Annotated in this window: 54 protein-coding genes and 4 tRNA genes; 24 read left to right on the top strand and 34 right to left on the bottom strand. The window is 62.4% G+C overall.

Annotated features, from left to right (window positions below; all coding sequences use genetic code 11):
• Positions 1–181 precede the first annotated feature (181 nt).
• The 8 genes from KBX19_RS08925 to KBX19_RS08960 form a co-directional block, all read right to left on the bottom strand.
• Complete coding sequence (locus KBX19_RS08925; protein ID WP_255995658.1) at positions 182–676, bottom strand: GNAT family N-acetyltransferase; 495 nt, start codon at positions 674–676, stop codon at positions 182–184.
• Between the two features lie 150 nt (positions 677–826).
• Complete coding sequence (locus KBX19_RS08930; RefSeq protein WP_005289120.1) at positions 827–1,735, bottom strand: hypothetical protein; 909 nt, start codon at positions 1,733–1,735, stop codon at positions 827–829.
• Between the two features lie 138 nt (positions 1,736–1,873).
• Positions 1,874–4,069, bottom strand: a complete 2,196-nt coding sequence (locus KBX19_RS08935) for a 3-hydroxyacyl-CoA dehydrogenase/enoyl-CoA hydratase family protein (protein ID WP_255995659.1) — start codon at positions 4,067–4,069, stop codon at positions 1,874–1,876.
• Between the two features lie 4 nt (positions 4,070–4,073).
• On the bottom strand, positions 4,074–5,225 hold the full coding sequence (locus tag KBX19_RS08940; protein WP_005289115.1) for an acetyl-CoA C-acyltransferase: 1,152 nt from the start codon (positions 5,223–5,225) through the stop codon (positions 4,074–4,076).
• A gap of 204 nt (positions 5,226–5,429) precedes the next feature.
• Positions 5,430–5,894: a DUF4233 domain-containing protein gene (locus tag KBX19_RS08945; RefSeq protein WP_255998503.1), complete on the bottom strand. Its 465-nt coding sequence runs from the start codon at positions 5,892–5,894 to the stop codon at positions 5,430–5,432.
• On the bottom strand, positions 5,891–7,324 hold the full coding sequence (locus KBX19_RS08950; protein ID WP_255998614.1) for a folylpolyglutamate synthase/dihydrofolate synthase family protein: 1,434 nt from the start codon (positions 7,322–7,324) through the stop codon (positions 5,891–5,893). Before KBX19_RS08950 ends, KBX19_RS08945 begins: the two co-directional genes overlap by 4 nt.
• Before the next feature lie 28 nt (positions 7,325–7,352).
• Positions 7,353–10,115, bottom strand: coding sequence for a valine--tRNA ligase (locus tag KBX19_RS08955; RefSeq protein WP_305083807.1), 2,763 nt, complete (start codon positions 10,113–10,115; stop codon positions 7,353–7,355).
• Positions 10,116–10,155: 40 nt separating this feature from the next.
• Entirely contained in the window at positions 10,156–11,139 is a 984-nt protein-coding gene (locus KBX19_RS08960) for a malate dehydrogenase (protein ID WP_255998505.1), read from the bottom strand.
• Positions 11,140–11,334: 195 nt separating this feature from the next.
• Between KBX19_RS08960 and KBX19_RS08965 the strand changes: the two genes are divergently transcribed.
• Positions 11,335–12,153, top strand: coding sequence for a TetR/AcrR family transcriptional regulator (locus tag KBX19_RS08965; RefSeq protein ID WP_255998506.1), 819 nt, complete (start codon positions 11,335–11,337; stop codon positions 12,151–12,153).
• Between the two features lie 57 nt (positions 12,154–12,210).
• Here KBX19_RS08965 and clpX read toward each other — a convergent pair whose 3' ends face one another.
• Positions 12,211–13,491 (bottom strand): ATP-dependent Clp protease ATP-binding subunit ClpX, encoded by a 1,281-nt coding sequence (gene clpX / locus KBX19_RS08970; RefSeq protein WP_255995663.1) that lies wholly within the window; start codon positions 13,489–13,491, stop codon positions 12,211–12,213.
• 201 nt (positions 13,492–13,692) lie between these two features.
• On the opposite strand from clpX, the gene KBX19_RS08975 reads away from it, so the two are divergent.
• The 3 genes from KBX19_RS08975 (at position 13,693) to KBX19_RS08985 (ending at position 15,682) form a co-directional block, all read left to right on the top strand.
• Entirely contained in the window at positions 13,693–14,466 is a 774-nt protein-coding gene (locus KBX19_RS08975) for an alpha/beta fold hydrolase (protein ID WP_255998508.1), read from the top strand.
• A gap of 110 nt (positions 14,467–14,576) precedes the next feature.
• Positions 14,577–15,080, top strand: a complete 504-nt coding sequence (locus KBX19_RS08980) for a hypothetical protein (RefSeq protein ID WP_255998509.1) — start codon at positions 14,577–14,579, stop codon at positions 15,078–15,080.
• A 95-nt stretch (positions 15,081–15,175) separates the two neighbouring features.
• Positions 15,176–15,682, top strand: a complete 507-nt coding sequence (locus KBX19_RS08985) for a hypothetical protein (protein ID WP_255998510.1) — start codon at positions 15,176–15,178, stop codon at positions 15,680–15,682.
• A gap of 234 nt (positions 15,683–15,916) precedes the next feature.
• Here KBX19_RS08985 and KBX19_RS08990 read toward each other — a convergent pair whose 3' ends face one another.
• The 5 genes from KBX19_RS08990 to KBX19_RS09010 form a co-directional block, all read right to left on the bottom strand.
• A complete protein-coding gene (locus tag KBX19_RS08990; RefSeq protein ID WP_255998512.1) occupies positions 15,917–16,537 on the bottom strand; it encodes an ATP-dependent Clp protease proteolytic subunit in 621 nt (206 codons plus the stop codon).
• Positions 16,538–16,563: 26 nt separating this feature from the next.
• Positions 16,564–17,145 (bottom strand): ATP-dependent Clp protease proteolytic subunit, encoded by a 582-nt coding sequence (locus tag KBX19_RS08995; RefSeq protein WP_255998514.1) that lies wholly within the window; start codon positions 17,143–17,145, stop codon positions 16,564–16,566.
• 160 nt (positions 17,146–17,305) lie between these two features.
• On the bottom strand, positions 17,306–18,730 hold the full coding sequence (tig, locus tag KBX19_RS09000; protein WP_255998515.1) for a trigger factor: 1,425 nt from the start codon (positions 18,728–18,730) through the stop codon (positions 17,306–17,308).
• 72 nt (positions 18,731–18,802) lie between these two features.
• Positions 18,803–18,876, bottom strand: a tRNA-Pro gene (locus KBX19_RS09005).
• Positions 18,877–19,005: 129 nt separating this feature from the next.
• A tRNA-Gly gene (locus KBX19_RS09010) sits at positions 19,006–19,080 on the bottom strand.
• Between the two features lie 92 nt (positions 19,081–19,172).
• Between KBX19_RS09010 and KBX19_RS09015 the strand changes: the two genes are divergently transcribed.
• The 4 genes from KBX19_RS09015 to KBX19_RS09030 all read left to right on the top strand — a co-directional run bounded on the left by KBX19_RS09015 (position 19,173) and on the right by KBX19_RS09030 (position 23,085).
• Positions 19,173–19,973, top strand: a complete 801-nt coding sequence (locus KBX19_RS09015) for a DUF1542 domain-containing protein (protein WP_255998517.1) — start codon at positions 19,173–19,175, stop codon at positions 19,971–19,973.
• An 88-nt stretch (positions 19,974–20,061) separates the two neighbouring features.
• Entirely contained in the window at positions 20,062–21,042 is a 981-nt protein-coding gene (locus KBX19_RS09020) for a nitronate monooxygenase family protein (protein ID WP_255998518.1), read from the top strand.
• Position 21,043: 1 nt separating this feature from the next.
• Positions 21,044–21,820, top strand: coding sequence for an enoyl-CoA hydratase-related protein (locus KBX19_RS09025; protein WP_255998520.1), 777 nt, complete (start codon positions 21,044–21,046; stop codon positions 21,818–21,820).
• Between the two features lie 47 nt (positions 21,821–21,867).
• Positions 21,868–23,085, top strand: a complete 1,218-nt coding sequence (locus tag KBX19_RS09030) for an EfeM/EfeO family lipoprotein (protein WP_255998521.1) — start codon at positions 21,868–21,870, stop codon at positions 23,083–23,085.
• Here the strand turns inward: KBX19_RS09030 and KBX19_RS09035 are convergent.
• Genes KBX19_RS09035 through KBX19_RS09050 form a run of 4 tightly spaced genes read right to left on the bottom strand, consistent with a single transcriptional unit; the run spans position 23,082 to position 26,882 of the window.
• Positions 23,082–23,855, bottom strand: coding sequence for a glycosyltransferase family 2 protein (locus KBX19_RS09035; RefSeq protein ID WP_255998523.1), 774 nt, complete (start codon positions 23,853–23,855; stop codon positions 23,082–23,084). The genes KBX19_RS09030 and KBX19_RS09035 overlap by 4 nt on opposite strands.
• Positions 23,852–24,814, bottom strand: coding sequence for a glycosyltransferase (locus tag KBX19_RS09040; protein ID WP_255998525.1), 963 nt, complete (start codon positions 24,812–24,814; stop codon positions 23,852–23,854). The genes KBX19_RS09035 and KBX19_RS09040 overlap by 4 nt, the downstream gene beginning before the upstream one ends.
• A complete protein-coding gene (locus tag KBX19_RS09045; RefSeq protein WP_255998527.1) occupies positions 24,811–25,926 on the bottom strand; it encodes a glycosyltransferase in 1,116 nt (371 codons plus the stop codon). Before KBX19_RS09045 ends, KBX19_RS09040 begins: the two co-directional genes overlap by 4 nt.
• Positions 25,923–26,882: a glycosyltransferase family 4 protein gene (locus KBX19_RS09050; RefSeq protein ID WP_255998528.1), complete on the bottom strand. Its 960-nt coding sequence runs from the start codon at positions 26,880–26,882 to the stop codon at positions 25,923–25,925. The genes KBX19_RS09045 and KBX19_RS09050 overlap by 4 nt, the downstream gene beginning before the upstream one ends.
• A gap of 79 nt (positions 26,883–26,961) precedes the next feature.
• Here KBX19_RS09050 and KBX19_RS09055 point away from each other — a divergent pair, with 79 nt between their 5' ends.
• Genes KBX19_RS09055 through KBX19_RS09070 form a run of 4 tightly spaced genes read left to right on the top strand, consistent with a single transcriptional unit; the run spans position 26,962 to position 30,235 of the window.
• A complete protein-coding gene (locus KBX19_RS09055; protein ID WP_255998530.1) occupies positions 26,962–27,807 on the top strand; it encodes a WcbI family polysaccharide biosynthesis putative acetyltransferase in 846 nt (281 codons plus the stop codon).
• Entirely contained in the window at positions 27,804–28,712 is a 909-nt protein-coding gene (locus KBX19_RS09060; protein ID WP_255998531.1) for a glycosyltransferase, read from the top strand. The genes KBX19_RS09055 and KBX19_RS09060 overlap by 4 nt, the downstream gene beginning before the upstream one ends.
• A complete protein-coding gene (locus KBX19_RS09065; protein WP_255998533.1) occupies positions 28,709–29,866 on the top strand; it encodes a glycosyltransferase family 2 protein in 1,158 nt (385 codons plus the stop codon). Before KBX19_RS09060 ends, KBX19_RS09065 begins: the two co-directional genes overlap by 4 nt.
• Before the next feature lie 9 nt (positions 29,867–29,875).
• On the top strand, positions 29,876–30,235 hold the full coding sequence (locus KBX19_RS09070; RefSeq protein WP_255998535.1) for a DUF4440 domain-containing protein: 360 nt from the start codon (positions 29,876–29,878) through the stop codon (positions 30,233–30,235).
• Position 30,236: 1 nt separating this feature from the next.
• On the opposite strand, the gene KBX19_RS09075 is transcribed toward KBX19_RS09070, so the two are convergent.
• The 3 genes from KBX19_RS09075 to KBX19_RS09085 all read right to left on the bottom strand — a co-directional run bounded on the left by KBX19_RS09075 (position 30,237) and on the right by KBX19_RS09085 (position 32,465).
• Positions 30,237–31,031, bottom strand: coding sequence for a hypothetical protein (locus KBX19_RS09075; RefSeq protein WP_255998537.1), 795 nt, complete (start codon positions 31,029–31,031; stop codon positions 30,237–30,239).
• 281 nt (positions 31,032–31,312) lie between these two features.
• A complete protein-coding gene (locus KBX19_RS09080; RefSeq protein ID WP_005289032.1) occupies positions 31,313–31,801 on the bottom strand; it encodes a ribose-5-phosphate isomerase in 489 nt (162 codons plus the stop codon).
• 49 nt (positions 31,802–31,850) lie between these two features.
• Positions 31,851–32,465 carry a DsbA family protein gene (locus KBX19_RS09085; RefSeq protein ID WP_255998616.1) on the bottom strand — a complete coding sequence of 205 codons (615 nt, stop codon included), beginning with the start codon at positions 32,463–32,465 and terminating at the stop codon, positions 31,851–31,853.
• A 49-nt stretch (positions 32,466–32,514) separates the two neighbouring features.
• On the opposite strand from KBX19_RS09085, the gene pepN reads away from it, so the two are divergent.
• A complete protein-coding gene (gene pepN, locus KBX19_RS09090) occupies positions 32,515–34,938 on the top strand; it encodes an aminopeptidase N (protein WP_255998539.1) in 2,424 nt (807 codons plus the stop codon).
• A 147-nt stretch (positions 34,939–35,085) separates the two neighbouring features.
• Here pepN and KBX19_RS09095 read toward each other — a convergent pair whose 3' ends face one another.
• Positions 35,086–36,276 (bottom strand): cystathionine gamma-synthase, encoded by a 1,191-nt coding sequence (locus KBX19_RS09095; RefSeq protein ID WP_005289022.1) that lies wholly within the window; start codon positions 36,274–36,276, stop codon positions 35,086–35,088.
• Positions 36,277–36,384: 108 nt separating this feature from the next.
• On the opposite strand from KBX19_RS09095, the gene KBX19_RS09100 reads away from it, so the two are divergent.
• Complete coding sequence (locus KBX19_RS09100) at positions 36,385–36,786, top strand: globin (protein WP_255998541.1); 402 nt, start codon at positions 36,385–36,387, stop codon at positions 36,784–36,786.
• 49 nt (positions 36,787–36,835) lie between these two features.
• Positions 36,836–37,741: a D-arabinono-1,4-lactone oxidase gene (locus KBX19_RS09105; RefSeq protein ID WP_255998548.1), complete on the top strand. Its 906-nt coding sequence runs from the start codon at positions 36,836–36,838 to the stop codon at positions 37,739–37,741.
• Between the two features lie 179 nt (positions 37,742–37,920).
• On the opposite strand, the gene KBX19_RS09110 is transcribed toward KBX19_RS09105, so the two are convergent.
• From KBX19_RS09110 to KBX19_RS09130, 5 genes are all read right to left on the bottom strand, one after another.
• Positions 37,921–38,595 carry a hypothetical protein gene (locus KBX19_RS09110; protein ID WP_255998618.1) on the bottom strand — a complete coding sequence of 225 codons (675 nt, stop codon included), beginning with the start codon at positions 38,593–38,595 and terminating at the stop codon, positions 37,921–37,923.
• Between the two features lie 4 nt (positions 38,596–38,599).
• Positions 38,600–39,013, bottom strand: coding sequence for a thioesterase family protein (locus tag KBX19_RS09115; RefSeq protein ID WP_005289010.1), 414 nt, complete (start codon positions 39,011–39,013; stop codon positions 38,600–38,602).
• A 36-nt stretch (positions 39,014–39,049) separates the two neighbouring features.
• A complete protein-coding gene (gene ettA, locus KBX19_RS09120) occupies positions 39,050–40,720 on the bottom strand; it encodes an energy-dependent translational throttle protein EttA (protein ID WP_255998550.1) in 1,671 nt (556 codons plus the stop codon).
• Positions 40,721–40,830: 110 nt separating this feature from the next.
• Complete coding sequence (gene ssb / locus KBX19_RS09125; RefSeq protein WP_255998552.1) at positions 40,831–41,439, bottom strand: single-stranded DNA-binding protein; 609 nt, start codon at positions 41,437–41,439, stop codon at positions 40,831–40,833.
• Positions 41,440–41,590: 151 nt separating this feature from the next.
• Positions 41,591–43,630, bottom strand: coding sequence for a cytochrome c oxidase assembly protein (locus tag KBX19_RS09130; RefSeq protein WP_255998554.1), 2,040 nt, complete (start codon positions 43,628–43,630; stop codon positions 41,591–41,593).
• Between the two features lie 59 nt (positions 43,631–43,689).
• On the opposite strand from KBX19_RS09130, the gene KBX19_RS09135 reads away from it, so the two are divergent.
• The 8 genes from KBX19_RS09135 (at position 43,690) to KBX19_RS09170 (ending at position 46,855) form a co-directional block, all read left to right on the top strand.
• Positions 43,690–43,763: transfer RNA gene (locus tag KBX19_RS09135), tRNA-Arg, on the top strand.
• A 101-nt stretch (positions 43,764–43,864) separates the two neighbouring features.
• Positions 43,865–44,038, top strand: coding sequence for a hypothetical protein (locus KBX19_RS09140; RefSeq protein WP_005288996.1), 174 nt, complete (start codon positions 43,865–43,867; stop codon positions 44,036–44,038).
• On the top strand, positions 44,038–44,289 hold the full coding sequence (locus KBX19_RS09145) for a hypothetical protein (RefSeq protein WP_255998556.1): 252 nt from the start codon (positions 44,038–44,040) through the stop codon (positions 44,287–44,289). Before KBX19_RS09140 ends, KBX19_RS09145 begins: the two co-directional genes overlap by 1 nt.
• 121 nt (positions 44,290–44,410) lie before the next feature.
• Complete coding sequence (locus tag KBX19_RS09150; RefSeq protein WP_255998558.1) at positions 44,411–44,980, top strand: hypothetical protein; 570 nt, start codon at positions 44,411–44,413, stop codon at positions 44,978–44,980.
• On the top strand, positions 44,973–45,200 hold the full coding sequence (locus tag KBX19_RS09155; RefSeq protein ID WP_255998560.1) for a helix-turn-helix transcriptional regulator: 228 nt from the start codon (positions 44,973–44,975) through the stop codon (positions 45,198–45,200). The genes KBX19_RS09150 and KBX19_RS09155 overlap by 8 nt, the downstream gene beginning before the upstream one ends.
• Positions 45,201–45,230: 30 nt before the next feature.
• Positions 45,231–46,031, top strand: coding sequence for a mycolate reductase (gene cmrA, locus KBX19_RS09160; RefSeq protein WP_255998562.1), 801 nt, complete (start codon positions 45,231–45,233; stop codon positions 46,029–46,031).
• 35 nt (positions 46,032–46,066) lie between these two features.
• The gene (gene orn / locus KBX19_RS09165) at positions 46,067–46,720 is read left to right on the top strand and encodes an oligoribonuclease (protein WP_255998564.1); all 654 of its coding nucleotides are present in this window, start codon (positions 46,067–46,069) and stop codon (positions 46,718–46,720) included.
• A gap of 59 nt (positions 46,721–46,779) precedes the next feature.
• A tRNA-His gene (locus KBX19_RS09170) sits at positions 46,780–46,855 on the top strand.
• Positions 46,856–46,950: 95 nt separating this feature from the next.
• Here the strand turns inward: KBX19_RS09170 and KBX19_RS09175 are convergent.
• From KBX19_RS09175 to KBX19_RS09200, 6 genes are all read right to left on the bottom strand, one after another.
• The gene (locus KBX19_RS09175; protein WP_255998566.1) at positions 46,951–48,666 is read right to left on the bottom strand and encodes a relaxase/mobilization nuclease domain-containing protein; all 1,716 of its coding nucleotides are present in this window, start codon (positions 48,664–48,666) and stop codon (positions 46,951–46,953) included.
• A gap of 38 nt (positions 48,667–48,704) precedes the next feature.
• The gene (gene mobC / locus KBX19_RS09180) at positions 48,705–49,100 is read right to left on the bottom strand and encodes a plasmid mobilization relaxosome protein MobC (RefSeq protein ID WP_255998567.1); all 396 of its coding nucleotides are present in this window, start codon (positions 49,098–49,100) and stop codon (positions 48,705–48,707) included.
• A 260-nt stretch (positions 49,101–49,360) separates the two neighbouring features.
• A complete protein-coding gene (locus KBX19_RS09185; protein ID WP_255998568.1) occupies positions 49,361–49,849 on the bottom strand; it encodes a hypothetical protein in 489 nt (162 codons plus the stop codon).
• An 85-nt stretch (positions 49,850–49,934) separates the two neighbouring features.
• The gene (locus KBX19_RS09190) at positions 49,935–50,429 is read right to left on the bottom strand and encodes a hypothetical protein (RefSeq protein WP_255998570.1); all 495 of its coding nucleotides are present in this window, start codon (positions 50,427–50,429) and stop codon (positions 49,935–49,937) included.
• Positions 50,430–50,605: 176 nt separating this feature from the next.
• On the bottom strand, positions 50,606–53,155 hold the full coding sequence (locus KBX19_RS09195) for a hypothetical protein (RefSeq protein WP_255998572.1): 2,550 nt from the start codon (positions 53,153–53,155) through the stop codon (positions 50,606–50,608).
• 2 nt (positions 53,156–53,157) lie between these two features.
• Positions 53,158–53,349 carry an AlpA family transcriptional regulator gene (locus tag KBX19_RS09200; RefSeq protein WP_255998574.1) on the bottom strand — a complete coding sequence of 64 codons (192 nt, stop codon included), beginning with the start codon at positions 53,347–53,349 and terminating at the stop codon, positions 53,158–53,160.
• Positions 53,350–53,683: 334 nt separating this feature from the next.
• On the opposite strand from KBX19_RS09200, the gene KBX19_RS09205 reads away from it, so the two are divergent.
• A complete protein-coding gene (locus KBX19_RS09205) occupies positions 53,684–54,889 on the top strand; it encodes a tyrosine-type recombinase/integrase (RefSeq protein ID WP_255998576.1) in 1,206 nt (401 codons plus the stop codon).
• A gap of 245 nt (positions 54,890–55,134) precedes the next feature.
• On the opposite strand, the gene KBX19_RS09210 is transcribed toward KBX19_RS09205, so the two are convergent.
• The gene (locus tag KBX19_RS09210) at positions 55,135–56,334 is read right to left on the bottom strand and encodes an Ig-like domain-containing protein (RefSeq protein ID WP_255998578.1); all 1,200 of its coding nucleotides are present in this window, start codon (positions 56,332–56,334) and stop codon (positions 55,135–55,137) included.
• Between the last annotated feature and the right edge of the window lie 226 nt (positions 56,335–56,560).

A 56,560-nucleotide genomic window follows, 5' to 3' on the forward strand; every position in this document is an offset into this window, starting at 1 on the left:
TGCAGAGCTCTGCGTCGCTGCTCCTTGGTGTATGAGCGGTTCATGATGGAATCCTCCAAGATTCCGTCCGCATCCCCGAATGTGTGTCTGATTTTCAGCGTTTGCGCTGGTCAGGATATGTAAATCAGGCTTGAATAGGGTTCTGGACCTTATTCGGGCGGATCAAACCTGAAGCTTGTGCCTAGTCGGCGTCTGTAGCCAGGTGCGAGTACACCGCGAGGTCGTTGAAGGCTCCTCGCAGCAGCTCGGCATCCCTGCAGATCCCTTCAAGCCTGAATCCGGCTCGCTCCGCGACCCGACGAGAAGCGTGGTTATCCACTGCGGCGCGTAGCTCGACGCGGTGGATGCCAGCCTCATGTGCGTGCTGTGTAACGGCACGCACCGCATCGGTCATGATGCCGCGGCCACGCGCCCACGGGGCGGCCGTGTAGCCCAGTTTAGCCTCGTGACCGGACTGCTGCCGCATTTCAATGCTTCCGGCATAGCGCCCCTCCACAACGATCACCCACCGCGTCACCCCGGTTGGAGGAGCGTCCATGAAGGACCGCAGATGATCCTGCGTGTACGGATGCGGGACATGTGTGAAGCGCACCGTCAGTTCGTCTTCGACGGATTCCAGAATGTCGTCAGCGACGTCGGGGATCTCATCGACCTGGTCCCACGGGACAAGTTCCATGGGTAGTGACGTTATCAATCCCGATGCGCACGTGGTGCTCGACATCAGCCAGCAGCCGCTCGCCCGCGGTTACCAGCATCGAACGTTTCCCGCAGCGCGATTCCCATGACACAAGCTGCATGATCAGCGACGAAACCCGACGGCTAGCGCTTACTGTCTTTGCAGATCGTTGAAGATCTGCTCGTTGAAATCGTAGACATACGGGCCCCATTTTCTAATGGCCGTGGTCAAAGCGGCGTCGTCTAAACCCATGCTCGTATCTACCACCCCGCACGTGAACATCTCGATGTGGTCGCCGTTATCGTATACGTAAGCTACGGGAGCCGCCTCTTGCATGTTCAGCCAGTTGATCGAGTGCGCAAGCGCCTCCCCCAAACCGGGCCGGGACGGCAGCGACGACGCGATGATGAACCGGAGCGCACCGTCTGCGACTTCGATGTCCATTTGCTGGCCGCCGATGCTGGTCTCTACGAATTGCCCAGTGTCAGTGGTGCGTACCTGCGGCATCGCACCAGTTATCTGCGTCATGCTGCGCGCCACACGGGTCGCAGTGACTGGGGGTCCGACCTCGTCGTCGGGAGTGCATTCGTCGTTGTACACGTCATAAATGTCAGAGTTCAATTTGAACTGTTCGGGGATGGCCACAGGGACCGTTACATCGATGAACCCGTGGCTAGCCATCTCGCGGTACCACGTATCAATTTCGCGAAGGCAGGTGTTCCACCACGACTGGACTTGCCCTGACGTGAGGCTTTCGCTGGCAAACATCGTCGATTTCGCCATCACCCGGTCCTCATAAAAGACGAACCGGCACATCCCGAAAGCGGGCATCTGCGGCGCATTGCTGAACACCAGAACCTCGGGTTCTTCGGAGACCACCCCCGGCAGCAGGAAGGTCGCCTCGATCGAGGCATGCTCGTCATTGAGCGCGATGAACGCTGCCATTCCATCCACCGGATATTCGCCGGTGACCTGAGCCCTCTCGTCGCCGGTGAGAACGTGTCGGCCGAGATACGCTAACGCTACAGCGCACGCATTCAGGGTGAAGGGGATCTGCATTGTCGTGTGCTCCTGTTACTCGGATCGGATCGCTCACATAAGCGTATCTAAGTACTCGCACCACATGCGAAAGAACCGGCTCCCAGGTAGAAACCCGGGGCCGGTTCTCGGAGGTCGCATGCAGTGCCTTGGGGCGTGCTAATTGTTCAGCGGCTTACGCGTGGTGGCCATAGCCACTGCGCGGTCGTGGTTCTCCTGGCGGGCCAGAACCTTGGCGGCTGCCTCGGACTGGCGCTTACCCAGCTCCTCCTCGGAGGCAGTGCCTTCACCGGCGAAGACGGAGGCGAGGGCCTCGCCGATGGCGGCGTCGGTCTCGGAGCCCTCGGTGTACTCGAGGGTCTCGTTCGTGAGAGGGAGTTCGGCGTCGGCCGGGGCGGTGTAGCCGTCGGCAAGCTTCTTCACCAGCTCCAGCGCACCCTCAACGACGTGGTCCGGGGACTGGATGATCTCGTCGTTGTCGCGCCAGAAGTCGATGTTCGCAGCCGGCACCGGCTTAACGGTGCCCAGCAACGCGTCGAACGCGACCTTGTGCGGGTTCGGCACACCGAGTTCCACCAGGCGCTCTAGCAGGCGCACCGGGCCGGACCAGCCCGGGAACAGGCCAACGTTGCGCTCCGGGAAGCCCACGCGGGTCTCGGCGTGGATGACGGACGCGTCGGTGTGCAACAGGATCTCCATGCCGCCGCCGAGCGCGACACCGCGCACAGCGCCAACAACCGGGTACGGGGCGGTGCGCAGCGCGCGGAAACCATCGATACCCTGCTGGATCGTGCGGCGGAGTTCCTCGTTGTCGCCCTCCGGGCCAGACAGCTTGGCAATGGTGCCCAGGTCTGCACCGGCGGAGAACGCACGCTCCTCGTCGTTAGCGATGACCAGGCCCTTGAGGTCCCACTCGTGGGCGTGGGTCAGCAGCTCGGTGACGTTGTTGGAGTTGGAGTTCATCGGGGTCTTGTAAGTGAAGACACCGAAGCCTGCGTAGTCGCCCTCACCGAGCTTGTACACTGCAGCGTCCTCGTTCTCAGCGACGACCTCAGCACCGTCGACGAGCTCTGCAACCTTGATCACGCCTTCGCGCTCCGGGAAGTCGGTCAGGGTGCCGTCGGTGCCGAGCACCTTGCCGTCGGCGTAGAACCCGCCTGCGTTCTTGGCGGATTCAAGGAGGGCGGGGGTGTCGTCGAAAAGCGATGCGACGTAGTCGATGCCAATGGAATCAGCGAGCTCGAACGGGCCCTTCTTCCAGCCGTAACCGAGCTGCATGGCGATGTCGATCTGGTCGACGGTGTCGGTGATCTCCGGAGCGGTGTCGCAGCAGTACTTGATGAAGGTCTTGAAGACCTCCTTCGCGTACTCACCTTCCGGCGTGCCGGACTCCATGAGCTCCTTGGCATCCTTCGGCACCTCGAAGGACTCCTTCGGGCGGTAGTCGCCGGCTTCGAAGTCGTAGACCTCGTCGCGGCCGCGGTAGAAGCCGGACTCGGCGGTGCGGCCGGTGAAACCCTTGTCCAGGAGGGTCTTGAACTCGTCGCGCTCAACGATGTTGTAGTCGTGGTACGCGTCCGACTCCGGCAGGGCCTTCAGCAGCGAGCCCCAGATACCCGGGACGAGCTGAATGCCCACGTAGTCGAACAGGCCGAAGATGCCGGTACGCGGAACGCCGAACGGGCGGCCGAAAGCGACGTCAGCCTGCTCCGGCTTGATGCCCTGGTCGAAGGCGACCTTGGCGCCGACAGCCATCCAGAAGTTACCGATGCGGTTGGCAATGAAGCCCGGGGTGTCGCGGCAATCCACGACGACCTTGCCCATCTGACGCTCCAGGACGTGGTGCATCTGCTCGTTGATCTCGGCAGAGGTCTCCGGGCCCTCGACGTACTCCACCAGGCGCATCACGCGCGGCGGGTTGAAGAAGTGGGTGATGGAGAAGTCGCGCTTGAACTCTTCAGATGCCTCACCCAGCAGGACCTCCAGCGGAATGGTGGAGGTGTTGGAGGACACCGGGGTGCCCGGCTTGCGGTGCGCGTCAACCTTGGCGAAGGTGTCGCGCTTGACCTGGATGTCCTCGAAGACAGCCTCCACGATCCAGTCGACCTCGCCGAGGCGGTCCAGGTGGTCCTCGGTGTTGCCCGGGGTGACCAGCTTGGCGTACTCGGGGCGCTGGAAACCGTGGCGCTTGATCTGGGTGTCAATGCCGTTCTGGGCGCGGCCGTCGCGGTCGCCTTCCTCATTCGGCAGGTCGAGCAGGTGAACCTTGATGCCTGCGTTGGCCATGTGCGCGGCGATGCCGGCACCCATGGAACCAGCGCCGAGCACTGCAGCAGTTGTGATGTCTTGAGCCATTTGTTTAAACCTCCAGTACGAGAGCGATGCCCTGGCCGCCGCCGATGCACGCGGTAACAAGGCCGAGGCCGCCGCCAGCGTTCTTCAGCTGGTGGATGAGCTTGGTGGTCAGGATGACGCCGGTAGCGCCGATCGGGTGGCCGAGAGCGATAGCGCCACCCTGGATGTTGGTCTTCTCGTTGTCGAAGCCCAGGCCGTCTGCGACAGCGATGCACTGTGCGGCGAAAGCCTCGTTGGACTCGATGAGCTTGATGTCGTTCAGGTCCAGGCCCGCCTTGTCCAGAGCCTTGGGCACAGCGCCGATCGGGCCGAGACCCATGGTGGCCGGGTCGCAGCCAGCCAGGCCCCAGGAGACAATCTTCGCCATCGGCTCCAGACCGAATTCCTTCAGGCCGGACTCGTTGGTCATGACGGTGGCAGCAGCAGCGTCGTTAATGCCCGACGAGTTACCCGCGGTCACGGTGCCTTCCTTGCTAAACGACGGGCGCAGCCCCGCCAGCTTCTCCAACGTGGTTTGGCGCGGGTGCTCGTCCGTGGTGAACTCGCCGACCGGAACGATCTGCTCTTCGAACTCGCCGTTGGCGATAGCGGCTGCGGCGCGCTCCTGGGACTGCAGGGCGTACTCGTCCTGGCGCTCACGGGAAATGCCCACCTTGGCCGCGATGTTCTCGGCGGTAATGCCCATGCCGCCGTTGCCCATCGGGTCAGTGAGAGCACCGGTGAGCCAGTCGATCAGACGGCCGTCGCCCATCTTGCGGCCCTGGCGCATGCCCTCGACGGAGTACGGAGCCTGGGACATGATCTCCACACCGCCGGCAATGGAGAGCTTCGCATCATCGGTCATCAGCTGCTGGGCAGCGGAGATGATGGCCTGCACGCCGGAACCGCACAGGCGGTTGACACCGTAGGCGTGGGAGCTGTTGGGCATGCCTGCCTCGAGAGAGACCGCACGGGAAGTGTAGTTGTCGCGCGGAATGGTCGTGACCACGTTGGCCCACACTGCAGAGTCGAAGTTATCAGCGGAAACGCCGGACTCCTCGATCACAGCCTTGGCGATGTGCGCGCCGAGGTCAATGGTCGGCGTCTTCGACAGCGAGCCGCCGAAGGTGCCGATCGGGGTGCGCTTGGCCTGGGTGATGTAAACAGCTTCAGACATGGAGCTCCTTAGTAACTTGTCGTGGATTACACATCCCCACAAGTATAGGAAAGATCACACCGCCAGATCACGGAAAACCAGCCGATTCCCAATGACCGCTCAGCTCTGGAATACTGCTCGCACTTATAAGCCGTTCCGCACGTCTTTGACCAGCAGTAATGGGCGAGCAGTATTCCAGAAAACCTCGAGCAGTATTCCAGGTCCTTAGGTCCCCAAGTGCTGCGTGGTCAGCAGTCCTCGGCGCTGACGCTCCAAAATGTCCGAACGCATCTGGACCACCAAAAACCACACGATGGCGAACATGATCCCCACAGCGCCGACGGACCAGTGGATGAAGAAACCGACCACAATCAGCGGCACCTGCAACCCCAGGTTCAACCACAGCGCGCCCGGCCGACGCTGCACGAAAGCGGCAATGAGGTGGGCGAAGCCCATCACGGTGACGAACACCCAGTTGAAGGTGGTCCACAACGCGCCTTCCTGGATTTTTAGGATCACGGTCAGGCAGAGGAAGATCGTGATGGCCTCCATGATGAGGGTTCCGGACATCACTCCGGACAGGCCCTTCATCGGATCCTTGACCGGCTCCTGGCCGGGGCCGAGCGGGCCGTACTCGATGTCGTCAGATCGACGAGACTCGCGCGGCTTGCGTGGCTTTTCGGATGTCATTGCGGATCCTTTCCAAACATCGCGCGTGCTTCACCCGCGGTGACCACCGAGCCGGTGATGAGCACGCCTGAACCGGATTGCACGCCAACTGCTTCGAGGGCTTCTTCGGCGAGTTCGACTGCCAGTGAGTAGGCCGACGGCAGGTGCCCTTCGACGTGGACCCGCTCTTCGCCGAAGACATCTCGGGCGATCTCGGCGAGCTCAAAGGCGTCGGTGGCGCGCGGGGAGGAGGTCTGGGTGATCACTACTTCACTCAAGACCGGCTCGAGGGCTTGGAAGATACCGAGGGCGTCTTTGTCGTCGAGAATGCCGAGCACTCCGACCAGCCGCGCGAACTCGAAATCGCGCTCTAAGGCTGCGGCGAGTGCGCGTGCACCGTGGGGGTTGTGGGTGGCATCGATGAACGTCGTCGGGGTGGAGCGGACGCGCTCGAGGCGGCCCGGCGAGACTGCCGCGGCAAACCCGGCGCGCACTAGCTCCGCGTCGAGGGTTTTGCCGGTGCCCGCGCCGAAGAACGCCTCCACGGCGGCCAACGCGACTGCGGCGTTGCGCGCCTGGTGCGGCCCGGACAGAGGCAGGAAGATCTCATCGTACTCGCCCGATAGCCCGCGCAGTGTCAACGTCTGTCCACCAACAGCGACGGTGGAGGACTCCACACCGAACTCCTGCCCCAGACGAGCCACCGCGCTACCGACCTCGACAGTGCGCTCAAGCACGACGCGCATGGCTTCGGGCTCTTGGTCCGCGACCACTGTCACGGACTCCGGGCTCTTCACAATTCCAGCCTTCTCCCCCGCGATCTGCTCGATCGTGTCGCCCAGGTAGTCGGTGTGGTCCAGCCCAATCGGCATGATCACATCGACATCAGCGTCAACGACATTGGTCGCGTCCCAGGTTCCGCCCATCCCCACTTCGACGACGGCAATATCGACCGGGGCATCGGCAAACGCCGCCAGAGCAATCCCGACAATCGCTTCGAAATAGGACAGGGGGTGGTCGGATTTGTCGTCGACAAGCTGCATGTAGGGTTTGATTTCCTCATACACGCGCACGAAGTCGGCCGGGTGGATAGGAGCGCCGTCGATACCGATGCGCTCCGTGACGGTCTGCAGGTGCGGGCTTGTGGTGCGGCCCACCCGCGCGCCGAATGTGCGCAACAGCGACTCGATCATCCGCACTGTCGAGGTCTTGCCGTTGGTGCCAGCGACGTGAATGACCTTGTAAGACTGCTGCGGCTGGCCCAGCAGATCCATCAGCATCTCGATGCGCTCCAACGACGGATCCAGCTTCGTTTCCGGCCACCGCGCCCGCAGCTCCTCCTCGACGCGCGCAAGTGCTGCGAGGTCACGCTCCGTCACAGGCTTTTCGACGGTCTCTTCTCCAGTCTCCTGCCCTTCCCCGAGGTTGAGGACGAGGCCGTCCTCGTCCATGTCGACATGGAAGCTGTCGTCGCTCAAACTATCCTCCCAATCCGTCGAGGCGCGCGGTGACGCGCTCGGCCTCTTCCTGCGCGACCTGTTGGCGGGTGCGGATCTTCGCCACAACCTCCTCCGGCGCCTTCGCCAGGAAAGCCTCGTTGCCGAGCTTCTTACCGGTGGTCTCCAGCTCCTTCTGCGCGGCGGCGAGCTCCTTTTCCAGACGCTTGCGCTCAGCGGCAAGGTCGACCGTGCCCGAGGTATCCAGCGCCACATCGATCGTGGCTTGGCTCAAGCGCACCTCAATGCTTGCCGACGGCGCAAACCCCTCCTCCGGAGCCTCCACCTTCGCGATCGACCGGACCAGCTCCTCCTGCCCCACCAGATCGGCTGCCGCGAAGTCGAGTTTCGCCGGAACCTTCTGCGAGGGCTTGACACCCTGGTCGGAGCGGAAGCGGCGCAGCTCAGTGATCAGTGCGATTGCGTCCTCAATGCGGCGCTGCGCGGCCTCGTCGGGTTGCGCGCCGCCATTAGTGTCCTCCGCTGTCGGCCATGGTGCCAGGCACAGCGACTCTTCTTCCGTGAGTGCTTTCCACAGGACCTCGGTGACGAACGGCATCGTCGGGTGCAGCAGGCGCAGGACCACGTCGAGGACGCGACCGAGAACGATTTGGGTGTTGCGGCCGCGTGCGCGGTCCGCCTCGCTCGCAGCATCGATGTCGCGTGGAATCTGGGTCTTCGCGATCTCCAGGTACCAGTCGCACAGCTCATCCCAGGCGAAGTGGTAGAGCTCCTCGTTGGCCTTGGAGAACTGGTAGTCGTCGAGAAGCTGGTCGACGTGGCCGCGCACCGTCTCGAGGCGGTCGAGGATCCACCGGTCCGCATCAGTGAGTTGCTCGCGGGGCGGCAATTCTCCGAGCGCAGCTCCGTTCATGAGCGCGAACTTCGTCGCGTTGTAGAGCTTGGTGGCGAAGTTGCGGGCAGAGGCGGCGTTGTCATCGCCGATCGGCAGGTCGATGCCCGGGTTCGCACCCCGGGCCAGGGCGAAGCGCAGTGCGTCCGCGCCGTAGTCGCGCACCCAGTCCATCGGGTCGATGCCGTTGCCCAGCGACTTGGACATCTTGCGGCCCTTCTCGTCGCGGACGAGGCCGTGGAGGAAGATGTGCTCGAAAGGTATCTGCGGACGGCCGTCGGCGCCAGTGCCGAGGACATCCGGGGTTTGCGTGCCTGCGAAGGTGCCGAACATCATCATGCGGGCAACCCAGAAGAAGAGGATGTCGTAGGCGGTGACCAGCACGGTCGTCGGGTAGAACTTCTCCAGCTCCGGGGTCTTCTCCGGCCACCCCATCGTCGAAAATGGCCACAGGGCAGAGGAGAACCAGGTGTCCAGGACGTCCGGATCTTGCTCGTAACCGGCCGGCGGCTCCTCGTCGGGGCCGCAGCAGACAATGTCGCGTTCGCCGTTCTCGTCCTCGGGGCCGTACCAGATCGGAATGCGGTGGCCCCACCACAGCTGGCGCGAAATGGTCCAGTCGTGCATGTTGTCCACCCAGTCGAAGTAGCGCTTGCTCAACGACTCTGGGTGGATCTCGGTGTCGCCGGAACGGACGGCATCACCGGACATGCGGGCGAGCTCGTTGACCTTGACAAACCACTGCAGCGACAGGCGCGGTTCGATTGGCTCGCCAGTGCGCTCGGAGTGGCCGACAGAGTGAACGTAAGGGCGGACTTCCTTGACGATGCGGCCCATCTGTGCGAGTTCCTCGCGAACTCGCACACGCGCGTCGAAGCGGTCGAGCCCGTCAAACTGGGTGCCGGTACCCGCGATGTGACCGGTAGAGTCCATGATGATCGGCATGTCCAGGTCGTGACGCAGGCCCATCTCGTAGTCGTTCGGGTCGTGCGCCGGGGTGATCTTCACGGCACCGGTTCCCAGCTCCATGTCGACGTAGTCGTCGGCGATGACCTTGATCTTCAAGTCGTCGCGGAACGGGTGGTCGAATTCCTGGCCCACCAGGTCCGTGTAGCGCTCGTCATCGGGGTGGACCGCGATGGCGACGTCGCCGAGCATCGTCTCAACACGGGTGGTGGCCACAACAAGGTGCGGCTCATCGTCGTTAAGCGAGCCGTAGCGGATGGAGACGAACTCGCCCTCGACGTCCTTGTACACGACCTCAATGTCAGAGACAGCCGTCTCGAGCACCGGCGACCAGTTGACCAGGCGGTAGTCGCGGTAAATCATCCCAGCGTCATAGAGCTGTTTGAAGATGGTCACGACGGCGCGGTTCAGACCGTCGTCAAGCGTGAATCGCTCCCGCGACCAGTCGACGGAATCGCCGATCGCCCGCATCTGCGAGGTGATGGTGCCGCCGTACTTTTCTTTCCACTCCCACACGCGGCCGATGAATTCGTCGCGCCCGTAGTCGTAGCGGTCCTTGCCCTCGGTCTCTTTGAGCATGGCTTCGACCTTGGTCTGGGTGGCAATGCCGGCGTGGTCCATGCCCGGCAGCCACAGGACTTCGAAGCCCTGCATGCGCTTGCGGCGTGACAGGGAGTCCATCAGCGTGTGGTCGAGCGCGTGACCCATGTGGAGCTGACCAGTCACGTTCGGCGGCGGCAGCACGATCGAGTAGGCGGGCTTGTCCGAGGCCGGATCAGCAGTGAAGTAGCCCTTAGCTACCCAATCCTCGTAGATGCCCTGCTCGATCTCCTGCGGCTCCCAGCTTTTCGGCAGGGAGTCAGCGCGGTTGGCGCCGATGAGGGACTCGTTGAATGTCTTGCCGCTTTGTTCAGTCACGCAGAACAGTCTAGCGGGGTCGACGCTCGCGCTGATAAGGGGGAAAGCTCTAGAACAGCTTGTCCGCGATCTCCGCTTCCGCGCGCAGCGCCTCAATGTTGGCATCGATGCGCTCGCGCTGGAACTCGTTCAAATCCAAGCCTTCGACGACGCTCCAACGGCCGTTGATGCCGATGACCGGAAGACCGAAAACCAGGCCCTCGTCGACCCCGTAGCTACCATTCGAGACCACAGCCGAGGTCACCCACTTGCCTTCGGTGCCGGCGACCCAGTCGCGCATGTGGTCCACGGCCGCCGACGCAGCAGAGGCCGCAGACGAGCGCCCGCGCACTTCGATGATCTCGGAGCCACGCTTAGCGACGCGCGGAATGAACTCCTCGACATACCAATCACGCTCCACACGGTCTTTCACTGGCTGGCCACCCACGGTCGCGTACTCAATGTCAGGGAACATCGTGTCACCGTGGTTGCCCCACACCGCAATGGACTCGAAACGGCTCGAGTGCTCGTCCAGCTGCTGGGACAGCATCGAGATCGTGCGGTTGTGGTCCAGGCGCATGAGCGCGTTGAAGTGTTCCGGGCCGACATCCGGAGCTGCCTTGTTGGCGATGTAGGCGTTGGTGTTGGCCGGGTTGCCGATCACCAGCACACGCACGTCATCTGCTGCGTGGTCATTGATGGAGCGGCCCTGGTCGATGAAGATCTTGCCGTTGGCCTCCAGCATGTCCGCACGGGATTCACCCTTGCCGCGCGGCTTCGCGCCGACGAGGAACGCGGCGTTCGTGCCGTCGAAAGCCTTCTTCGCGTCATCCGTGACGTGCAGATTGCAGATCTTGTTCAACGCAGAGTCGCTGAGTTCCATGGCTACGCCGTCGACCTTCTGCACGTTGTCCGGGATATCCATCAGCGTCAGGTCCACCAGGGTGTCGGGGCCGAACACTTCGCCAGCACCGATGCGCCACAGCAACGAGTACGCGATGTTGCCGGCGGCGCCGGTGACAGTGACTTTCACGGGTTGGTTCGGTGCAGTCATAGTGGATGATCTCCTTGCTGTAGCGTCTCACCCCCTGCCGGGGTTGTCCTCTAGGTCCATGCTACCCCCGTTCTTCTAGGGTTTTTCCACCCTGACTGCCCCGTTTACCCCCATATTCGCCCACCGTGCGAACAATTTAGGCAATCTTATGGTTGATCAATTAAGTATTTATCCCCCGGCCCCGAGGAGGCAGACGTGTCCGACCTGACCGCGCAGCGCAATCCGGTTGGCCACTCCGCGCCCGCAGTCAAGGCCCGCATCGAGCAGGCCGTCGATGTCGCGCTGCGCGAATTCGCTCGCAACGGGTACGCCGCCACCCGGCTGGAGACCATTGCGGCGGAAGCCGGCGTGACCAAACGCATGCTGCACTACCACTTCGGCGACAAGAAGGGCCTATACGTCAGTGCCCTGCAACGCGCTGCATGGTCCTTCTCCCCGCCGCAGGAATTCCTCGAACGCACCTTCAAGGTGCCTGTTGAGGGCATCCGCCGCTTTGTAGACTCGATCTTCCACCAGATGGTCCAGCACCCGGACTCAATCCAGCTGTTCCTGCGTGAGAACCTCGACCCGGTTCTGGACAAGCGCGACGTGACCGCCATCTGGAGCAACATGGACATGATCCTCCAGATCGAGCGGTTACTCATGATGGGTCAGGATGCCGGAGCATTCCGTCCCGGTGTGTCTGCCTCCGACCTTGGCTTCATCATCGCCTCGATCGCGTTCTTCCGTGTGGGAAACAAGGACACGATGGACAGTTTCGGCGCGATCAACCTGTTCACCCCGGACAACACGGAGGGGATGCGGCGGCTCACCATTGACCTCGTGTTGTCGTTCCTGACCTCGACGATCCCCGACACTGGGCATAATTCTTACCTGACAGTGTCGCTGCCGAGGGACATGCAGGCAGGCTCGTCTGACGTTGAGCAAGGGGACGATGCTCTGCCCGTCGATTACAGCGTGGGCGAATCCGCCGACGACATTTACGACAACGGCAGCGGCGCCGGCACCCTCTAAGCGGGGCACGCTGTGGGTCGAGCCCGCTGTAGGTCGAACTCGCTGAAAGTCCCCGGCTTAAGCGGACTTCTTGGCGTCGCGGAGCACGTAGTCCGGCTCAGCGTCGTCGTTGACCACCGCATCAGTGATGACCACTTCGTCCACGTCATCGCGGTCCGGCAGGTCGTACATGATCGGGACGAGGATCTCTTCCATGATCGCGCGTAGGCCACGGGCACCCGTGCCGCGCTCCGCTGCCTTTTTCGCCACGGCATACAGCGCCCCGTCGTCGAACCGCAACTGCGCCCCATCCATGTTGAACAGGCGCTGGTACTGCTTGACCAGAGAGTTCTTCGGCTCAGTGAGCACGCGCACCATGGATTCTTCGTCGAGGTTCTCCACAGCGGCAAGAATCGGCAGACGGCCAATGAACTCGGGGATGAGACCGAACTTGACCAAGTCCTCCGGCTGCACCTGGGCGAGCATGTTGGCTTCCTCGCGCTCCGCGGCCGAATCGATCTCCGCGCCGAAGCCGATTCCCTTCTTGCCCACGCGTTCGGCGATGACCTTGTCCAAACCGTCGAAAGCACCCGCCACGATGAACAGGATGTTCGTCGTGTCCAGCTGGATGAACTCCTGGTTAGGGTGCTTGCGCCCACCTTGCGGCGGCACGGATGCAACGGTGCCCTCGAGGATCTTCAGCAGCGCCTGCTGCACACCCTCACCAGACACGTCACGGGTGATGGAGGGGTTCTCCGACTTCCGGGAGATCTTATCCACCTCATCGACGTAGATGATGCCGTTCTGGGCACGGTTCACGTCAAAGTCTGCTGCCTGCAGCAACTTCAGCAGGATGTTCTCCACATCCTCGCCGACATAGCCCGCCTCTGTCAGCGATGTCGCATCGGCGATCGCGAACGGCACGTTGAGCATCCGGGCGAGGGTCTGCGCCAGGTAGGTCTTGCCCGAGCCTGTCGGCCCGAGCAGCAGAATGTTGGACTTGGCAATCTCCACGTCCTCATCCCGCTTGCGAGCCCCCGAAGCAGCGGACTTCTCCGTGCGGACACGCTTGTAGTGGTTGTACACAGCAACGGCCAAGGTGCGCTTCGCGCGGTCCTGCCCGATCACATACTGGTCCAAGAACGAGGTGATCTCAGAGGGACGCGGCAGGTGCCCGTCGTCGCTCGTCTCCTGCGCCTGAGCGCCGGCCAGCTCTTCCTCGATGATCTCGTTGCACAGCTCAATGCACTCATCGCAGATGTAGACGCCGCCGCCGGCAATGAGCTTGCGCACCTGCTTCTGGCTTTTGCCGCAGAAGGAGCACTTCAGCAAATCCGAGCTGTCTTGCGTTACTGCCATGGGATGTGTCTCAACTCTCGCTTCTGTCTCGCCACTTAGAACTGACAACCTCAACGCTACCCGGCGGGTGGAACATTCCCGTCCGCCCCCGACCAGAAAACATGTGAGGTTTCGGTCTCTCGAGTGTAACCGTCCGAGCCGCCAAAACCGGCATTGATCGCGCGTCTGCAGGATGCCGGTAGTTCGGGAACAATGAATGCCATGACAATCCTTGACGCAAAAGTATCCGGCAATGAAAACAGTGAAAAGACCGTTGTCCTGCTGCCGTCCATCGGCACGACCCACGAGTCGTGGGATGCGCAGCTTCCCGCATTAGAAGACGAGTTCAAAGTGGTGCGCATTAACCACCGCGGTCACGGCGAGTCCCCCGTCCCGGCGGTCAATCTGGGCATGACCACGGTCGACGACCTCGCAAGCGATGTCATCGAGACCCTCAACTCGCTGGGCATTTCCTCCTGCGCAATCGTGGGCCTGTCCATGGGTGGTGCGATTGCCCAGCACCTCGCCGCAACATCCGACTTGGTCGAGCGCGCGGTCTTCGCTTCTACGGCGACGTTCCTCGGCGGGGCCGGCAAGTGGCAGGAGCGCTCCGACACTGCCCGCAACGAGGGCATGGGCCCGATCGTGGATCCTACGGTGGACAACTGGTTCACGGACGGGTTCAAGGCAGAGCACGGTGATGTCGTCGATAAGTTCAAGGCCATGGTCGGCTCTGTCGATCCGGAGGCGTACGCGCAGTGCGGCGATGCCTTGGCCAAGTGGGGTTTTGATGAGCGCCTGCAGGAAATCACCGTTCCGGTCCTGGCCATCGCAGGTTCCGACGATCCCTCCACCGGCCCCGACAAACTCCGCGAAATCGCCGATGGAGTCACGGGCCCAAGCGAGATGACTGTCATTGAGTCTGCGTCCCACCAGGTGGCAACGGAACAGCCCGACATGTTCAACGAAGCTCTGGTCGCGTTCCTCAAGGTCTAAGCTTTACGACGTCTCCCCTCGCCCCGATCCGGGGCGTTTCCCCCACCACAACCGCGATCCCCGGCTATGTTTAAAGCATCCCGTTACTTGACGATGCAAGGAATATCGCCATGATCGCCCTCCCGCGCCTAAACACCCGCCGAGCAGCTGCTGCCGTCGGCGCAGCTGTTCTGCTCCCGCTCAGCCTCGCCGCATGCGGTGGAATCGAAGAACCCACTATCGACGACAGCGCCAGCCCCGAATCCCTCGACCCGGTGACCATCACCGAGACCGTGTTCGACGAGCTTGAAGCTGAAGAAGAGCCTGCCGATAATGAGCCCGCAGAACAAGCTCCGGTTGAAGAGTCCGAGGACCCCGTCGAAGTGTCTTGTTCCGCCGTAGAAGGAGACTTGGAGCATGACGGCAGGGTGCTCGGAGAATGCGACGGTGAATGGGCTTACGGCTACACCCCTCAGTCCGACGACTCCGTGTACTACATGCTTTCAGGAACCCACTGGGTGGAGATCCAGCCGGACGGCCAAACCTTTACCGGCTTCAACTGTTACGACGTGGACTCCTACGCAGACGATGGCGCACCGGCGTTCATCACTGACAGAATGATGGAGTGCGAGTAGGAATTTAACGGGCAAAAGCTGCGTAACCAGTGTCGAGCCATTCAACCTAGGTAATTTGGCCTGTACAACTGTTGGTTGATTTGCCGGAGGCCACAATGACCACTCGTTCTGCAACCCACACTCTCAGCACCCTCGTCTGCGCGGCTCTACTTCCTCTCGGGCTAGCCGCATGCACCGAGGACGCCCCGCTTCCAGAACCCGCCCCGAGTCCTGAGACCACAACGGAAACTGTCTCCGAGGAGACTGAACCACAAACAGACGATAGCTCCACCACGGTCACAGTCTCCGAAACGGAAGAAGCATCTGACGCAGCCGCGGCTGCGGAACCGGCCGAATCCCCGACCGGCCCGTGCGAGTGGACCCCCGCAGAGGAAGGCGATATCGGTGACACCATCTCCACCTACTGCGACGGGCAGTTCGCCGTGATCGGGAAGTACCGCTCCGACAACGTGGAATACCTGCACTGGGACGGCCACGACTGGCAGCCAATTGAGCACGACGGACGCGATCCGGCGTCGAACTTCAAGTGCTACGACTACGACAAGGTGCGCGAGATGGGTGCGCCGGAAGAGTTCGTCGAAAAGCTCACTCCGTGCCGCTAAGAGTGGCGCCAAGATTTAGTTCGCATGTTTGCATCGGCAACGAATTCTGACCTGGTCTTTTGGCTACCAAGATCAGGCCCGATGCAAACTAAATCTGCGGGACTAGAAGTCGTGGATCTGTTGCGGCGCCGGAACCGTTCCTCGGTTTGGCGCGTGAATGCGAATAAAGACAACGCCCCCGCGAATCCAGGCCGGTGAAGGCTGGACGCGGGGGCGTCGATAAGCGAAAAGCTCTTATGCGTTGAGCTTGCGGTAGTCGAAGACCTGGTCGATGATGCCGTACTCGACAGCTTCCTCAGCGGTGAGGATCTTGTCGCGGTCGGTGTCGATGCGAACCTGCTCAGCGGTGCGGCCGGAGTGGCGGGCCAGCGTCTCCTCCATGAGGCGGCGCATGCGCTCGATCTCCTGGGCCTGAATCTCCAGGTCAGAAACCTGGCCCTGGGTGCCCTGGGTGGCCGGCTGGTGAATGAGCACGCGGGAGTTCGGCAGCGCAGCGCGCTTGCCCGGAGCACCAGCAGCGAGAATCACCGCCGCAGCGGATGCGGCCTGACCCAGGCAGACAGTCTGCACGTCGGGGCGGACGTACTGCATCGTGTCGTAGATGGCCATCAGGGAGGTAAAGGAACCGCCCGGGGAGTTGATGTACATCGTGATGTCGCGGTCCGGATCCTGGGACTCCAGGACAAGCAGCTGCGCCATGATGTCGTTGGCGGACGTGTCATCGACCTGGGTGCCCAGGAAGATGATGCGCTCCTCGAAAAGCTTCGAGTATGGGTTGGTTTCCTTCGTGCCGTACGACGACTGCTCGATAAAGCTCGGCAGGACGTAACGGGAGCTAGGCATCTGGAAAGACATATTTTCTCCTTTGAATCTCTGCCGGGTTAGTTGCTGATGGTGCCTTGGGCGTTGGAGATCACGTGGTCGACGATCCCGTAATCCTTCGCCTCCTGCGCGGTGAACCAGCGGTCGCGGTCCGAGTCCTTGGTGATTTGCTCGAAGCTCTGGCCGGTGTGCTCCGCGATGAGCTCCGCCATCTCTTTCTTCGTCTGCGCGAACTGCTCCGCTTGGATGGCGATGTCAGCTGCGGTACCACCCACGCCTGCCGACGGCTGGTGCATCATGATGCGCGCGTGCGGCAGAGCAAAACGCTTGCCCTTCGTGCCGCCCGACAGCAAGAACTGGCCCATCGATGCGGCCAGACCCATGCCGTAGGTGGCAATGTCGCACGGCGAGTACTTCATCGTGTCGTAGATCGCCATGCCCGCCGTCACAGAGCCGCCCGGAGAGTTGATGTACAGCGAGATGTCGCGGTTCGGATCCTCTGCGGACAGCAGGAGGATCTGCGCGCACAGCTTGTTCGCAATCTCGTCGTCGACCTGCTGGCCGAGGAAGATGATGCGCTCACGCAGCAGGCGCTCGTACACCGAGTCACCCAGGTTCATGCCGGCGGCCGGGGTTGTCATCTACAGTGCTCCTTCTAAATCAGTTTTCGTTGCGTCTCAAGTAACGCCCCACCCTAGTCGCGGATTCCCGCCGGGTGGTCTGTGTTCGCTGTCAGCGTGCGGGCTAACGGCAAACCCCGGCAGACGGGAGAATGTCCAGCCTGCCGGGGTGCACGAAGATTTACTTCTCGTCTGCCGAATCAGCGTCAGCGGCGTCAGCGTCTGCCTCAGCGGCTTCAACCACGGCTGCGTCGGCAGCCTCTGCCTCAGCAACCTCGTCCTCGTCGAGTTCACCGAAGTACTCGTTCGGATCGATGGTGTTGCCGTCCTCGTCCTTCACGGTGGTGCGCGAAATGGCGGCGGCGAGCGCCTTGCCGCGGCGGACATCGGCGTAGAGATTTGCCACCTGGCCGGACTGCTGCAGCTGCATGATGAACTGGTTCGGGTCCATGCCGTAGGACTGGGCGGTGAACAGGATGTGGTCGGTCAGCTCCTGCTGGGACACCTCCGGCTCTTCCTGGTCGGCGACAGCATCGAGGAAGAGCTGGGTACGGATGGAGTCCTCGGCGTTCTCGCGGGACTCCTTGTCGAACTCCTCGCGGGTCGTGCCCTGCGCCTCGAGCAGCTGGGCGAAGGCGGACTCGTCGTGGGCCATCTGGCCGAGGATCTGGTGGAGCTGGTTGTGGACCTGCTCGTCGACAGCTGCGGTGGGCAGCTCGAAGGAGGACTGTGCCAGCGCGGCCTTGAGGACCTCGTCGCGGATGTCAGCAGCCTGCTGGTTCTTGCTGTTTTCCTCGAGCTGGGTCTTCGTGGACTCGCGCAGCTCCTCGACGGTGTCGAACTCGGAGGCCATCTGCACGAACTCTTCGTCGAGCTCCGGCAGGGTGCGCTCCTTGGTCTGCTGGACGGTCACGGTGATGGTGGCCTGCTCGCCCTTGTGCTCGCCGTACTGGATCTCGGACTCGAACTCAGCGGACTCGCCGGTCTTGAGGCCTTTAATGGCCTTGTCCAGGCCTTCCATGAGGTCGTCGCGGCCGATCTCGTAGGAAATACCCTCCGTGGAGGCTTCCTCAATCTTCTCACCGTCGACGGTTGCCTCGAGGTCGATGACCGCGAAGTCGCCCTTCTTCAGCTTGCGCTTGGTGTCCTTGAGTTCGCCGAAGCGGGCGCGCAAGTTGTCCAGCTCCTCGTCGACAGCGTCGTCGCCGACCTTGATCGACGGCACCGTGACGGAGATCTTGGAGAAGTCCGGAACCTCAATCTCCGGGCGGATGTCCACCTCAGCGGTGAACTCGACGTGGTCATTGTCCTCAATCTCGGTGATCTCGATCTGCGGCTGGCCCAGCACGTTCAGCTCGTTCTCGGTGACGGCCTGCTCGTAGCGGGTCGGCAGCATATCGTTGACAACCTGCTCGAGGATCGGGCCGCGGCCAAATCGGGCGTCGATAAGCTGGCGCGGAGCCTTACCGCGACGGAAACCCGGGATGTTGACCTGCTGAGCAATGGCCTTGTACGCCTGGTCGATTTCCGTGCCGAGCTCCTCGAAGGGAACGGTCACGGTCAGCTTCGCGCGAGTGTCGCTGAGCTTGTCCACGGAAGTCTTCACGGAAATACTCTCCTGGCTAGTTGTCTTCGTTGTCGTTAGGTTCACCTGGGCGCCGCGTAAAGCGGTGCCCTGTCGGGGCGACAGGATTTGAACCTGCGACCCCCTGCTCCCAAAGCAGGTGCGCTACCAAACTGCGCCACGCCCCGTAAGCTGCTCAGGGGTTCACCCCGCTAGCTCACGGGAGACGATTCTACGTGGGCCCAATGAGGGCAGTTTCATCGGGGGCCAGGAATGAACAAGAGCTGACTCCGGATTTCCAGGAGCCAGCTCTGTGGTGGAGGGAATGACGGGAATCGAACCCGCGTCTTCAGCTTGGAAGGCTGAGGTATTAGCCACTATACGACATTCCCACTGCGGTTTAAGCGCGCAGACAATCCTAGCCCAGCCTCACGCGCGGGACCAAAAATGGAACTTGCGGGGCGGTTCATCCGTTGTGACTAGTGTGAGCGTACTTAGTCTTCTCCTTATTGTCGTAGCGATCGGCGGCGTGATGGCGCTGATCAACAACTCCCAGAACAGCAGCCAGCGTGCGATCAATAGCAACGCGTCGCTTGACGACGCAAAAGCGGACGCCCAACGGTGGGTCGACCGCCTGGGACACCAAGTGTTGACGATTTCGGGCGAAGATGCCGCCTCGACGCAAGCCATGGCCGACGCTTCCGAGCGCTACAACGCAGCGAATTCCGCTCTGCAGAGCGCCACCACGGTCAGGCAGGCCCAGCTGGCACGTGAGTCAGCCTTGGAAGGTATGCACTACGTCAACGCCGCCCGAGAGATCCTTGGGTTGGCGCCGGGACCAGCCCTGCCTGAGCTGGAAGCGCAGCGTCAGGCAGGCAAGGTCACTGAGCGCCGCACCGTTGAACACGACGGCCAAGCTGTGACGGCGTCGCCGTACGCCAGCGCGGACACCCCGCACTACTACCCCGGCGGCGCCGTTGCTGGCCGTCCGGTGCCGGCTGGCTGGTACTCCACCGCGTGGTGGGGTCCCGCCATGATGACGGGCATGTGGGCGGCGAGCTCCATGATGTTCTACTCCGCCATGTTCGCCGGCATGGCGGGCACACCCAGCGCGGACGAGTTCGCCGCAGGCGACTTCGGGGCCGACGGCGGCGCAGAGGATATGGGAGATATGGGCGCCGGTGATGCCGGCGACATGGGTGATGCCGGGGACATGGGCGGCGGATTTAGCGATGGCGGTGGCTTCGGCGATGGCGGCGGATTCGACTTCGGCTTTGATTTCTAGCCGCTCGATCGTTATCCAGATCTCATAGGCTCGCCGGGTGTAATGTAGGTCTCAACCGACACGCTATTTGAGTTCAAGGAGGGCCGACATGGCCAAGATCAACACCCGCATTAACGAAATGCTCGGCATTGAGCACCCCATCATCCAGGGCGGCATGCAATGGGTCGGCAAGGCCGAACTGGCAGCTGCCGTTTCCAATGCGGGCGGCCTCGGCATCATCACCTCCTTGACCCAGCCCACCCCGGAAGACCTGGGCAAGGAAATCGACCGCTGCCGTGAGATGACCGACAAGCCCTTCGGTGTGAACCTGACCATCCTGCCGACGATTACGCCGCCGCCGTACGAGGAGTACCTCCGCGTGGCTATCGAAAAGGGCATCAAGATCGTTGAGACTGCCGGCGCCAACCCGGCACAGCTGGTGCCGGGCCTCAAAGCTGCGGGCGTGACCGTGATCCACAAGTGCACCTCCGTGCGCCACGCCGTCTCCGCCCAAAACAAGGGCGTCGACATCCTCTCCATCGACGGCTTCGAGTGCGCCGGCCACCCGGGCGAGGACGACATCCCGGGCCTGATCCTGCTGCCGGCTGCTGCGGAGAAGCTGGAGATCCCCTTCGTCGCCTCCGGCGGTTTCGCTGACGGCCGCGGCCTGGCCGCTGCCCTGTCGCTGGGCGCAGAGGGCATCAACATGGGTACCCGCTTCGTGGCCACCGAGGAAGCTCCGGTGCACCAGAACGTCAAGCAGGCCATTGTTGACCGCTCCGAGCTGGACACCAACCTCATCCTGCGCACGCTGAACAACACCGCCCGTGTGGCGAAGAACGCGGTGAGCGACGAGGTCGTCGAAAAGCTCAACCAGGGCGCGCAGTTCCCGGAGATCCGTGACCTCGTGGCCGGTAAGCGCGGCGCGCAGGTGTACGAGACCGGTGATCTGGATGCTGGCATCTGGTCCGCTGGCCCGGTCCAGGGCATCATCAACGACATCCCGTCCTGCCAGGAGCTGCTGGACCGCATTGTTGCTGATGCAGTGGAGATCATCGAGGGCCGCCTGGCTGGATTTGTGGCGAAGTAATATGCGCGAGTTCAAGGGCAACATCACCTCCGAGACCGTCGAAGATGGTGCGGTGACCATCGTGCGCATCTCCAACCCGGAGAAGCGCAACGCTTTGGAGCCGGAGTCCTACTGGTCCATCGGCGACACTGTGAATGAGGCGGACGCGAACCCGGCGACCCGGTGCGTGATCGTCACCGGTGATGACGCAGCATTCTGTTCCGGCATGGATCTGACCGTGTTCCTCAGCGGCGAAGAAGAGATCTCCGCCGGCAACTTCACTGCTATTGAACACATGGTGAATGCGATCACCCGCGCGTCCGTGCCCGTGGTGGCCGCGGCGGAAGGGGCTGTCGCGGGCATTGGCGCGTCGCTGGCCTGCGCATGCGACCTCATCGTCGCTGGCCAGAAGACCTTCATCACGCTGCCATTCGGGCGCATCGGCCTCATGCCGGACGGCGGAGCCGTGGCAACGCTTGCGGCATCGATTGGCCGCCACCGCACGATGCAGCTGGTGCTGCGCCACGAGCGCATCCCCGCCGCCGACGCCGTGTCATGGGGCCTGTTCACCGAGGTGGCGGACAACGCGCTCGAGCGTGCCCTCGAGTATGCACGTGAGTTCCGCTTCTCGCCGCGCGGGGCGCTTGCTGACACGAAACGCGCCGTCAACCGCGCTTCCTTGGCCCAGCTGCCGCTCAGCTTAGCTGAGGAAGCTCGCGCCCAGACCGCTCTGGCCCACAGCGCCGAGCACAAAGAAGGCGTGAAGGCGTTCCTGGAGCGCCGCGAAGTCACCTTCTAAGTCCGCTAGCCGGAAGTCTTCATAGCCCCACAGGATAAAGTGGGGCTATGAAGCGTTCCCCAGCTCTGCTCGCCGCACTGGCCCTGACTCTTCCGTTAGCCGCATGCGCGGGAGGCTCTGCGGGCGGTGCGGACGATGAAGAGAAGCAGGTCACTGTCGCGGATGACACCTGCGAGGTCGGCGACGATGAGGCCGGCAGCGGCAAAGTGGCATTCGAAGTGACCAACGATGGCGGGCGTGAGACAGACTTTCTTGTTCTTGCGGAGGACGGCCGCCGTGTCGTGGCCAAGCGGGGCGCCATCAAGCCCGAGGAAAGGGCGGAACTGTCCGTCGAACTGCAACCCGGCGCCTATCTCACCGCCTGCAGGATGAGCGAGCGAGGGCCGTACATCGAAGCGGCCGAATTCACCGTCACCGGCGACGAGGTCGACTATTCGCAATCCCGTGGCCAGCGCGAGAAAATCGCCCGAGACAATTACCTCACCTTCGTCCAAAACGAAGCGGCGGAACTTCTTCCCGCGGTCGAAGAGTTTGCCGAGGCGTACGCGTCCGGCAACGACGAGCGTGCCAAAGAGCTCTATCCCGCCGCGCGGGTCCACTACAAGCGCATCGAGCCGATCGCCGAAAGGTTCGGGCTTCTCGACGCACGGATCGACGCCACCGAAGTCGAATACACTGACCAGGCCGAGGAGCTGCTTGAGAAGGATCCGACGTTCACCGAATGGCTCGGTTTCCACCGCCTGGAAAAGGACCTGTGGCCGCCTGCGGAGGGCGACGAGAATTCTGACGGTAGCTCCGCCCTGCAAAAGTGGGAGCCCTCCACGCCGCAGGAGCGCCGCGAGCTTGCCGACGCTCTCATCGCCGACGTCGAGCAACTCCACGGCACCATCAACGACACACCGTTCCAGGAAAGCGACGACATCACATTCGAGTCGATCACAGGTGGCGCGCTGACCCTGCTCGACCGTATGGCGGCGACCGCAGCCACCGGCGAGGAGAACTGGTGGTCCGGCACAGATCTCAGTGACCTGAAGGCCAACACCGAAGGCGTGCGCGTCATCTTTGACACGGTTGCAGACCTCGACAGGGACAACGAAAAGCACGGAGAGCTTATCGACGACACCGACTCACGCCTCGACGCCCTCGACAACCTCATTGAAAAGCAGAAGGAAACGGAGCCAGACACTACTCAGCCTGGTGACCGAGCGAAGCTGGTTGAAGCGATCGAGGCGCTGCGCACGTCCTTTGGTGAACTGACTGCCTAGCGGCGCTGCCACGCGCCGTCGATAAGCGCGATGGCTCCTGCATCTTCGAACTCGCGAAGCCAGCCCTCCATTGGCCACGTGCCCCATTTGGAGTGGAAGACGGCGGCGTTGCGGAGAATGTCGTCGAGGTGCTCCCACGGCGGCGAGGACACGGGATGCCACTGGTGGTAGACGTGCGCGCCGCCGACCCAGAGGAAGTCGATGCCATGTTCGCGCAGGTTCCAGGCGAAATCGGTGTCTTCGCCGCCGTAGCCGGAAAAGGCGGTGTCAAAACCACCGAAAAGCTCATCGACGCGTCGCCACGTGTCAGCGGTCAGCGCGAAGGATAAGGACCAGAAAAGGTTGTAATCCTCGGCGCGGACAAGCTCGCCAGCCGGGGGGCTCGGCCGCGCGGCGTGGGGCTGGGGGTTGTCGGTGCGCAGCTCGCCCTCCGGCAGGTACGTCACCGGGCCGGCGAGAACGGCATTGGGGGCGCGGTCGAGAGCATCCAGATAGCGCTCCACGAGGTCTGGGCCCGGCAGGCAGTCCGCGTCGAGGAAGATGAGCTGCTCGTGCCCGCGAGCAAGCGCTTCGGCTGCGCCGGTGTTGCGGGCGCGGGCGAGGTTGGGCTCCTCCAGCGGAACCACATGCGTATCGGGCAGTCGGGCGGCGAGCTCCTCGGCATCAGCAAGCGCGACGAGAATGTGCTCGACGCCATCGGGAATCAGCCCCGCCTGGCCGGCGACGTGCTCGGCGCGCGCCGCGTTAGCCAATGTGACGATCGCGGTCATGAGGCCCCCAGGATGACATCGGCTGCTCGGCGCGCAGCGCCGTCGGTTTGCCAGCCGCGCTGGGGATCTTCCCAGAACGTGTCCATTCCAGCCGCTTGGTGCAGCAGCGCCGGCCACATGGCTGGCTCGGGGAAGGATTCGGGGACAAGCGCGAGGCCGGCGTTGCGGAGCACCGCGGCCGTGGCTTCCTGTTCGGCGAAGGGGCGGGGCTGCGGCAGGACAATCGCGGGAGCGCCGCAGGCGGCGACATCGGCAACGGAGTTCTGCCCGGCGGCGACCACGACGACTCCGGCGCTCTGCAGCATTTCGGTGAGCTTGGCATCATCGTCAACACGATTGGCGCCGTCGAGAATGGTGAAGTCCCAGTTCGGGCAGGCGCGCTCGACCTCGTCCCACGAGTCGCGGTCCCAGGTGGAGCCGCCCGTGCCGGCCATGACGAGCACCGACCGCTCATCGCGGCCGCGATCGGCTAAGCCGCGCAGCCGGGAAATGCCCCCGACGGCATGCAGCCGGTCCGCGTGCGCCTCCAAGTGCGCAGGCACGGGCACCCAATCCGGCCACGCTGCGACGATCGCGCTGGCTTGGGCGTAGCTGAGCTGGTGGGGAGCATCGTCGCGCACACCCGGCATGGCCACGGTGACCACGGGCACGCCGAGGAGCCGGACAAAGACGGCGACCTCCACGGAGCAGTCGACGTAGAACACGCAGGGGTCATTGGCCTCCACCCATGCGGCAATCTGCTGCATCCGGGCACGGTAGCCCTCATGCGTGGTCGGCGCGTAGTGGAGGGTTCCTCCGGCGGTGAGCGGGTCGGAGGTGAGGGCGCCGGCGTCGTCGATAAGCACGACGTCTGCGCTGGGGTGCGTGGACAAAATCGTCGCGTCGGGTAAGTGGCGCGCGATTTCGCGGCAGCGCTGGATGTGGCCGGAGCCGTGGTGGTGCGCATACAAGCCGATCATTTGACCATCACCTCGCGGTAAAGGCCCACGTAGCGGCGGGCGGTCTGGGTGAGGCTGTGGTTCTCCACGACCCACGCACGGGCTGCGGCGCGGTCAACGTGGAGAGCCTTGTGGATCGCGCCAGCCAGCGCAACGACATCGTCGGGCGGAACGAGCACAGCGGGCGCAGATGCTAACAGCTCGCCCATGCCGCCGCGGTCGAAGGCGGCGACGGGCGTACCGCACGACATCGCCTCGAACGCGACAAGGCCGAACGGCTCCTCCCAGCGCGGCGTGACCACGCACACCGCATGCTTGCTGACGAGCCGACGCAACTCCCCATGCGACAACTCCCCCAGCCAGCGGATCAGGTGGCCGTCCAAACGCGGGGCGATCTGCTCCTGGAAGTAGTCGTGGTCGCCCTTGCGGCCAGCGATCGTCAGCGGCAGGCCGAGGAGGCGGCACGCATCCATAGCCAAGTGCAGGCCCTTCTCGGGAACGATGCGGCCGAACCACACCGCACCAGGGCCGCCGGGACCCGGTGCCCACTTGCGCGTGTTCACGCCGTTCGGGATGACTTCAATCGGGCCGTGGACGGCAGGCGGCATCTCCCAGCTCGCAGCAGTGGTCGCGCTGACGGCGGCGAACCGGCCTGCGGCCTCACCGGCTGCTTCGACAGCCGCGAAGATTTCCGGCAGCTGCGGCGTATGCAGCGTGGTCACCATGGGCAGCGGGTCTGGCGACGCGGGTGAGGGGAACATGGCGGGACTCAAGCTGTTGTTGTGCACAACGTCATACCCCTGCGCGACCAAGTGCTCACGTAGCGCGAGGAAGGCCTGCTCCTCCCGCTCGCGCCCACCTACCGGATAGCCGGTGTCGGTGGCCAGTTCCAGCGAGTCTCCCCAGTTCACACCCGGCAGTTCGTGGCTTTTGACGTTGCCGTCCGAGCCTTTCGCGGCGTAGAAGTCCACCTGGTGGCCTTCGTTGCGCAGCGCGGTGACCATGGTGTGGCAGAACGCCTCGAGGCCGCCGGCGAACGGCTCGCGAATCGGGTAGCGGGCGGGGGCAACGAAGGCGATGCGGAGGTTCTGGCCGCGGGCAGGAGTGCACCCCTGGAGCAAGGTGATGGTCACGGGCGAACCTCCGCACTTTCGGCCAGAGCTGCACGGTACACCGCGGCGTAGGCCTGCTTGATGCCTTCCAGCTCAGCGTGGCGGTTCCCCTGGTACGGAATTTGGCCGCGCTCCAACAACTCTGCGGCGGCGCGGCCGGCGGCAGCGCCGTCACCTGCGGCATATTCGATGACGGCGTCAGCCGTATCTGCCTGTGAGGCGTAGCAGCCGCAGTCCGGCACGGCCACGCTCACACCCAGGTCGCGGCACATCTCCAACCAGCCCGAGTGGGTGCCGCGCACATACGGCAGAACGCATACCGCGTGGCTGGCCACCGCGTCATGCAATACGGCGTCCTCCATCGGCTCGTGCACGACCAGATTGAGGTCTGCCAGCTCACGGTGCAGCTCAGCTGTCGCATCGACATCGTGGACGTAGACAGTCAGCGGCACCTGCTCCGCCAGCTCGCGGTAGAAGTCCGGGTCGGCCACGACATTGCCGCGCAGGGACTTCACAAACACCGCCGCCCCAGTTGCCGCCGGGTCGGGGTCGCGCGTTTCGGTGATGAGGGGGTGGGGGATGACGTGGACGTCGTCACGCGAATACCGCTGCGCGATGACATCGGCGGCGGCGCTGGTAAGCGTGACCACCTGCGCCGGTGCATCAATGAGCACAGCCAAGCTCTCGTGGTGCGCGGTCTGGTCCTCGAGGTGTGGATTGTCCAGATCATGCACGGTGAGCACGAGCGGCGCCGGCAATGCTGCGACAAGTTCGCGCAGCTCATCGGGGGTGTAGTGCTCAAAACCGAAGTGGATGTGCACGAGATCCACATCGCGAGGCTCGTCCCAGTAGGACGCTGTGAGCGCGGGGTGGGGCCACCATTTGCCGTCAATATCCGGGTCCGGTGGAAAACGCACGCCTTCCGGCTGAATCGCCTGCGTGTAGACATGTTCAGCGGGGATCGACAGAACGTTCACACCCACCGCCTTTCCTCTTCCGGGGCACCCGACCAATATAAACGTTTCTGCAAGTGTTGGCATGACTATATTCGGGTCCATGTTCTTGACCGTCGTAGGCAACTGCCAAGCCGAGTCCCTGCGCAAACTCCTGGCCAGCACTGGGCATTTCGAATCCGAGCGCATCCCTCCTGTACACGAGCTCGCGCAAGCCGACATGGGGTGGTTCGGCGACATGCTCGCGCGTACGGATGTTCTGGTCACCCAACCGATCCGCGAGGACTACCGCGGCCTGCCCGTCGGCACCGCGCAGATGCTCGCCCAGCTGCCGTCCGGTGCACGCCACGCGATCGTGCCGGTGCTGCGTTTCGACGCGCTCATGCCGTTCACCGCGATCATCCGCGACCCCGCCGACTCTTCCCTCAACCCGCCGGTGGTCCCCTACCATGACCTGCGGATTCTCTGCGCAGCTGCGCAAGGTTTGGACGCGCCCGTCACGCCGTCACTCACGCCTGATGCTTATCGACGAGCACTTGCCATGTCCGTCAACCAAATCCGTACCCGCGAAGAACGCTTCGACTCGGTGAGGATTTCTGACTACCTGGAAACCCTTCCCGTTTGGCACATCATCAACCACCCCGACAATGAGACCTTGGCGGTCGTGGCATCCCGCATCCTGCAGACATTGGGGTTGTCCGGGTCCGTGACCATGCCTGGGTACGAAATGCTCGGCGAACTCGACGCACCGCTCGACCCCGGCGCGTGCGCCGCCCTCGGCGTATCGGTGCGCGGCCGGGACGCGTGGATGCACAGGGAAACGGGGGAGATTCCGTGGGACGAGATCGTCGACAAGCAACTGGCGCACTACCGCGAGCGACCCGCGCTGGTCGCGCACGGATTGGAACGCCACGCGGACCGGATTGCCAACCTAGGGTTGCTGGCATGATGCCCACGCACCTCATTGTCGGGCCCGAATCGCACGGGGTGACCCGGTACGCGCTGGAGTTGGCAGCAGCTACCGATGCCCCTGTGCTGCGCGAATCCGAGTTCAGCGCGGTCGCCCTGCCGGATTCTGTCGATTCTGTGCACGTCGCCTTCACCGACCACCTCTTCGGCGACTCCCCCGCTGCAGCTGTCGACGCTCTGCTTGCCCGGGTCGGGTCGCGTCAGCTCAGCGTGAGCTTCCACGACATCCCCCAGCCCGAAGAAGGCGCTGACCGTTTCGCCCGCCGCGCCGCCGCCTACCAACGTTTGGCCGCTGCCGCTAACGTCGCCGTAGTGAACTCGGAGCACGAGGCTGAATTCTTCCGTGACGCCGGTATCGACGTGGGTGTGATCCGCCTGCCGATCCCGCTGATCGACTCAGCGTTCGAGCCGGAACCGGGGACCGTGGGAATTCTCGGTTTTCTGTACCCAGGCAAAGGGCACGAAGAGCTTATCCGCGCCCTACGCGGCACCGACTACCGTCTGCGTTTCCTGGGCTCCGTCTCCCCCGGCCACGAGGAGTGGGCGCGTGGGCTTGAGGCCCATGCGGAGATCACGGGTTGGCTTTCCGACGCTGACCTGGCCGCCGAAATGGGCCGCATCCAGATTCCCGTCTGCGCGCACCGGCACTTCTCCGCCTCCGGGTCGCTGATGACGTGGCTCGGCGCCGGCCGCCGCGTTTTGGCTAGCGATTCCGCCTACACCCGCGAGATCGACGAGTGGCTGCCCGGTCGAATTACCCGCGTGCAGCCTAGCTCGTGGCGCTCTGCAATCGACTCCTACACAGTGGATCCTGCACCGCAGATGCAGGCACCGAACTACGGGTGGGATGACGTGGTCGCGCAATGGCGTGAGGTGTGGGCATGATCAGTGTCATTATTCCCCACTACAACGACCCTGACAGCCTCGCGAAGGTGATTGCGGCCGTGCGCGCGCAGGAAGGCGTCGGCGAGGTCGAGATCATCGTCGCCGATGACGGCTCCGCGGTCGTGCCCGACATGCCCGGCGCGACGGTGGTGACGCAGAAGGATCTCGGTTTCCGCGCTGCCGCGGCACGCAACCTCGGGGCGAGTACCGCGACGGGCGACGTGCTCGCCTTCCTCGACGCCGACACTGTGCCCGAGCCCGGTTATCTCGCTGCTGCGTGCCGGCATGTGGAGCAGGATTGGCGGGCGGTGGTCGTCGGCAAGCGACTCACGGGCGCCGCGCGCGAGGAACCCGCATGGCTGCGCGACGCCTGGCGCGACACCGACAACCTCTCGCGTGCCGACGACACCTCCTGGCGCTTCATCATCTCCTCCGTCCTGACCTGTTCGCGCCGGTTCTTCGACGCCATCGGCGGCTTCGACGGGACCTTCGTCGGCTACGGCGGCGAGGACTGGGAGTTCGGCTTCCGCGCCTGGAACGACGGCGCGACCTTCGTCCACGAGCCAGATGCTGTCGCGGTCCACGACGAGGAAGATTTCGGTGGACGCTACAACAACCCCGACGAGGAAGCCCGCGTTAAGAACATCGAATCGGTGGCGCTAGCGCACCGCATCACGCACCCGCTCGCCCGGCCCGACGGGGTGCACTTCGAAAACGCCGACATCGGCGTGCGCGTGAGCCAGCACGAGCTATTGGAATCGCCAGGGGTGCTCGAGCAGGTCATCGCATCGTGGTTGCGCGCAGACGCAATCGTGTACTGCGACCCCGCCCTTGACGTGCCGGACCTATTCCGCCACGAGCCCCGTGTGAGGACCGCGCCGACGGGCCCGGAGAACCCTGCGGAACAGCACCGCATCAGCGTCGATCTTGCCGGCCCGTGGGCTCTGTCCGATCCCGCAGCATTCCACCGGGCTACCCAGGACACGCGTGTCGGCACGGGGTGGAGGGTTGATGCGGCGGGGGTGGCGCCGATAAGCGTGCGTACTGCGCGGGCCCGCGCGCTGGCCAGCGAACCTCGGGCCATCGAGCATCCCGTTGGCATTGAGTGGGTCGATGGTCCCGTTCGCCTTGAGCGATACTTCGCCGGCTGGTAGAAAATGGTTATGGACCTCAACACGCTTCTTGGCCTCGAGCGCCAAGGCTGGGACTCGCTATGCGAGCAGCGCGGCGGCACGTTCTACGGCGAACTCATGACCGATGACGCCGTCATGGTGCTGGTCAACGGCATGATCATGGACCAGCCCACCATCGCCGAGAGCATGAACGATGCGCCGCCGTGGGACAGCTACCAGATCACAGACCCGCAGCTCATCCCGCTAAACGACGGCGCCGCCACCCTCCTCTACAACGCCTCCGCCCGCCGCGGCTCTGACAACTTCGAAGCCCTCATGACCAGCACCTACGTGCTGGTAGACGGGCAGATCCGGATGAAGCTGTACCAGCAGACCACCGTCACGCACTAGATCAAGCGGTGACCTTGCCGGGCAGGGTGCGCAACGTCCGCTCAATGTCTCTGACGATGTGACCCGAGACGACATCGCCCCAGCCCGCACGCAGGAAGAAATAGCCCTTCGCTTGCACGGCGTTCTGCCGGTCGAGCTGGGCCACGGTGACATCACGCACCTCGCCGTAGTCGCCACTGAACTTCACGCGCCCGTCGAACTCGACGACGAGCCACCCGTTGATGAGGACGTCGACAAGCGCTGTCCGCGGTTCCCCGTAGAAACCGACATACCGGATTTCCGCCTGGTATTCGATCGCGCGGATCTCCGGAATGTTAGCCTGCAGAATTGCGTCGCGCCCGATCGTTTCCAGTGGGCTTTGCGACGTATTCGAGCTGTACCGGATCAGCTCCTCAAACCCGCGTATACCGTTCGCCCTGGGCAGCCACCTCGCAGCATCGAGCAACCGCTCGATTGTGACCTGGTGCTTGAATCGGAGATGCTCCAGCGGCACAAGAGCTGCCAGACGACCGTGGAACCGGTAAATATCAAACAGCATTTGCATCATGTCGACGTGCGCGACCCCATCGCGCATGAAAATCTGGTCCGCCCTGAGTTTGCCGCCCCGGTAGCGCACTGAAGGGTCTTTCCCCCGCCCCGACGCATTCGCGGATGTCCGGTAGCGCAAATCCACGACTGTCACCCGATCGAGCGTTGGCAGCCCCAAGCGCTTCGCCGCCGCTGGCCCCGTCACCACCGCGTGCGGGCGCGCCAGTGCGACCTCCCGAATCAGCCGAAGTTCGGCATCGTCCCCCATGCGCTCAATTGTGTCGTGCGCGGCGGTTCTGCGCTAGCCGAGCACAGGGCGGTAGGCCATTTTCGTGCTGTCCACACGTCAAGTAACTGGGTTCACTCCTGTAACACGTGACCTGGGGATTTACGAGGGCATTTTCGACGGCACGAAAATGCGCTTTTCCTTATGCTTCAATTTTGCTTATCGACGTCGCTAACGCCCCGAAAACGCACCAGCCCCACGCGACTCACAGTCGACGTGGGGCGATTTCAGGCTCAGGAGGCGGCGACGAGCCTGCGCCTTTTCTAGAGCGTCTTCGGAGCCGGGATCTCTTCGGTCTCCCCGGTCTCCTCGTAGCGGGCGAGGATGTCGATGCGACGCTGGTGACGCTCCTCGACCTGGTGGTCCGGGGTAATACCGACAAAGGCATCGACAATCGCGAGCGTCTCCTCAAGAGAGTGCATCCGGCCGCCAATGCCGATCAGCTGGGCGTTGTTGTGCTCGCGCGCGAGCTGAGCGGTCTCAACGGACCAAGCCAGAGCGCAACGGGCACCCTTGACCTTGTTCGCGGCGATCTGCTCGCCGTTGCCTGAACCGCCGAGCACGATGCCCAGCGATGACGGATCGGCGACAGTCTTCTCCGCTGCGGCGATGCAGAACGCTGGGTAGTCGTCTGCAGCGTCGTACTCGTGCGCGCCGCAGTCGACGACCTCATGGCCGGCAGCCTTCAGGTGCTCGGCGATCTCGTTCTTGCGCTCGAATCCGGCGTGGTCTGCTCCAAGGTAAATACGCATGGTTCCCAGCGTAACCAAAAGCGACCGCGCCGGGCGTGAGCCGCACGCCTTAGACCTGCGGCGCCTCGGTACGGGAGCGCTTGAGCTCGAAGAAGTAGGGGTATTCCGCCAGGCCCAGTGCGTGGTCGAAGAGCGCGCCGGCTTCCTCGCCGGTGGGAACGCGGGTGATCACGGGGCCGAAGAAGGCAGTCTCACCGAGCTGGATGACCGGGGTGCCCACCTCATCACCGACAGCGTCCATCGCGCCCTGGTGGTAGCTGCGGAGCACATCGTCGTAGGACGCTTCGTTCGCCACCGATGCGTAAGACTCATCCAGACCGACTTCCGCAAGCGCCTTCTTGATCACGTCGTCATACGCGCCGTAGCCCTTCTGGCCTCCCTGGCCGCCGGGGTGGATGAGGGTGCCCATGGCGGTGTACAGGTCGTCGATAAGCTCGGGGCGCTCCTGCTTGACCTTGGCGAACACGCGCGCCGGGCCCCAGTTAGCTTCCATCATGGCCATGTAGTCCTCGGGGAGGTCGCGGCCGTCGTTCAGCACGGACAGCGACATGGGGATCCAGTCGATCTCGATGTCGCGGACTTTTTCAACTTCCTTGATCCAGCGGGAAGTCTGCCAGCAGAACGGGCAAGATGCGTCGAACCAGAACGTCACGTTTTCCATTATGACCCTTTCGTTGATGGGGGCTTGCCCCCTCAACGGTACGTTGGTTTGCATGAAGACGAATTTGCTTAGGACCGATGCTCACGCCCGCGCTGCTCTGATCAGCGACATTCACTACGACGTGGCTCTCGACATCACCGGCGCGGACACATTCACCACCCGCACCACGATCACATTCAACTCCGGCGAGGGCGAGACATTCTTCGACCTTCTTGCGGACAGCTTTGAGGCGACGCTCGACGGCACGCTTATCGACGATCGCACGCTGCAGCTTTCTACCGGACAGCACGAACTGACCGTGACCTCCACGCACTCCTACTCCCACACCGGCGAAGGCCTGCACAAGTTCACCGATCCGGCTGACGGCAAGGAGTACCTCTACACCCAGTTCGAGCCGGCGTACGCGCAGCTGGTCTTTGCCTGCTTCGACCAGCCGGACCTGAAGGCCACCTACGATATTTCGGTCACTGCGCCGTCGAAGTACGTGGTGGTGCTCAACGAAGAGACCACCCGCACCGAGAACAGCGAGGGCACTGCTACGACGTCGACGAACATCTCCTACCCGCTGTCGACCTACCTCATCGCGGTGTGTGCTGGCGAGTACGAGTCTGTCAACGACACCTACTCCGACGAGCAGAAGACGATCCCGCTGGGCCTGTACGCCCGCGCGTCGCTGATGGAGCACCTCGACGCCGACCGCCTGTTCCGCGAAACCAAGGAAGGCTTTACGTACTTCCACGAGAACTTCGGCCGGCCCTACCCCTTTGGCAAGTACGACCAGATCTTCTGCCCCGAATACAACATGGGCGCGATGGAGAACGTCGGTGCCGTGACGCTGCGCGACGAGTACGTGTTCACCTCCGAACCCACCCCTTACCGCATCGAGCGCCGCAACGACACGATCCTCCACGAGATGGCGCACATGTGGTTCGGCGACCTGGTGACGATGAAGTGGTGGGATGACCTGTGGCTCAACGAGTCGTTCGCCACCTGGTCCGCTGCTATCGCTCAGGCTGAGGCGACGGAGTTCACCAATGCGTGGGTGACGTTCGCCAGCGTCGAAAAGGCGTGGGCCTACGCTGCTGACCAGCTCCCGTCGACGCACCCCGTTGGTGCCGACGCCCCCGACATCGAGACCGCCGAGCAGAACTTCGACGGCATCACCTACGCCAAGGGCGCGTCCGTGCTCAAGCAGTTGCAGGCCTACGTCGGCCGGGACGAGTTCTTCGCCGGGGTGCGCAAGCACTTCGACAACCACGCGTTCGGCAACGCCGAGTTCGCCGATTTGCTCGGCGCGCTTGAGGAGACCTCCGGCCGCGACCTGTCCGACTGGTCCCAGCAGTGGCTGCGCACCACCGGCGTCTCGCGCCTCTACCCCGAGATCACCGCGGACAGCTTCACGGTGGTTCAGGAGTCCGAGGTGCAGCGCACGCACCGCGTGGGCGTCGGCCTTTATTCGCTTATCGACGGTGCGGTCCGCAGGACCCACCACACCGAGATCGACATCACCGGTGAGCGCACCGAGGTCCCCGAGTTCGCCGGCGTGGCCCACGACCTCGCGCTGGTCAACGACGAGGACCTCACCTACTGCCTAATGGGCCTGACCGAGGAGCACATGGACTTCGTTCTGGAGCACCTCGGCCGGATTGAGGACCCGATGGCCCGCACGCTGTGCTGGTCTGCCGTGTGGGAGGCGGCCCGCGACGGGCGGTTGCCGGCACGCGAGTTCGTGAAGCTCGTCGCCCGCTTCGGCGCGAACGAGGACCAGCCGGCGGTGCAGGAGCGCATCGTCGCGCAGGCCACCACGGCCGTGAAGAACTACGTCGATCCGGACTGGCAGGCGCAGGGGTTCGACCTGCTCAACCATGCCTTCCGCGGTGCCCAGCCAGCGGCGATTTACGACCGCGCGTTGTCTCGGCTGCGCCTCGACAACGATTCGATTCGATACTTCCGCGAGCTCCTCGAGAACGAGACCAACCAGGAAGTGCGCTGGCTGGTTCTCACGGCTCTCATTGCCGCAGGCGAGCTCGACCTCGACGCTGCCGAGCAGGAGAAGGATCCGTCCTCGGAGGGTGAGGTGTCGAGGTTGCGGGCGCGGGCGGTCGTCGATAAGCGGTGGGCGTGGGACGAAATCGTCGCTGGCGAACGCTCGAACCTGGCGCTGCGCTTCCTCATGGATGGCCTGACGTTCAACAACCGCGGGCTTGAGGGCTTGACCGATGAGTACTTCCGTGTCGCGCCTGAGCTGTGGGAGCGGCTGTCGAACGAGATGGCGCAGCGCACGCTCGAGGGCATCTACCCGTTGTGGGATGTGTCGGAGGAAGCTCTGGCGAAGGCCGACGAGTTCCTCACCGGCGGCATCCCGGCAGGTCTGCGCCGCATCATCTCTGAGGGGCAGGACCGGGTAACGCGCTCGCTGCGGAACCGGATCGTGGACGCTGCGGCAGCGGAGAGTGCAACGGGTGACGGCGCGTAGGGGCTCTCCCCCTACCCCTCGGGCCCCGTCCAGATATAGTTTGCACCGTTCCCGCTGCAACGAAATCTGACCTGGGGTTTTGATGCCCCTGGCGGACGCGGGTGTCAACTATATCTTGGGGGCCACCCGCGGAGGGTCGGATCTGCGCTAGATCTGCGCGATGGCCTGCTCGAGGTCGGCGATGAGGTCCTCGGTGTCCTCAATGCCGACGGAGATGCGCACCAGCTCCGGCGGGACCTCAAGCGCTGAGCCCGCGACGGAGACGTGGGTCATGGTGGCGGGGTGTTCGACGAGGGACTCGACGCCGCCGAGGGATTCGGCCAGGCAGAACAGCTTCGTCGAGCGGCAGAACGTCATGGCCTGCTCAGCGGTCTGGAACGCCACTGAGACCATGCCGCCGAAGCGGCGCATTTGCTTGACGGCGATGTCGTGCCCCGGGTGGTCTTCCAGGCCCGGGTAGTAGACGCGGGCGACCTTGTCCTGCTTGGACAAGTAGTCAGCGACAGCCTCTGCGTTGTCGCAGTGCTTGTCCATCCGTACTGCCAGGGTCTTCGCGCCGCGGGCGGTGAGGTAGGTGTCAAACGGCGAGGGGATCGCACCGATCCAGCCGAAGAAGAAGCGCAACTGCTCCTCCAGGTTGTTCAGCGCGTCGAAGCTACCTGCGGTGATCGCGGAAACGCCCTCGTGCCCTTCCACGGCGTTGCGGCCGACAACGACACCGCCGACCACGTCAGAGTGGCCGCCGATGTACTTCGTGGTCGAGTGCAGCACCACGTCCGCGCCGAGATCCAGCGGCTGTTGCAGGTACGGGGATGCAAAGGTGTTGTCGACGACGAGCGTGGCGTCACCCTTGACTGCCGAAAGCCCCTCGATATCAGCAATAGACAGCAGCGGGTTCGTCGGCGACTCAACCCACACCACCTTGGTGTTCGGCTGGATCGCAGCGGCGACCTCGTCGACGTTGGTGATGTCCACCGGGGTGTTCTCCACGCCCCACTGGGTGAAGATCTGCTGGATCAAGCGGTAGGTGCCGCCGTAGGCATCGTTACCGATGACGATGTGGTCGCCAGGCTTGAGCAGGATGCGCAGCAGCGCATCGACAGCGGCCATACCGGAACCGAAAGCCACGCCGTAGTCAGCTTTCTCCAGCGCCGCGACGGTCTTCTCCAGCGCGTCGATGGTCGGGTTGCCCACGCGGGTGTACTCGAAACCGTTGCGGGTCACTGCCAGATCGTCCTGCGCGAAGGTCGTGGACGCGTAGATCGGCGTGTTGATCGACCCGTACAGGGAGTCGGGCTCGTAACCGGCGTGGATGGAGTCGGTGGAGAAGCCGGGCATCGGCGGGGTCCTTTCGTCGATAAGCGGGGCGTCGATAAGCGTGCTCTGCCCCAGAGTAGACCAAGCGGTTCATTTGCTCTGATTCGCCCCCTGGTTAACATTCAATGCATGGATTCGCTTTATAGCGCACTTGGCGGCGAGGACTTTTTCCGCCGCCTCGTCAGCGGCTTTTATACGCAGGTCAAGACCGATGACCTCATCGGCCCGATGTACCCGGACGACGACTGGGACGGTGCTGAGGACCGCCTTCGCTGGTTCCTCGCACAGTATTGGGGTGGACCGCCGACGTTCAACGAGCAGCGCGGTGCTCCGATGCTGCGGCGGCGCCACTTCCCCTTCCGCATCGGCATGGCGGAGGCTGAGCGCTGGCTCGAGCTGATGAGCAACTCCCTCGACCAATTCAGCGAGGATGAACTCAACCCTGCCCAGCGCGAGGCGTTGTGGAACCACATGCAGCGTGTGGCGTACATGATGATCAATCAGCCTGGTGAACATCCCGGCATGCGATAAATATTCAAAACGGCCAACGGGTTAGTTTTGCCCAGCTACGATTACCCGTATGCCGTCTACTGTGACTCGCCCGTCCCAGACGCTGTTGAGCATCGTGCCGTCGCTGATCAGCGCTGGCCGCGCCGTCGCCCCCTGCGCCGCCGTCGACATCGCGGCGTTCGACTACAACGCGTCCCAAATGACGTCGCGGGCGCGGGGGTTGCCGATTCGTGTGGCGTCGAAAAGCTTGCGCAGTGTCGCTGCTTTACGACGCGCACTCTCCCACGACGGGTACCGCGGCATCCTCGCCTACAGCGTGCCGGAGGCGATCAACCTGGCACGCGAGGGTTTCGACGACATCGTGGTGGCCTACCCGTCGGTGAACAAAGTCGCGCTAGCTGAGCTAGCTGCAGATGCGTCGCTGCGCGGGACGATCACCGTCATGGTCGATTGCGTAGCGCACCTCGACCTCATCCGTGCTGCCCCCTTCCTCAACGGTGTCGCCGCCGACGCCATGGCCGCCAACCGCTACCGTTCCCGCGCCCACGAGGTCTTCGCCACCCCACGTCGCGTGAAGTTCCACGAGATGGAGGTCGCCGTGCCGCTCGAAGCCGGCCCGGAGACAGTGCGCGAGATCCGCCGCGAACTGGACAAACGCGGCTGGATCATTCCCTTCCCGCTCGAACTGCGCTCCACAGCCGCCGACGACGTGGCCCTGTCCACCTCCACCGGGCGTGAATCGATGTACATCGCTTTCCACGTGCCCAAGGCGATGAACCCGCACGACTACTTCCCCCACCTCGAGCCGATCCTCAAGGCCGCCGGCGGCCGGCCGCACTGGGGCAAGATGCACACCATGGGCCGGGAAGACTTCGCCAAGACCTACCCGCGTTTCGACGAGTTTTGCTCCCTCCGCGAGCAGATGGATCCGGACCGCACCTTCGGCTCGGAGCACCTCACCCGCTTGTTCGGGTAGTCGGCCCCAGCCAGTCTCGAGCTGGGTTCATATCGGACGGAGGACTGGTTCGCCTGCCATAGGTACGCCCATCGCAGTTCGCCTTTGACGGTTCGCCTTTGACGGTTCGACGACGGGGAAAACTGCAGGTCGCGTCTAGAACCGCAGCATGAAAGTCGAACGACGAAAGGCGAACGGAGCTAGAACAGCAAGTTGAGCCCAGCCGAGTGGTACACGCTACCGAAGGGCGCATCCATTCGGATCCAGCGGCCAGCCGTAGAGATGCGCAAGTGCCGGGGAATCTCCGGCGGCGCCGAGGGACCAGGTATCAGGCCGAGGGATGTGCAGGTGAAGATCATGCGCATCGGGATCTCTACTGCGTCCGTCGGCGTCGAACTCTCGGCCGGTGTGGTGGGGGACTGCACCGTCAGAACGATCTGCTCCAGCAAGGACCGCGGCGGGCCCAGGGGACCGGAGAACTGGCGGGCTAGCCTGCGCCCCTGATCGGCGAGGTCGCGGACCACGGCGACGGGCACCATCTCGCGCTCGACGAAACCGGTCTTCGGCGGCAGAGCGCCGATCCAGTCGTGGTCGCGGGCGGGGCCGAGCTCGGATCGCCCCTCGGCAAGTGCGGTGTCCAAGGCGCGGGCCGACACGACCGCTCCGTCGCGCGAGACCGACCCCGTCACCCGGCGCGAGGCCACGCAATCGAACGGGGTGGTCACGAACACGTCGATCGGGGTGCTGCTGCCGGGGGCGGATGGGGCGTCGCTAAGCACGGCGAAACGCGCGGAAGCCTGCGCATCAAGATGAAGCGCGCGGGAGGTCAGGGCTTTCAGCCCCGCCGCTCCCGCGCTGACATGTAGTGCTTCCAGGGCGCTACTCCCCAGCCTTGGCGGTGAGGATGCCGCGCTCCTGCTGGGTGATCTCACGCGGGGACGCGGTAGACAGGTCAACGGCGACGAGCACGCAGGTCACAATGCCGCACACCCGGCCCTGACGGTCCTTGATTTCCTGGACCGTCTTGAAAGAGGTGTTGCCGATCTCAACGACAGTAGAGACCACCTCCACCTCGAGAGAGTCCGGCATGACGGGACGCAGGAAGTCGACCTCAGCGCGGCGGACGAAGACGCCGAACTCCTGGCCGTTGTTCTCGAACTGCTCCTTGGTGAACCTGATGCGGGCCTCTTGAGCGATATCAAGGTAGGCGCAGTTGTTCAGGTGGCCGTAGCGGTCGAAGTCGTTCCAGCGCAGCGCGATGATGTGCGTGTTCGCCGGGTTGTTGTCTGCCATGTGGTTCCTTTCGAAGAGCAGCTCGAAAAAGCAGCGTTAGCGGGTGAGTTTACGGTGGGTGACGCGCGACGGTTTCGCCGCTTCCTCACCGAGGCGGTCGACCTTGTTGGCCTCGTAGTCGCCGAAGTTTCCTTCGAACCAGAACCACTTGCCCTCCTCGATGTTACCTTCCCAGGCGAGGATGTGGGTGCAGGTGCGGTCGAGGAACCAGCGGTCGTGGGAGATCACCACAGCACAACCCGGGAAGTTCTGCAGGGCGTTTTCCAGGGAGCCGAGGGTTTCAACATCGAGGTCGTTTGTCGGCTCATCGAGCAGGATCAGGTTTCCGCCCTGCTTCAGCGTCAACGCCAGGTTGAGACGGTTACGCTCACCACCGGAGAGCACCTTCGACGGCTTCTGCTGGTCCGGGCCCTTGAAACCGAACGCGGACAAGTACGCGCGCGACGGCATCTCGTTCTGGCCGACGTGGATGTAGTCGAGGCCGTCGGAGACGACCTCCCACACGGTCTGCTCCGGGTCAATATTGGCGCGGTTCTGGTCCACGTAGGACAACTGCACGGTATCGCCGACCTCGACAGAACCAGCGTCCGGGTCCTCCAAGCCGACGATCGTCTTGAACAGGGTGGTCTTACCCACACCGTTCGGGCCGATGACACCGACGATGCCGTTACGCGGCAGAGTGAACGACAGGTCCTTGATCAGGGTGCGGCCATCGAAACCCTTGTCCAGGTTCTTGACCTCCACGACCTTGTTGCCCAGACGCGGCGGCGTAGGGATCTGGATCTCTTCAAAGTCGAGCTTCTTGTACTGCTCCGCCTCGGCCGCCATCTCCTCGTAACGCTCCAGACGAGCCTTGTTCTTCGCCTGGCGTGCCTTCGGGGAAGAACGGACCCACTCCAGCTCGCCCTTGAGGCGCTTCTGCAGCTTCTGGTCCTTCTTGCCGGCAATCTCCAGACGCTCGGCCTTCTTCTCCAGGTAGGTGGAGTAGTTGCCCTCGTAGGGGTAGAGCTTGCCGCGGTCGACCTCACAGATCCACTCCGCGACGTGGTCGAGGAAGTAGCGGTCGTGAGTGACGGCCAGAACGGCACCCGGGTAGTCCTGCAGGTGCTTCTCCAGCCAGAGGACACTCTCGGCATCGAGGTGGTTCGTAGGCTCGTCGAGAAGCAGCAGGTCCGGCTGGCTGAGCAGCAGCTTGGCCAGTGCGACACGACGGCGCTCACCACCGGAGAGGTTGGTCACCGGGGAATCCGACGGCGGGCAGCGCAGCGCCTCCATGGCCTGCTCAATCTTGGAGTCGACCTCCCACGCGTCAGCGGCGTCGAGCTCCTCCTGGAGCTTGCCCATTTCCTCCATGAGCTCGTCGGAGTAGTTGGTGGCCATCTCGGTGGCGATCTCCTCGAAGCGCTGCTTCTTCTCAAAGATGTCGCCCAGGCCCTCTTCGACGTTCTCGCGGACCGTCTTGTCCTCGTTGAGCGGCGGCTCCTGCAGGAGGATGCCCACGGTCGCGCCGGGGTCGAGGAAGGCCTCGCCGTTGTTCGGCTGGTCGATGCCGGCCATGATCTTCAGCAGCGAGGACTTACCCGCTCCGTTCGGGCCCACGACACCGATCTTGGCGCCGGGGTAGAAAGCCATGGTGACATTGTCCAGGATGACCTTGTCACCGACGGCCCTGCGAACGTTCTTCATCGTGTAGATGAACTCAGCCACTAGGGGCCCCCTTTACATGCGTGTTGGCGGCTATTTGCGTAAACCACCACAAAGGGTACATCACGCACTCACCGCCTGATCCGCAAGCAGAGAAACCGTTCCTGTGCGCTCTACGCCGCCCCCACCGTTTCCTCTTCCGGGGCGTGCTCCCCCATGTCAGACGGGCCGCGGTTCATCAGGGACTCGAGTGCTTCGTCGTCATAGCTCGGTGGCTCTGGCTGGGCCGTCGGCTGGTTGGTGGGCTGGCTGGTGGGCTGGTTAGTTGGTGTCTCGCCGATCTCCCCGGCAATGTCCTCGCGCGTGCGCAGATTGACCGACGGGATGTCGCCCGCGGTGTGCTCCTTGGCGGTCGTGCATTTCGACGACGCCTGGTACCTGTTGAGCTCCAGCGCCACCTGAGCCGCCTTGATCAGCTGCTTGGAACGCTTTGTGCCGCCCTCATCCACCCAAGTCTCAGTAACGAGACGGCCGACTACGACGGCGGGTAAGCCCTTCCGCAGTGATGCCTCGACATTGACGGCCAGTTGGCCCCAGCATTCGACGTCGATGAACAGGCTGTCAGCGTCCGCCCACACGGGCCGGCCGTCAGCGGTGGTGCTGTCTGTGCGCACGCGGCGACTCGATGCGAGACGGAACTTGGTCAGGGTCGAGCCGGTCTTGAAGATCTTGCAGACGGGATCGTCGGTGAGGTTTCCAGAAAGCGTGATGGGTGATTGCATGGTCGGAGTTTCCTTTCGCGGTTTGCTGGTGGGTGGGGTGCCCTTCCAGGGTCGACCACGCAATCAACCTGCGCAAAGAGGCCCGAAAAAGCCTGTGGATAACGGTGAGTTATCCACAGGCGGGTGGGGGCGGGAGGCGTCGATAAGCGTGCTACTTCTCGCTGCGACGGCCGGTCTGCGAGTACTGCGCGAGCATCTCGTTGTAGGCGCGCCATTCCGCATCGCCCGTCTCGTCCTCACTGCGGTCTTTAGCCCTCGCATCAGCACGATCTTCCCGCAGCCACCCCAGAAGAAGGATGATGAAGACCACGGCCATGGGGAAGCTTCCCGACGCCCAACCAATGCCCCCGCCGACCTTCTGATCGCGTAGCAGATCCGGGTTCCATGGGAGCCCAAGATTTTCGTAGAAGCTTTCCGCCAGAACAATATTGAGCTGCATCAGGTACACGCCCATGAAAAGGTGCAGCGGCATGGAGACAACAAACCAACCGAAGCGGGCCACGGTCGGGCGTCGTCCCGGGATGTGGTCGGGGCCAATGAGATCCCAGAAGTAGAAGTACCCGGAGACTAAGAAAACCGCGTTCATGATCACGTGCCCCGCGTGCTCTGACACCGCGACTTCGTAGAGCGATGGGAAGACATAGAGGATGTAGAACACGACCAGGAACTGGATCGTCGACACCGGCGGGTAGGTGATCACGCGCAGGAACGTCGACTCCTCGAAGGCCTCCACCCACGCGCGGATGTTGAACTCCCCTGCCGGGTAGGCCTGTTTGATCAGCGTCAGCGGCGCACCCATCACCAGTAGGACGGGCGCACCCATGGACAGGATCATGTGCACGATCATGTGGATGGAGAAGCTCGCCGGCATGTACATGCCCAGGCCAGAGGACATGGTCACAACAATGGTCGCGCATCCGGCGATCCACCAGGCGGTGCGCCCGCGGTCCCAGCCTTCAACCCGACGGGTGAGATGCAGGTAGTAGATGGCCAGCAAGATGGCGATGACGCTGAAGAGCACCTCGAAGCGCCACATGGTGAAGATGTTTGCCACTGTCGGTTCGACCTCAAGGTTGTAGCCCATCTGGACCTGCATGTTGGTGATCGCCGGGTCGAGCGGCGCAGGCGGCGGAGTGCGCCCCATGGACACAGCCACACCCGTCACCGCAGCCATGACGAGCGCCTCCACGACCGCAATGCGGGTGAACAGCGGCGGTTTCCGGTCCAGCTGCGGGATTGTGATCTGCCGGTGGGCGAAGCCGAGCAATCCCAGCACGACCAAACCGATTGTTTTGAACAAAACGGTCCAGCCGTAGGCGGTGGAGAGAAGATCGTCGAAACGCACGCGGATGAGCGCGTTAATCACGCCAGAGATGGTCATGGCGAAAAACGCGAACAGGGCGATGAGCGAGTAGCGGTGCACCGCCTGCTGCATGTGCGGGCCGAGCCTGCGCCCGTGCGCGATGAGTGCGAGCAGCCCGCCGACCCAAATCATCATGAACACCAGGTGCCACAGGTACGAGTTGGTGCCGTAGTCGTGGTTGCCACCGGTCGCGGAGTGGCCGGACATTCCCAGCGGCATCACTGCGGCGATCGCGCCGAGGAAGAGCGGCGTTTGCGCCATCCACGATCCCGCCGCGAAACCGAATCCAGCGACGATCGCTGCAATGGCTGCCACGAGCAGCCAGATCTTCGCGTCCGCCACGCGGTCGAGCGCGGTGCCCCACATCTCGGCGGAGAAGAGAATCTGGGATAACGGTGTGCCGGAGACGTCGGAAAGCACGAGCGGAACCATGAGCACACCGATTACGGCCAGCCCGGCGCTCGCCCATGCCCCCGTGCGCGCGGCCAAGTGCCCATCGACGGTCAGTCGGGCAGTTTTCAGGGGGCCGTCTGGCGGGATGAGGTAGGCGGAGAACATGAAGGAGCCCGTGGCCAGAGCAGCAAGGAGCCATGCAATTGCGCGTATCGACGGCAACCCCACCGTGGTCACCACCCCCGGGTCCGGAATACCCAACGACGCCAACGAGCCGCCCAGGAACGCCTGCGCAAGGGCCCCAGCGACCACCGCGGCGACTGCGAACGCAGCCAGATAGATCGGCCAGGCCGCACGCACATGCCCACGCGACCGCTCGCGGGCCACCGAGTCCTGCTTGCGTTCCGCCTGCTCCACCGCCTGGTCTGCTGACATGGCCTTTACCCTACTTTCGGTGCAGTGGGATACGATAATTCCCGCCCCAGTGGGGCACTGCCTCCGTAGCTCAGTGGATTAGAGCATCCGGTTTCTACCCGGCTGGTCGCGGGTTCGAATCCTGCCGGGGGCGCTTTTTCATAGGCCTTTCACCTGCGATTACGGCCCCGCGCAGCGCAAAATCGCTAGACTGGTCGCATAGCCGAAATCACCTAGCACGATTGAGGAGCGACCATGAGCAAGGACAGCATCCCAAGCTTTGACCAGGCGCAAGACGCCGACGATGCAGCCAAGGCGGCCGTCAACCCGACGCCGACCCGCGACGACAGCATCAACAACCTGGGTGACCCGGACGCAGACGGCAACTTCCAGGACCGCACCGAGAAGGAAAGCGAGAAGGCGAACTAATGGCCGACAACACGCAGGCAAATAACGCCCAGCCGGGCGACGGTCCCGACAAGCTTCTCGACGCTGCAACGCGCCGCATCGGCAACGAGCCCGACACTGACCCCATCTCCGACCTTGAGCGCCTGGAGTCCCGCGATCTGAACAACCTGGACAAAGAGGACTTCGGCGACGGCAACGAGGGGGACGACGACTCCAGCTACGCCAACGACAACCCGGACGGTCCGTCCGAGGTCAACCGCGGCGGCGAGTAACCCGCAAACGCACTCAGCGCCGACCCCGATACTGGGGCGGCGCTTTTTCACCCTTGACACCATATCGAATAGCGATATTATCGAATTACGACAGCATCGAATATCGATAAGGAGTCGCACCATGAACACACCTACGCCCCAACCGGCAAAGCAGCCCACAGCGAAAGACGAGCGGGATTTGAACTCGACCACGTTCGGAGTCACCGCCCTAGTCGCCCTCTGGATCAGCTTCGAAATCTTCGAGATGATCCACAACGGTATCGTGATCACCCGCCTATCCCCTGCCGTCGAGGGTGGCATCGTCTTTGCCGATATCCCCAGCGGCGCCCAGTGGCTTTACGGCATTGGTCTGGCCACGAAGTACATCGGCCTCCTCGGCACCGGGATGACACTGAGCATGATCGGCTGGAACATGTCCAAAGGGCGGATCTTCACGCAACGCAACGTCACTCTCCTTAACTTCGGCACTGGCGCGATGTTCGCTTATTTCATCGGTCGCATCGGATTCGAGGGTCTGGGTAACAATTTCGTTGCCTCGGATCTGGGCCTGGAGCAATGGTGGGACACCGGTGTCAGCACCCCGTACTCCGAGTTCACACCAGCACTGATCCTCCTGTTCACCCTCGGCCTCGCTTCCATGCTTCTGCGCCGCGGCGCCCGGTTGAAGGAGGACGTGGACGGCCTTGTCTAATCCGATCAATCCAGCGGAGTCCCAGGTCGTCTGCCACCTGGACCGGCTCATGGCGGAGCGCGGCATCACCGGTGCCGCGCTCGCGGAGCAGGTCGGCATCACGCCGGTGAATCTATCCGTGCTCAAGAACAACCGCGCGAAGGCAGTCCGGTTCTCCACGCTCGCCGCGATCTGCCAGGCCTTGGACTGCCAACCGGGAGACATCTTCTCCGTGCAGTAGCCTGCAGTAACCTGCAGTAGGCTCGCACGCATGAGCTTTCCCCAACCCTCCATCAATTCCTACGCGCTGATTACCGGCGCCAGCCAGGGCATCGGCGAGGCTATGGCCCGCGACTTCGCCAAGGCGGGCTACAACCTCATTATCGTGGCCCGACGCGAGGACGTCCTGCAGAAACTTGCCACCGAGCTCGAAGATGCCCACGGCGTCGGAGTCATCGTCGCCGCTAAGGATCTCTCTGTGGCCGAGCAGGTCGATGAGCTCATCGAGCTTATCGACGAAAAAGCCATCTCCATCTGCGTCAACTCCGCCGGTATCGCCTCCTTCGGGCCGTTCATGAACCAAGACTGGGATTACGAGACAAACCAGTACAACTTGAACGCCACGGCGGTCTTCCGCATCACCAAGGCAGTGTTGGACCAGATGGTTCCGCGCGGCGAGGGCGCCCTATGCAACGTCGGCTCCGCCGCCGGCAACGCCCCGATCCCGAACAACGCAACCTACGTGTTCACCAAGGCCGGCGTGAACACGTTCACCGAATCGCTGCACTACGAGCTGAAGAAGACCGGCGTGCACTGCACCCTGCTCGCCCCCGGCCCGGTGCGCGACGCCGTCGTTCCGGAGGAAGAACAGTCCATCGTGGACAAGGTCGTCCCAGACTTTCTGTGGACCAGCTACGAGTCCTGCTCCGAGGAAACCATCGCTGCGATGATGAAGAACCAGCGCCGCGTCACCCCCGGGCCGCTGTCGAAGGCGATGGACTTCCTATCCTCCTACGCCCCGCGGGCCGTGATCGCGCCGGTGACCGGCTGGTTCTACGCCAAGATGGGCTAACCGCCCCCACAACACGGGCGGGTAGGTTGGAGACCATGAGCGAAGAACCCTCCGCAGAACCCACTGCCCTACCCGCCAAGGACGACCGCATTGTTTGGATCGACCTGGAGATGACGGGCCTCGACCCGCAGCGTCACGTCATTGTTGAAGTCGCAGCACTCGTCACGGACGCGGAGCTGAACATCCTCGACGGCGGCATTGACCTTGTCGTCCACGCCACCGACGCAGAACTCGCCGAAATGGATGACTTCGTCACCGAAATGCACGGCAGCTCCGGGCTGACGGAACAGATCAAGGCTTCCACTGTGGCGTTGCGGGAGGCAGAGGAGGCGGTGCTGGAACTCGTCGATAAGCATTGCGGCGAGCACCGCCCACCGCTGGCTGGCAACTCGATCGCCACTGACCGCACCTTCATTCGCGCGCACATGCCGGAACTGGACGAGCGTCTGCACTACCGGATGATCGACGTCTCCACCATCAAGGAGCTCACCCGCCGCTGGTACCCGAAGGCGTACTACAACCAGCCCGAAAAGGGCATGGCGCACCGTGCTCTCGCCGACATTGTAGAGTCCATCCGCGAGCTCGACTACTACCGCCGTGCCGTGTTCACCCCCGCTCCCGGCCCCGACTCTGACGCGGCGGCGGTATGCGCGACCGAATCGACCGAGACCTACCAGCCGTTTTTGTAAAACCGGCGCAGTGAACTAATGTGATGTAGCGCTGCCCACGCACGCGACGGGCAGCGATGGTGGCTGTAGTTCAGCTGGTAGAGCACCAGGTTGTGATCCTGGGTGTCGCGGGTTCGAGTCCCGTCAGCCACCCCAAAAATACCCCGTGACCTGCATCAACAGGTTACGGGGTATATTGCTTTAATCGCCGGGTACGTTAAAGAGTACGTTATAGATTCTGGAAATTCAGCTCAGCGAGGCGAGTCCGGCGAGTCCGGCGAGTCCGGCGAGTCCGGCGAGTCCGGCGAGGCGACCCGATGCTGTTGCTGCTGTTGTCTCCGCCGTGCCGTATCACGACGCACCGCATCGAGTCGCCGCTGGTTCTCTCCGACAGTACGCAACATCTCATCGCGACCGAACCGCCCGCCAATAGGGTCAACCAAACGCGTACGCGGTGTCACATACGCGTCGTGATCGCGGGCGACGGAACCATCATCGTCAATCAGATGATCGAGAAACTCAGCGTCAGTGCCGTCAAACCCCGAGCGCTGGAATTGCCGAAACTCATCGTCCATCACGCGCTGTTCGAGGAAATCAAAATCGACCTGCCGCATATTCTCTACCGAGCTGTCGGGCGACCACGGCGCGGGCGTACTGGTGTGCCGAGGCGAGGACGGCCCCGCTGAGGCCGCGCTGCTTCGTTCAGTGGGTTGCTGTTGTCGGCCCCCAGCCTGCTGCGCATCTCGTTGTGCTTCGCCTCGGCTTCGGCCAGCTCGCGCTCCCTCTTCTCGTCGTGACCGTCGTTGTCGAAGATCTCGTTCATCCTCGCCTGAACGACAAGCTCCGCCTGGTTCTCGCTCATCTCCAACAGCTCGTCCTGTTCCGCCGTCGTGAACAGTGTCGGCAGTTGTTTCTGCGGCTGCGGCGGCGGGGGCGGTGTCGTTGCTGGTGTCGGCGAAGATTTCGGAGTATCGCTCGCGCAATGACGGTGCTCCGTCGGCACCGGCGGTACCGACGGCTTGATCTGCTGGCGCGGCTGTAGGTTCTTCTTGCGCTTCTTGGGCATGGTAGTGCTCCTGTTGTGTGATTTGCTGTTGCTGGATTAACTGTCGCTGATACTGCTGCTGCAGCTGCTCAATGCGCTGCTGTACGGCATCAAGGGTGTACTTGTCTTTGCCTAACCGCGAGCCGGTGCGTTTTGTCGAGCGCGAGCCGCGAGAAGTGGCGTAGCGAATTTCTTCGCCGTCATCGTCGACCAGGGCGTAGCTAGTGGCTGTTACATCATCGCGGTCTTGCTTCTTGTGAGTCGTGACGCGAAAAGACACGCTGTACTCACCGGCGATGGCCTGCGCGACTTCAAGGCCGCCTGAGACTGTCGGAGCGGCCGTTACGCGCGGGTCTGCAAAGACAGCATCTACGCGCTGCGACATTTCGCTACGCCAATTCTCTTTGGTGATTTCGGGTAGTGGCGCGCCGCGAAGATTCCGCTGCGATTGCCCTTGCGGTTGCCCCGGATCAGGTGCGTACACTTCTAGGCCGAGGTCGCGCATCACGGCATCATTGACGTTCGCTACAGCGTAAAAGTTCCGCGCATTACGGGGAGTTTTGCCGGTCACCCGGTCGTGATTCGCAATGATGATGTGGTTATGAATATGACCGCTCTCACTGTCGATGTGCGTCGCTACTACTACATCACTGTTCGGCGCGATACGGCGCGCGAGTTCCATACCGGCGAGATGTGCGAGCTGAACATCGAAGGGATTATCTTTGTCCAATTCATCAGGATGGAAAGACTGGATTATCAACTCAGCTTGATTCTCACGCCGAGGGTGGCGGGCAATCTCCGCGACAGTCTCGCTAATAAACTGCTCCGGCGTAGCGTCTGGCGTAGCGCTGACAACACTGTACGCAGCGGCGCGCACATCGTCGTTGCGCATATTCTCGTACGTGCCGTAGACCGCGTACACCGTGGCCGCGCCTACACTTTTCGTTCGCTGAATTTTGGTTACTGACATGCCTGTTTCACCCGCTCTTCCAGTAACCGCAGTTGGTCTTTGACACAAGTGAGCGCTGTCTCAATCTCGAACGGGTCAGGGTCGTAGCCTTCAATTAACAGTTCAGCCGTCAGTGCGTTCGCGGCGCGGACGAGCTGATTCACGTTCGTTCCGATGCGGTTGACTTCCTGCGTCAATCGCGCGAGTTCCTGACGCGTCTCAGGCGGCAGTTGGCGTAACTCTTCAAACACTGACGGCGGCACGCGCCCTGTCAACGAGTCGAGCGCTAGGCGCACAACTTCCGCCGTCGGCAATTCCATTCTGTCAGCCAATGCACGTAAGTAATCGGCGCGCTCTGCATCGAAGCGACACGTTAGCCGCAATGCGTCTAGATTCTGTCCAGTCATGATTTCATCTGCTTTCTCGTTGTAACTCTTCGTATCGCCGCTACGCGACGAGGCGGCTACACCGCTGGCGCGATCTAGCCGTGACTTACTTACCCCGCACGCGTTGAGCGATTACCGTCCCGAGCGAAACTTCGTTGTCGTCGGGCACTGGTAATCGTCAAAGACGGCGTGGCAAGTAAGTGGCAAGCATCCCCTTCAGCACCGCTCCGCGGCACTGGGGGAGCTTGTGAGGGGTCTAGCCGACCCCTTCAAACCCCGGCCTAAAACTCCGGCGCGTTCGCACCTTCGTTATGGGTCTCCGGCGCGTTCGCACCGTCACCGTCCTGGCCGTCGCCGTCCTTCTGGTCTTCGCCGTCCTGGCCGTCGTCCTCCTGGTCGATGACTCCCAGATGTACGGCAAGTTCGGCGACAGACAGATTCAGAAAGTCGCCGTACGCCTCGCCACCGTTGGCGGCGTCGCGAAACGCTTCGCCCAAAAGCCGGTCCTGTTCGCGGCGCGTGAGTTCTTCGGCTACGGCTTCATCGGCCGAGTCGATGAGGCCGACAGCAACCGCGAGTTCCGCGACTGACTTGTTCAAGTAATCGCCGAAGTCGTCGCCCTCGTTGGCGGCGTCCATCAACGCCCGACCGCAAAGCCGTTCAAATTCCAGCTTTTGCTTTCGGGCCTGTTCCGCCGCGCGACGCTTCTCGTCTTCGAGCTTGCGCATACGAGCGGCGGCCTTTTCGATCTGATTTGTCTTGACAGACATGAGGGATTGAGTCCTTTCGGTTAAGAAAATTTTGGTTGAGATGATGAACCCACCCGCGGCGGACCACGAGCGAGTGGAAGGACAATCACGCAACTTCCTCCTCTAACGAGTCGAGGAAGGCGCGAACCTCGTCGAGGTCGCAGTCAGCGAGGACAGACTCACGGCGCGAAGTTTTGGACATGTTGTCCCACTGAGATTTCGTAAACTCGCCCAACCCGAGAGACGAGAGCCACGCGAGTTTGCCCTTAAGCGCGAGACGTTTCGAGGACAACTCGGGCACGTCGATAAGCCCGGCCTTGTGACAGGCCACAATCTCAGTCAACAACGCACTGCCAGCGGTACGAACGCGCCGACCACCCATCGAGCGGTAGCGCCGATGCCAGTTATCCCAGTCCTCACGAGTGCGAAGACAACCGGTCAGGTCAGGCGCACCAGGCCGGTGGTTTTGCATGTGCTGCGCACGATTACGACCCATGTCGTAGTGCAACACGGTCAACCAAGGGCGGGTATCAAACCCACAAATCTCCATCCCATCAACGAAAGCGGACTCGAAGGTCTCAGGGATAGGCTCACGCTTCATGTCATAGTCCAACGCCGAGAGCGCAGGCTCGCGACTTACAAGTACACAGTCCAACCGGTTCTCAGACCGAGACAGGTACTTGAAGCTCGGGAACGTCTTATAAGGGTTCAGGATTTTTCCATCGCGCGAAAGAGCGAGGTCACGGAAATACTTTCGTTCCTCGACACCCCCGCGCTTCACGCTTTTGGGGTTTTCACACCGCCCTTAGCCAACACACCACCCTCTTCGAGGGAAACGTTCGCACGGGTCGAGAGATTCACAAGGTCAGATTGACGGTGCTTGATTTCCCAGATCGAATCATCATCTGAGAGCGCGAGACGAGACTCACGCAGGATGTCGGCAATACCGAACAGGTCGTACCGCTCAAGGTCGTCGTCGGCAGTGATAACACCGTCAGTCGTCGCGCTGAGGATCTTGGTCTGGTTAGAAACCGCGAGCAGTGTCGCGCGGACCAACGAGGTCACCATAGACGCGTGATAAGGCGACGTAACAGCGGAACCGCCGATGTTCTCCATTTCTTCTTCATATGCATTCCAGCCCGTCTGGTCTACAACGTCCTGGGCAAGTTTGCCGTAGCAAGAATTGGTAGCAACTTTGATTGTCAATTCTTGAAGCGACTTTTTACCGTAAGCCTTCTTCGCAGCAGCCCGGTCCACGACCATTTGTCGGAGGGCGGGGCGCAGCGAGCGCGAGCGGACAACCTCACCGTCAACCTCGCGGGTAAGCAGTTTCAGGACCACACCGGTCTGACAGAACACCTTTGCACCAAGCTTCAGCGCGAGATAAATCTCCGGCGCGGCACAGGTCGTACCGTGAAACACACCGCCCACATCACCGTTAACACGAGAGGCAATTTCATCGAGCTGCTCACGCGTCAGGTCACGCCCACCACGGTCATCACCATCGAGGTCGAGACCATCCTCATTGAGCCGGAGAGACAATCCAGTATCTTCATCGAAACCGCAACCGTAGGAGGTCCGTGGATAGATGAGACTGTTTCCACGACGCACAGGCAGGCACGGCTCCACACCGTCGGGAAAGACAAACGAGACATAACCGACCAAAGGCGTTACAGGCCCAAGCGGGAAATCATCGAGCGTGAGATAACGCTTGTCAATGTGCGTATCAATAACACCACCATCGGTGTAATCAGGGTCGTACACACAGCCCATCGAAGTCGGATAAGCAGACTGAAGGTCCCAGTCAAAAGTCTGATAATCATGAAGTCCAGGGGAAGGGCAAGTGTTGTACCCACCCGCGTAAGCATCAGCCCAGAGGGCGTGCGACACACGCGCATCACCGTCTACAGGTTCGAGACCACGCACTGCATAGAACGCCAGCGAGTCACCGTCAAACTCAAGTTCAACCTTACGAGTCTTCAAACCCTGGAACATCCGACGGAAAATCGCATTGTCCACCCGACCGGACTCGACAAACGCATCAACGAAAACCTCGGGCCCAAGGAAGCCAGACCGATTCCAGTAGTCGAAAATGCCAGACTTGAGAGCCGTAGCACCACCGGATGAGATAGTGACCGGCGGGACGACGTTGTAACCCCAAACAGTGCCTAGGTAATGAACCACAATCCGAGCGTCATTAGCGGAGTAGTCCAGGAACCTAGGCAAGTCTTCACGAGACAACTTCTCCATGTCCTCAATGGCATCGCCAACGTCGAGCTTCTCAACACCACAGGCATCACCGAGAGCCTGCAAACTCTTATGGTCGGGAGACGCCTGGTTACGCGTATCTCTGAAAACGACGCTAAATCCCAGGACGCGACGGGACTCGCCATACCCAGAAGTACGAACCACGCGAACAGGCTGAAGACTCACAAGTCCGCCACCAGCAGAGGTGAGCCTATGGAGGATGTCATCGCACCGACGTTTCGGACGACGGAAGGCCGTAGCGTCAACGTTGAGAAAGTGACCAGCCAAGACGATACGAATCGATGCACGTTTAAAAAGCGAATCACGAAGCTTCCCACCAAGTTCACGGCGTGGAATACCTCGCGGGTCCATATCAGAAGGACCATTCTCGATTAGATCCTTAAAACCATTGGTGTAGCGCTCAAACCCACCTAGCAGCGAGCACGCATACAGACCATCTTCGATAAGAACACGCCGACCTTCGAGCGGAAGGATGACAACCTCATGTTCAGAACCGTCGAGAATGTCAATCCAACTGAACTGAAAGCTGACGAGTTCACGCCGACCCTCACCGTCGAAGCTCACATATTCGGTGTCATAGCCAAGGACAAGACGGACCTCGTCACCGGCCATTGCACGAACGCTAGGCAAATCACCGAACTCAACAACGGCAGAGGAATCCGAGGCGTCAGCCGCGCCGGTTCCAGATTGACTGCCCGGACGAGTCCGGTCAGTCAATCTGCCCGCCCACAGGGTATATTGACCGGATTTTGTTCGAATGGCTTGACCTGCGGATTTGGGGTCAATGTTCGAATGATCTTTGGCATCATTCATCTGTTTGATGCCAAGATTTGCGCCATTTTCACCCTCACGCCAGGCATCCACGCGGTGCAAAACGGCGGCCACATCAGTCAAATCTCCACGCTGATCTAACTGGAAATCAACCAACCGCACAGACCAACCAACGGCGTCATTTTCGATTTGCGCGTAGCGCTCACGAATCTCCGGTGATACACTGGAGGGTGATATTTCAATGTTCCAGGCCCCGCCGTTGGCGGGGTTTTGGTCTTTCAGGGTCATGGCTACGCACCACCACCGACGAGGCGAGCGCGAGCGAAGTCATCGAGGTCAGCAACCGCATAGACGACAGAGCGAGAGCGACCGAGACGGGAATAACGCGGACCTTTACCAGCCCCACGCCATTTCTCAAGCGTGCGCGGGGATAGGCCGAGATAGGCAGCAGCGTCTGGCGTTTTCAGAAAAGCCGGGGACATAAAAAATCTCCTGGGGATAGTGAAACTATCCGGCAGGAGGTCAGTCTTTCCGGCGTTATGCGTGGCGGTCTATTGCTACCGTGCACAAACTTGCTTTACGTGGGTGCGACCCACTACCACATTTTCCCTGTCAGCCACACACACGACTTACCTTGCCTAAGGGGCGACGGGCGACGTCTCCGGCTTAAACCTCACCGGCACGTGTGCGTTTAAGTTATGTCACGGCTTACAAAGTCTCTAGCAAAGCGAGAACTTTCGCGCAGTAACTACCCTAACCTACCCCCATCTATGATGCAACTAGACTCGAACCTGCGTTATAGAGTACGTTAAAGGCATGAGCACTACAGCAAAGACCTACATTGAGCCAGGGCACACATCAATCGACCGTGTCACCCCTAAGAAGACACCGAACGGCTGGAAGCTCGATTGGTCAGTACGACTACACGACGGGCGCATTGAACAGCGGCGCTCCAAGGCCAAGACCAAGGGCGAGGTGCGGGCACGCGCACGGCGCAAGGCCGAGGAAATGCTGGCCACCACCTCAACAGACTGGACACCGCGCACGCCGATAACGACGTACATCGACAAGGTCACACGCCCAAAGATCGAAGAATCATCGCAGCTTAAAGACCTATCGAAACGGCGCTATCTCGCATCGCTGAATCTCGTCGCCGCCGAACTCAAGGGCTACAGCGTGCACGACGCTATGCAATTCCGCGTACTAGAGCACACACTGCAAGCCGTCGCGAACACTCACCCGGGCAGTGTGTCGAGCGCACGTACGGTGCTATCGACCTACATCGCTGACGCACTTGTCCGCGATGGAGTCATTGCGGGAAACCCCATACGCGGGGCCAGGCTAGACATTCGAACACAGGGGAAAGGCGAGGTAGACAGCCGTAGAACGCTCACGAGCGAGGAATACGACACGGTTGTCAAGCACCTGCTCACGCGCGATACCAGCGGGCCGCTGGTGCAGCCAAAGAAAGGCGGCGCGCGACAGTCAACAATTAACGCGCACGCCCGAGTTACGCGGCTGACGCTGCTACAGGCGGTAACAGGGCTGCGCATCTCGGAGGCAAACCGCCTGCGCTGGGCACACGTCGAGGACAACGGCGAGAACATCATCATCAACGCAACGCGCGACATCGTCAAAGGTCGCAAGGGCAAAGAGAAAGGCCGCTACATACCGATTATGCGTGAAGACGTGGCGGAATACCTGCGCCGACACCGCGAGGACGACGAGCACTACGTCGTAGGCTCACCAACGACAACGGCGAGCGCATGGGACGCGACCAACGCCGACGACAAAATACCGGAGCTGTACTCACAGATCGCCGACGAGACGGGTGTCGAGATTCTTCGCGACCTTCGCAGCCACTCATGGCGCGCCACACTACACGGCGTGTACGCCGACGTGATGGACGCGAGGACACGGGCGAACATCTTCGGCCACACCGAGCAGATCGCAGACGAGTACTACAACGACCGCGCCAACGTCGAAGCGCTCGTTCGAGCGACCAGACAAGCACGGTCGTAGTAGGGCGTAGAAGTACGTTTAAAAGTACGTTAAAGGACGTCGTAGATGGGAGTAGACCAGCGCAGAGCAGCGTAGAGAAAAAGCCACTGACCTCCCACTATGCTCACATACGCCCTGGCACTACCGTTTCACGTTAAGATCCTGGGTGTCGCGGGTTCGAGTCCCGTCAGCCACCCCAACGCGAAAGGCCCTGTCCGCCCTTGAGAGGGAACGGACAGGGCCTTCTACTTTGGCCGCTTTGGTGGCTAGAAGTCCTCGCCTGCCTTGACGGATTGGCCCGGCTCAAGCTCGATGTTCCAGTAGCCCAGGCCGTCGTACGGGCTCAGCGTTTCGCCGCCGGTGTTAATGATTTCCACCGGGTCGCCGCGCTTGGTGTTTTGCAAAAACCACAGGGCATCGTCAGGGCGCGCGTTGATGCAGCCGTGCGACTGGTTGTGCTTACCCAGCGCCCAGATTGCCCACGGCGCGGAGTGGACGTAGATGCCCGAGTAGGACAGCTGCGTCGCGTAGTCGACCGGGGTGACGTAACCACCGTTTTCCAGCGCCAGGCCGTACGTGCGGGAATCCATGACCAAGTGGTCGTGCTGGTCGCCCACGACATAGGTGCCGTTCGGGGTATCAAATGCCCCGTCCTCACCGAGGGAGACCGGGAACGACTTGATCTCTTCGCCGTTCTTGAACACGGTCAGCGTCTTGCCGTAGTTGTTCACCACCGTGCGGAACTCATCGCCGACGGTGAAAGAGGTCTCTGTGTCCTCAGCGCCATAGATGCCGTCGCCCAAGTCGCGGCCGTAGAAATCTGCCTTGACGGTCACCTCGGTGCCGGGCTCCCAGTACTCCACCGGGCGCCAGCGCAGCTGGTTGGCGTCCAGCCAGATGAATCCACCCTCGGTGTCATTGGATGTTTCGACAGTGATCGCGTCCTCAACGGCCTGCTTGTCGCTAGGAGCGATGTCGAAGTAGAACGAGATCGCCTGGCCGACGCCAACCTCTTCGCCTTCCTGCGGGCTCAGGGAAGCGGTCGACTGCGCCGACGGAGTCACCGTCGAAAACGTCGCCGTCGAGGTCTTGCCGGATTCCGTGGTGGCTTCGACGGTGTACTCGCGGCTGTACCCCAGCGGCTCTGCCGTGGTCCACTCCGTCTTGTCGTCGTTGAGCTCGGCTTCAACCTCTTTGCCGTCTTCGTTGGTCATGGTGACCTTCTCAAGACCGGCGGGGGCTGTCACGGTGACTGGGACAACCGGTTCCACGTCCTCGGCACCGTCTTCGACAGAGATCTCTGCGGGGTCATCCTTGACCTCTTCCGTCGTCTCTGTCGCCTCTGAATTCTCCGCTGCGTTCCCATCCTGCTCGATGGTGCACGCCGCCAACGCCGAACCCGCGATGATCAATGCCACACCTGCGGCTGCCGCGCGCCTGACACGCGAACCCCAGCTCTTACTCATCCTCGAAACACACAACCCTTATTCAAGTCCCAAACAGGTGCCATACACGTGCAAGGCCCCGTCGCAACAACTTCTCACAATATAGGTGGCCGACACACGAATTCCAGTTGCATCACGGGCCTTCCACCAACCTGCCACCAAGCTGATATTAACCGTGTACCGTCGCGTTATCGCACCGTTACCCTCTGTTCAACGGCCAGCGAAAACAGGGCTCCCTCACCCTTTC

The sequence above is a fragment of the Corynebacterium sp. CCUG 71335 genome, assembly GCF_024454075.1.
GTDB lineage: Bacteria > Actinomycetota > Actinomycetes > Mycobacteriales > Mycobacteriaceae > Corynebacterium > Corynebacterium genitalium.

Coding starts and splice junctions, on each gene's coding strand:
- KBX19_RS08925 (WP_255995658.1), bottom strand. CDS start 676: ATGGAACTTGTCCCGTGGGACCAGGTCGATGAGATCCCCGACGTCGCT.
- KBX19_RS08930 (WP_005289120.1), bottom strand. CDS start 1,735: ATGCAGATCCCCTTCACCCTGAATGCGTGCGCTGTAGCGTTAGCGTAT.
- KBX19_RS08935 (WP_255995659.1), bottom strand. CDS start 4,069: ATGGCTCAAGACATCACAACTGCTGCAGTGCTCGGCGCTGGTTCCATG.
- KBX19_RS08940 (WP_005289115.1), bottom strand. CDS start 5,225: ATGTCTGAAGCTGTTTACATCACCCAGGCCAAGCGCACCCCGATCGGC.
- KBX19_RS08945 (WP_255998503.1), bottom strand. CDS start 5,894: ATGACATCCGAAAAGCCACGCAAGCCGCGCGAGTCTCGTCGATCTGAC.
- KBX19_RS08950 (WP_255998614.1), bottom strand. CDS start 7,324: ATGGACGAGGACGGCCTCGTCCTCAACCTCGGGGAAGGGCAGGAGACT.
- KBX19_RS08960 (WP_255998505.1), bottom strand. CDS start 11,139: ATGACTGCACCGAACCAACCCGTGAAAGTCACTGTCACCGGCGCCGCC.
- clpX (WP_255995663.1), bottom strand. CDS start 13,491: ATGGCAGTAACGCAAGACAGCTCGGATTTGCTGAAGTGCTCCTTCTGC.
- KBX19_RS08975 (WP_255998508.1), top strand. CDS start 13,693: ATGACAATCCTTGACGCAAAAGTATCCGGCAATGAAAACAGTGAAAAG.
- KBX19_RS08980 (WP_255998509.1), top strand. CDS start 14,577: ATGATCGCCCTCCCGCGCCTAAACACCCGCCGAGCAGCTGCTGCCGTC.
- KBX19_RS08985 (WP_255998510.1), top strand. CDS start 15,176: ATGACCACTCGTTCTGCAACCCACACTCTCAGCACCCTCGTCTGCGCG.
- KBX19_RS08990 (WP_255998512.1), bottom strand. CDS start 16,537: ATGTCTTTCCAGATGCCTAGCTCCCGTTACGTCCTGCCGAGCTTTATC.
- KBX19_RS08995 (WP_255998514.1), bottom strand. CDS start 17,145: ATGACAACCCCGGCCGCCGGCATGAACCTGGGTGACTCGGTGTACGAG.
- KBX19_RS09020 (WP_255998518.1), top strand. CDS start 20,062: ATGGCCAAGATCAACACCCGCATTAACGAAATGCTCGGCATTGAGCAC.
- KBX19_RS09025 (WP_255998520.1), top strand. CDS start 21,044: ATGCGCGAGTTCAAGGGCAACATCACCTCCGAGACCGTCGAAGATGGT.
- KBX19_RS09030 (WP_255998521.1), top strand. CDS start 21,868: ATGAAGCGTTCCCCAGCTCTGCTCGCCGCACTGGCCCTGACTCTTCCG.
- KBX19_RS09035 (WP_255998523.1), bottom strand. CDS start 23,855: ATGACCGCGATCGTCACATTGGCTAACGCGGCGCGCGCCGAGCACGTC.
- KBX19_RS09040 (WP_255998525.1), bottom strand. CDS start 24,814: ATGATCGGCTTGTATGCGCACCACCACGGCTCCGGCCACATCCAGCGC.
- KBX19_RS09055 (WP_255998530.1), top strand. CDS start 26,962: ATGTTCTTGACCGTCGTAGGCAACTGCCAAGCCGAGTCCCTGCGCAAA.
- KBX19_RS09060 (WP_255998531.1), top strand. CDS start 27,804: ATGATGCCCACGCACCTCATTGTCGGGCCCGAATCGCACGGGGTGACC.
- KBX19_RS09065 (WP_255998533.1), top strand. CDS start 28,709: ATGATCAGTGTCATTATTCCCCACTACAACGACCCTGACAGCCTCGCG.
- KBX19_RS09070 (WP_255998535.1), top strand. CDS start 29,876: ATGGACCTCAACACGCTTCTTGGCCTCGAGCGCCAAGGCTGGGACTCG.
- KBX19_RS09075 (WP_255998537.1), bottom strand. CDS start 31,031: ATGGGGGACGATGCCGAACTTCGGCTGATTCGGGAGGTCGCACTGGCG.
- KBX19_RS09080 (WP_005289032.1), bottom strand. CDS start 31,801: ATGCGTATTTACCTTGGAGCAGACCACGCCGGATTCGAGCGCAAGAAC.
- pepN (WP_255998539.1), top strand. CDS start 32,515: ATGAAGACGAATTTGCTTAGGACCGATGCTCACGCCCGCGCTGCTCTG.
- KBX19_RS09095 (WP_005289022.1), bottom strand. CDS start 36,276: ATGCCCGGCTTCTCCACCGACTCCATCCACGCCGGTTACGAGCCCGAC.
- KBX19_RS09100 (WP_255998541.1), top strand. CDS start 36,385: ATGGATTCGCTTTATAGCGCACTTGGCGGCGAGGACTTTTTCCGCCGC.
- KBX19_RS09105 (WP_255998548.1), top strand. CDS start 36,836: ATGCCGTCTACTGTGACTCGCCCGTCCCAGACGCTGTTGAGCATCGTG.
- KBX19_RS09115 (WP_005289010.1), bottom strand. CDS start 39,013: ATGGCAGACAACAACCCGGCGAACACGCACATCATCGCGCTGCGCTGG.
- ssb (WP_255998552.1), bottom strand. CDS start 41,439: ATGCAATCACCCATCACGCTTTCTGGAAACCTCACCGACGATCCCGTC.
- KBX19_RS09130 (WP_255998554.1), bottom strand. CDS start 43,630: ATGTCAGCAGACCAGGCGGTGGAGCAGGCGGAACGCAAGCAGGACTCG.
- KBX19_RS09140 (WP_005288996.1), top strand. CDS start 43,865: ATGAGCAAGGACAGCATCCCAAGCTTTGACCAGGCGCAAGACGCCGAC.
- KBX19_RS09145 (WP_255998556.1), top strand. CDS start 44,038: ATGGCCGACAACACGCAGGCAAATAACGCCCAGCCGGGCGACGGTCCC.
- KBX19_RS09150 (WP_255998558.1), top strand. CDS start 44,411: ATGAACACACCTACGCCCCAACCGGCAAAGCAGCCCACAGCGAAAGAC.
- cmrA (WP_255998562.1), top strand. CDS start 45,231: ATGAGCTTTCCCCAACCCTCCATCAATTCCTACGCGCTGATTACCGGC.
- orn (WP_255998564.1), top strand. CDS start 46,067: ATGAGCGAAGAACCCTCCGCAGAACCCACTGCCCTACCCGCCAAGGAC.
- mobC (WP_255998567.1), bottom strand. CDS start 49,100: ATGACTGGACAGAATCTAGACGCATTGCGGCTAACGTGTCGCTTCGAT.
- KBX19_RS09185 (WP_255998568.1), bottom strand. CDS start 49,849: ATGTCTGTCAAGACAAATCAGATCGAAAAGGCCGCCGCTCGTATGCGC.
- KBX19_RS09190 (WP_255998570.1), bottom strand. CDS start 50,429: ATGAAGCGTGAGCCTATCCCTGAGACCTTCGAGTCCGCTTTCGTTGAT.
- KBX19_RS09195 (WP_255998572.1), bottom strand. CDS start 53,155: ATGACCCTGAAAGACCAAAACCCCGCCAACGGCGGGGCCTGGAACATT.
- KBX19_RS09200 (WP_255998574.1), bottom strand. CDS start 53,349: ATGTCCCCGGCTTTTCTGAAAACGCCAGACGCTGCTGCCTATCTCGGC.
- KBX19_RS09205 (WP_255998576.1), top strand. CDS start 53,684: ATGAGCACTACAGCAAAGACCTACATTGAGCCAGGGCACACATCAATC.
- KBX19_RS09210 (WP_255998578.1), bottom strand. CDS start 56,334: ATGAGTAAGAGCTGGGGTTCGCGTGTCAGGCGCGCGGCAGCCGCAGGT.